63 protein-coding genes and 2 tRNA genes (1 of these 65 running past the window's edge) are annotated in these 56,075 nt (G+C 49.8%); 31 read left to right on the plus strand and 34 right to left on the minus strand.

Annotated elements, in window-relative coordinates; all coding sequences use genetic code 11:
• From C5S61_RS14870 to C5S61_RS14935, 14 genes are all read right to left on the minus strand, one after another.
• A partial coding sequence (locus tag C5S61_RS14870) for a WXG100 family type VII secretion target (protein ID WP_164689507.1) occupies positions 1-540 on the minus strand: 540 nt, incomplete at its 3' end.
• 295 nt (positions 541-835) lie between these two features.
• Positions 836-1,177, minus strand: coding sequence for a hypothetical protein (locus C5S61_RS14875; protein WP_124033435.1), 342 nt, complete (start codon positions 1,175-1,177; stop codon positions 836-838).
• 55 nt (positions 1,178-1,232) lie between these two features.
• Positions 1,233-2,042, minus strand: a complete 810-nt coding sequence (locus C5S61_RS14880; RefSeq protein WP_110515935.1) for a hypothetical protein — start codon at positions 2,040-2,042, stop codon at positions 1,233-1,235.
• Positions 2,043-2,122: 80 nt separating this feature from the next.
• Complete coding sequence (locus tag C5S61_RS14885; protein WP_110515937.1) at positions 2,123-3,388, minus strand: WXG100 family type VII secretion target; 1,266 nt, start codon at positions 3,386-3,388, stop codon at positions 2,123-2,125.
• 302 nt (positions 3,389-3,690) lie between these two features.
• A complete protein-coding gene (locus C5S61_RS14890; protein ID WP_110515939.1) occupies positions 3,691-4,032 on the minus strand; it encodes a hypothetical protein in 342 nt (113 codons plus the stop codon).
• Positions 4,033-4,087: 55 nt separating this feature from the next.
• Positions 4,088-4,897, minus strand: a complete 810-nt coding sequence (locus tag C5S61_RS14895) for a hypothetical protein (RefSeq protein ID WP_110515941.1) — start codon at positions 4,895-4,897, stop codon at positions 4,088-4,090.
• A gap of 83 nt (positions 4,898-4,980) precedes the next feature.
• Complete coding sequence (locus C5S61_RS14900; RefSeq protein ID WP_110515943.1) at positions 4,981-6,363, minus strand: WXG100 family type VII secretion target; 1,383 nt, start codon at positions 6,361-6,363, stop codon at positions 4,981-4,983.
• Between the two features lie 329 nt (positions 6,364-6,692).
• Positions 6,693-6,911, minus strand: coding sequence for a hypothetical protein (locus C5S61_RS14905; protein ID WP_110515945.1), 219 nt, complete (start codon positions 6,909-6,911; stop codon positions 6,693-6,695).
• 70 nt (positions 6,912-6,981) lie between these two features.
• The gene (locus C5S61_RS14910) at positions 6,982-7,461 is read right to left on the minus strand and encodes a hypothetical protein (RefSeq protein ID WP_110515947.1); all 480 of its coding nucleotides are present in this window, start codon (positions 7,459-7,461) and stop codon (positions 6,982-6,984) included.
• On the minus strand, positions 7,461-8,726 hold the full coding sequence (locus tag C5S61_RS14915; RefSeq protein ID WP_110515949.1) for a WXG100 family type VII secretion target: 1,266 nt from the start codon (positions 8,724-8,726) through the stop codon (positions 7,461-7,463). Before C5S61_RS14915 ends, C5S61_RS14910 begins: the two co-directional genes overlap by 1 nt.
• 317 nt (positions 8,727-9,043) lie before the next feature.
• Complete coding sequence (locus tag C5S61_RS14920) at positions 9,044-10,141, minus strand: WD40 repeat domain-containing protein (RefSeq protein WP_110515951.1); 1,098 nt, start codon at positions 10,139-10,141, stop codon at positions 9,044-9,046.
• Between the two features lie 4 nt (positions 10,142-10,145).
• Positions 10,146-10,658: a DUF4919 domain-containing protein gene (locus tag C5S61_RS14925; protein WP_110515953.1), complete on the minus strand. Its 513-nt coding sequence runs from the start codon at positions 10,656-10,658 to the stop codon at positions 10,146-10,148.
• Positions 10,659-10,681: 23 nt separating this feature from the next.
• A complete protein-coding gene (locus C5S61_RS14930; protein ID WP_164689509.1) occupies positions 10,682-11,716 on the minus strand; it encodes a WXG100 family type VII secretion target in 1,035 nt (344 codons plus the stop codon).
• Positions 11,717-12,072: 356 nt separating this feature from the next.
• Positions 12,073-12,558: a hypothetical protein gene (locus C5S61_RS14935; RefSeq protein ID WP_110515957.1), complete on the minus strand. Its 486-nt coding sequence runs from the start codon at positions 12,556-12,558 to the stop codon at positions 12,073-12,075.
• A 143-nt stretch (positions 12,559-12,701) separates the two neighbouring features.
• Between C5S61_RS14935 and C5S61_RS14940 the strand changes: the two genes are divergently transcribed.
• Positions 12,702-12,914, plus strand: a complete 213-nt coding sequence (locus tag C5S61_RS14940; RefSeq protein ID WP_110515959.1) for a hypothetical protein — start codon at positions 12,702-12,704, stop codon at positions 12,912-12,914.
• A gap of 53 nt (positions 12,915-12,967) precedes the next feature.
• Here C5S61_RS14940 and C5S61_RS14945 read toward each other — a convergent pair whose 3' ends face one another.
• From C5S61_RS14945 to C5S61_RS14955, 3 genes are all read right to left on the minus strand, one after another.
• On the minus strand, positions 12,968-14,155 hold the full coding sequence (locus tag C5S61_RS14945) for a hypothetical protein (protein ID WP_124033436.1): 1,188 nt from the start codon (positions 14,153-14,155) through the stop codon (positions 12,968-12,970).
• 45 nt (positions 14,156-14,200) lie between these two features.
• Entirely contained in the window at positions 14,201-14,986 is a 786-nt protein-coding gene (locus C5S61_RS14950) for an enoyl-ACP reductase FabI (RefSeq protein WP_110515963.1), read from the minus strand.
• A gap of 102 nt (positions 14,987-15,088) precedes the next feature.
• A complete protein-coding gene (locus tag C5S61_RS14955) occupies positions 15,089-15,847 on the minus strand; it encodes an alpha/beta hydrolase (protein ID WP_164689510.1) in 759 nt (252 codons plus the stop codon).
• A 117-nt stretch (positions 15,848-15,964) separates the two neighbouring features.
• On the opposite strand from C5S61_RS14955, the gene C5S61_RS14960 reads away from it, so the two are divergent.
• Both C5S61_RS14960 and cobT read left to right on the plus strand, forming a co-directional pair.
• Entirely contained in the window at positions 15,965-16,657 is a 693-nt protein-coding gene (locus C5S61_RS14960; protein ID WP_110515967.1) for a PRC-barrel domain-containing protein, read from the plus strand.
• Positions 16,647-17,699 (plus strand): nicotinate-nucleotide--dimethylbenzimidazole phosphoribosyltransferase, encoded by a 1,053-nt coding sequence (cobT, locus tag C5S61_RS14965; RefSeq protein ID WP_110515969.1) that lies wholly within the window; start codon positions 16,647-16,649, stop codon positions 17,697-17,699. Before C5S61_RS14960 ends, cobT begins: the two co-directional genes overlap by 11 nt.
• 54 nt (positions 17,700-17,753) lie before the next feature.
• Here cobT and C5S61_RS14970 read toward each other — a convergent pair whose 3' ends face one another.
• The 5 genes from C5S61_RS14970 to C5S61_RS14995 all read right to left on the minus strand — a co-directional run bounded on the left by C5S61_RS14970 (position 17,754) and on the right by C5S61_RS14995 (position 24,429).
• Positions 17,754-18,053 (minus strand): hypothetical protein, encoded by a 300-nt coding sequence (locus C5S61_RS14970; protein WP_110515971.1) that lies wholly within the window; start codon positions 18,051-18,053, stop codon positions 17,754-17,756.
• Positions 18,054-18,200: 147 nt separating this feature from the next.
• A complete protein-coding gene (locus C5S61_RS14975) occupies positions 18,201-19,937 on the minus strand; it encodes a S8 family peptidase (protein WP_110515973.1) in 1,737 nt (578 codons plus the stop codon).
• Between the two features lie 1,149 nt (positions 19,938-21,086).
• Positions 21,087-21,932: an ABC transporter permease gene (locus tag C5S61_RS14980; RefSeq protein WP_110515975.1), complete on the minus strand. Its 846-nt coding sequence runs from the start codon at positions 21,930-21,932 to the stop codon at positions 21,087-21,089.
• Between the two features lie 634 nt (positions 21,933-22,566).
• Positions 22,567-23,979, minus strand: a complete 1,413-nt coding sequence (locus C5S61_RS14990; RefSeq protein ID WP_110515979.1) for an FAD-dependent oxidoreductase — start codon at positions 23,977-23,979, stop codon at positions 22,567-22,569.
• Positions 23,980-24,000: 21 nt separating this feature from the next.
• On the minus strand, positions 24,001-24,429 hold the full coding sequence (locus C5S61_RS14995; RefSeq protein WP_110515981.1) for a CBS domain-containing protein: 429 nt from the start codon (positions 24,427-24,429) through the stop codon (positions 24,001-24,003).
• 167 nt (positions 24,430-24,596) lie between these two features.
• On the opposite strand from C5S61_RS14995, the gene C5S61_RS15000 reads away from it, so the two are divergent.
• Positions 24,597-25,112: a GNAT family N-acetyltransferase gene (locus C5S61_RS15000; protein ID WP_110515983.1), complete on the plus strand. Its 516-nt coding sequence runs from the start codon at positions 24,597-24,599 to the stop codon at positions 25,110-25,112.
• Between the two features lie 146 nt (positions 25,113-25,258).
• Here C5S61_RS15000 and C5S61_RS15005 read toward each other — a convergent pair whose 3' ends face one another.
• Both C5S61_RS15005 and deoC read right to left on the minus strand, forming a co-directional pair.
• On the minus strand, positions 25,259-25,624 hold the full coding sequence (locus tag C5S61_RS15005; protein ID WP_110515985.1) for a DoxX family protein: 366 nt from the start codon (positions 25,622-25,624) through the stop codon (positions 25,259-25,261).
• Between the two features lie 4 nt (positions 25,625-25,628).
• Positions 25,629-26,615 carry a deoxyribose-phosphate aldolase gene (gene deoC / locus C5S61_RS15010; RefSeq protein WP_110515987.1) on the minus strand — a complete coding sequence of 329 codons (987 nt, stop codon included), beginning with the start codon at positions 26,613-26,615 and terminating at the stop codon, positions 25,629-25,631.
• A gap of 133 nt (positions 26,616-26,748) precedes the next feature.
• On the opposite strand from deoC, the gene C5S61_RS15015 reads away from it, so the two are divergent.
• Positions 26,749-27,465 carry a hypothetical protein gene (locus tag C5S61_RS15015; protein ID WP_110515989.1) on the plus strand — a complete coding sequence of 239 codons (717 nt, stop codon included), beginning with the start codon at positions 26,749-26,751 and terminating at the stop codon, positions 27,463-27,465.
• A 28-nt stretch (positions 27,466-27,493) separates the two neighbouring features.
• On the opposite strand, the gene C5S61_RS15020 is transcribed toward C5S61_RS15015, so the two are convergent.
• Entirely contained in the window at positions 27,494-29,275 is a 1,782-nt protein-coding gene (locus C5S61_RS15020; protein ID WP_110515991.1) for an ELWxxDGT repeat protein, read from the minus strand.
• 364 nt (positions 29,276-29,639) lie between these two features.
• Between C5S61_RS15020 and rpsL the strand changes: the two genes are divergently transcribed.
• From rpsL to C5S61_RS15065, 9 genes are all read left to right on the plus strand, one after another.
• Entirely contained in the window at positions 29,640-30,080 is a 441-nt protein-coding gene (rpsL, locus tag C5S61_RS15025; protein WP_054535174.1) for a 30S ribosomal protein S12, read from the plus strand.
• 16 nt (positions 30,081-30,096) lie between these two features.
• Positions 30,097-30,570 (plus strand): 30S ribosomal protein S7, encoded by a 474-nt coding sequence (rpsG, locus tag C5S61_RS15030; RefSeq protein WP_110515993.1) that lies wholly within the window; start codon positions 30,097-30,099, stop codon positions 30,568-30,570.
• Between the two features lie 167 nt (positions 30,571-30,737).
• The gene (gene fusA / locus C5S61_RS15035; protein WP_110515995.1) at positions 30,738-32,843 is read left to right on the plus strand and encodes an elongation factor G; all 2,106 of its coding nucleotides are present in this window, start codon (positions 30,738-30,740) and stop codon (positions 32,841-32,843) included.
• A 128-nt stretch (positions 32,844-32,971) separates the two neighbouring features.
• Positions 32,972-33,928 carry an STAS domain-containing protein gene (locus C5S61_RS15040; RefSeq protein WP_110515997.1) on the plus strand — a complete coding sequence of 319 codons (957 nt, stop codon included), beginning with the start codon at positions 32,972-32,974 and terminating at the stop codon, positions 33,926-33,928.
• A 41-nt stretch (positions 33,929-33,969) separates the two neighbouring features.
• A tRNA-Met gene (locus C5S61_RS15045) sits at positions 33,970-34,044 on the plus strand.
• Positions 34,045-34,091: 47 nt separating this feature from the next.
• A tRNA-Met gene (locus C5S61_RS15050) sits at positions 34,092-34,167 on the plus strand.
• A 156-nt stretch (positions 34,168-34,323) separates the two neighbouring features.
• Entirely contained in the window at positions 34,324-35,994 is a 1,671-nt protein-coding gene (locus C5S61_RS15055; protein WP_110515999.1) for a hypothetical protein, read from the plus strand.
• A gap of 144 nt (positions 35,995-36,138) precedes the next feature.
• On the plus strand, positions 36,139-37,041 hold the full coding sequence (locus C5S61_RS15060) for a DsbA family protein (protein ID WP_110516001.1): 903 nt from the start codon (positions 36,139-36,141) through the stop codon (positions 37,039-37,041).
• 59 nt (positions 37,042-37,100) lie between these two features.
• The gene (locus C5S61_RS15065) at positions 37,101-37,658 is read left to right on the plus strand and encodes a sigma-70 family RNA polymerase sigma factor (RefSeq protein WP_110516003.1); all 558 of its coding nucleotides are present in this window, start codon (positions 37,101-37,103) and stop codon (positions 37,656-37,658) included.
• A 49-nt stretch (positions 37,659-37,707) separates the two neighbouring features.
• On the opposite strand, the gene C5S61_RS15070 is transcribed toward C5S61_RS15065, so the two are convergent.
• Positions 37,708-37,962: a hypothetical protein gene (locus tag C5S61_RS15070; protein WP_110516005.1), complete on the minus strand. Its 255-nt coding sequence runs from the start codon at positions 37,960-37,962 to the stop codon at positions 37,708-37,710.
• 76 nt (positions 37,963-38,038) lie between these two features.
• On the opposite strand from C5S61_RS15070, the gene C5S61_RS15075 reads away from it, so the two are divergent.
• On the plus strand, positions 38,039-38,458 hold the full coding sequence (locus tag C5S61_RS15075; protein ID WP_110516007.1) for a helix-turn-helix domain-containing protein: 420 nt from the start codon (positions 38,039-38,041) through the stop codon (positions 38,456-38,458).
• A gap of 26 nt (positions 38,459-38,484) precedes the next feature.
• Positions 38,485-38,865: a hypothetical protein gene (locus C5S61_RS15080; RefSeq protein ID WP_110516009.1), complete on the plus strand. Its 381-nt coding sequence runs from the start codon at positions 38,485-38,487 to the stop codon at positions 38,863-38,865.
• Positions 38,866-39,113: 248 nt separating this feature from the next.
• Here C5S61_RS15080 and C5S61_RS15085 read toward each other — a convergent pair whose 3' ends face one another.
• From C5S61_RS15085 to C5S61_RS15105, 5 genes are all read right to left on the minus strand, one after another.
• The gene (locus C5S61_RS15085) at positions 39,114-39,869 is read right to left on the minus strand and encodes a CbtA family protein (RefSeq protein WP_110516011.1); all 756 of its coding nucleotides are present in this window, start codon (positions 39,867-39,869) and stop codon (positions 39,114-39,116) included.
• Between the two features lie 11 nt (positions 39,870-39,880).
• The gene (locus tag C5S61_RS15090; protein ID WP_164689512.1) at positions 39,881-40,087 is read right to left on the minus strand and encodes a CbtB domain-containing protein; all 207 of its coding nucleotides are present in this window, start codon (positions 40,085-40,087) and stop codon (positions 39,881-39,883) included.
• 212 nt (positions 40,088-40,299) lie between these two features.
• Positions 40,300-40,989: a DsbA family protein gene (locus C5S61_RS15095; protein ID WP_110516014.1), complete on the minus strand. Its 690-nt coding sequence runs from the start codon at positions 40,987-40,989 to the stop codon at positions 40,300-40,302.
• A complete protein-coding gene (locus C5S61_RS15100) occupies positions 40,982-41,476 on the minus strand; it encodes a disulfide oxidoreductase (protein ID WP_110516016.1) in 495 nt (164 codons plus the stop codon). The genes C5S61_RS15095 and C5S61_RS15100 overlap by 8 nt, the downstream gene beginning before the upstream one ends.
• Positions 41,477-41,574: 98 nt before the next feature.
• Positions 41,575-41,928 carry a hypothetical protein gene (locus C5S61_RS15105; protein WP_110516018.1) on the minus strand — a complete coding sequence of 118 codons (354 nt, stop codon included), beginning with the start codon at positions 41,926-41,928 and terminating at the stop codon, positions 41,575-41,577.
• Positions 41,929-42,050: 122 nt separating this feature from the next.
• Here C5S61_RS15105 and C5S61_RS15110 point away from each other — a divergent pair, with 122 nt between their 5' ends.
• The 14 genes from C5S61_RS15110 to C5S61_RS15175 all read left to right on the plus strand — a co-directional run bounded on the left by C5S61_RS15110 (position 42,051) and on the right by C5S61_RS15175 (position 52,709).
• Positions 42,051-42,398 carry a hypothetical protein gene (locus C5S61_RS15110; RefSeq protein ID WP_110516020.1) on the plus strand — a complete coding sequence of 116 codons (348 nt, stop codon included), beginning with the start codon at positions 42,051-42,053 and terminating at the stop codon, positions 42,396-42,398.
• 71 nt (positions 42,399-42,469) lie between these two features.
• On the plus strand, positions 42,470-42,847 hold the full coding sequence (locus C5S61_RS15115; protein WP_110516023.1) for a FixH family protein: 378 nt from the start codon (positions 42,470-42,472) through the stop codon (positions 42,845-42,847).
• Positions 42,848-42,864: 17 nt separating this feature from the next.
• Entirely contained in the window at positions 42,865-44,277 is a 1,413-nt protein-coding gene (locus C5S61_RS15120) for a 4Fe-4S binding protein (protein ID WP_110516025.1), read from the plus strand.
• Positions 44,278-44,281: 4 nt separating this feature from the next.
• Positions 44,282-44,866 carry a hypothetical protein gene (locus tag C5S61_RS15125; RefSeq protein WP_110516027.1) on the plus strand — a complete coding sequence of 195 codons (585 nt, stop codon included), beginning with the start codon at positions 44,282-44,284 and terminating at the stop codon, positions 44,864-44,866.
• A gap of 544 nt (positions 44,867-45,410) precedes the next feature.
• On the plus strand, positions 45,411-46,418 hold the full coding sequence (locus C5S61_RS15130) for a hypothetical protein (protein WP_124033437.1): 1,008 nt from the start codon (positions 45,411-45,413) through the stop codon (positions 46,416-46,418).
• A 39-nt stretch (positions 46,419-46,457) separates the two neighbouring features.
• Positions 46,458-48,158 carry a R3H domain-containing nucleic acid-binding protein gene (locus C5S61_RS15135; RefSeq protein WP_110516031.1) on the plus strand — a complete coding sequence of 567 codons (1,701 nt, stop codon included), beginning with the start codon at positions 46,458-46,460 and terminating at the stop codon, positions 48,156-48,158.
• A gap of 42 nt (positions 48,159-48,200) precedes the next feature.
• Positions 48,201-48,911, plus strand: coding sequence for a dTMP kinase (gene tmk / locus C5S61_RS15140; protein WP_110516033.1), 711 nt, complete (start codon positions 48,201-48,203; stop codon positions 48,909-48,911).
• A gap of 160 nt (positions 48,912-49,071) precedes the next feature.
• Positions 49,072-49,566, plus strand: a complete 495-nt coding sequence (locus tag C5S61_RS15145; RefSeq protein ID WP_110516035.1) for a zinc ribbon domain-containing protein — start codon at positions 49,072-49,074, stop codon at positions 49,564-49,566.
• A 40-nt stretch (positions 49,567-49,606) separates the two neighbouring features.
• Positions 49,607-49,840 (plus strand): hypothetical protein, encoded by a 234-nt coding sequence (locus C5S61_RS15150; RefSeq protein WP_240614526.1) that lies wholly within the window; start codon positions 49,607-49,609, stop codon positions 49,838-49,840.
• Positions 49,833-50,186, plus strand: coding sequence for a DUF309 domain-containing protein (locus C5S61_RS15155; RefSeq protein WP_110516038.1), 354 nt, complete (start codon positions 49,833-49,835; stop codon positions 50,184-50,186). Before C5S61_RS15150 ends, C5S61_RS15155 begins: the two co-directional genes overlap by 8 nt.
• Positions 50,187-50,324: 138 nt before the next feature.
• The gene (locus C5S61_RS15160; RefSeq protein ID WP_110516040.1) at positions 50,325-50,726 is read left to right on the plus strand and encodes an NUDIX hydrolase; all 402 of its coding nucleotides are present in this window, start codon (positions 50,325-50,327) and stop codon (positions 50,724-50,726) included.
• A 261-nt stretch (positions 50,727-50,987) separates the two neighbouring features.
• The gene (locus C5S61_RS15165) at positions 50,988-51,215 is read left to right on the plus strand and encodes a DUF6504 family protein (protein WP_054535155.1); all 228 of its coding nucleotides are present in this window, start codon (positions 50,988-50,990) and stop codon (positions 51,213-51,215) included.
• A 12-nt stretch (positions 51,216-51,227) separates the two neighbouring features.
• Positions 51,228-51,455 carry a hypothetical protein gene (locus tag C5S61_RS15170; RefSeq protein ID WP_110516042.1) on the plus strand — a complete coding sequence of 76 codons (228 nt, stop codon included), beginning with the start codon at positions 51,228-51,230 and terminating at the stop codon, positions 51,453-51,455.
• A 147-nt stretch (positions 51,456-51,602) separates the two neighbouring features.
• Entirely contained in the window at positions 51,603-52,709 is a 1,107-nt protein-coding gene (locus C5S61_RS15175; protein ID WP_110516044.1) for an NADH-dependent flavin oxidoreductase, read from the plus strand.
• 510 nt (positions 52,710-53,219) lie between these two features.
• Here the strand turns inward: C5S61_RS15175 and C5S61_RS15180 are convergent.
• The 3 genes from C5S61_RS15180 to C5S61_RS15185 form a co-directional block, all read right to left on the minus strand.
• The gene (locus C5S61_RS15180) at positions 53,220-54,647 is read right to left on the minus strand and encodes a protein kinase domain-containing protein (RefSeq protein WP_110516046.1); all 1,428 of its coding nucleotides are present in this window, start codon (positions 54,645-54,647) and stop codon (positions 53,220-53,222) included.
• A gap of 104 nt (positions 54,648-54,751) precedes the next feature.
• Positions 54,752-54,874, minus strand: a complete 123-nt coding sequence (locus tag C5S61_RS27440; RefSeq protein ID WP_269083554.1) for a hypothetical protein — start codon at positions 54,872-54,874, stop codon at positions 54,752-54,754.
• A 51-nt stretch (positions 54,875-54,925) separates the two neighbouring features.
• Entirely contained in the window at positions 54,926-55,633 is a 708-nt protein-coding gene (locus C5S61_RS15185; protein WP_110516048.1) for a zinc metallopeptidase, read from the minus strand.
• A 140-nt stretch (positions 55,634-55,773) separates the two neighbouring features.
• Between C5S61_RS15185 and C5S61_RS15190 the strand changes: the two genes are divergently transcribed.
• A protein-coding gene (locus C5S61_RS15190; protein ID WP_110516050.1) for an ABC transporter ATP-binding protein crosses the window boundary here: on the plus strand, positions 55,774-56,075 show its start. The gene runs 1,585 nt beyond the window's last position; the window shows 302 of its 1,887 coding nt (coding positions 1-302); it begins with the start codon at positions 55,774-55,776; its stop codon lies off the right edge, out of view.

Raw genomic sequence — 56,075 nt, forward strand, 5'->3', positions numbered from 1 at the left:
ACCTGACGATGAGCCACCACCACCGCCACCCGATGATGAACCGCCACCACCGCCACCACCTGACGATGAACCGCCGCCACCGCCGCCACCTGACGATGAACCGCCGCCACCAGCAGCAACCCCAGCACCAGCGCCAGCACCACTGCCACCGCCACTGCTGCTGCCGCCATCGGCGCTACCACCGCCGCCACCAGCGCTCGCAGTGCCATTACCGCCGCCACCTGAGGCTGAACCGTTACCTTCAAAGGTGACAATCTTCGAGGCTTCTTCTTCATGTTGGCGGAAGATTTGGTTGATTTGTTTGGAAACTTGGCTCCCAACACTCAAGACATTTTGCAAGCGCTTGAGGGTTGGAAACACATCATCTGCCATTTCAGCAAAAAATGCTTCAGCAGCAGCACCTTCCCAAGAATTTACAAGCTGGTCGTGCATGCGGCGAATCATCGATTCCATTTGCACTTGTTGATCGTGCAATTTTTGGAACCGAGTAGACACTTGCTCCACATCTTCAAACTTATTCTGTACAATATCTGCGGCCATGCAGCCTCCTAGCGAGCGCCGTCACAACTGCGACGGCAACAAAAAATACCACAAAACCTCCACAATTCTTGTTCTCTCACAAGACGGGCCATACCAAATGGGATTTCCAAGACTTTGGACAAGAAAAAGACGATGGGTACTAATCCCTCAACGGGATTAATACCTCATTAGGATACTAAATCAGGTCATTATTTGTCAACACGTTTTTCTGAAGCTTTCGAGGCAATTTTAAGCCTTGCATACGAATTTAACGCAAGGCTGCGAGGAAATGGGCAGTGGAGCGTTGGATAATCAGCTATTGCTGAATAATCGTCACAACTGGTTCATCGTTGACGAGGCTAATCTCAAATTGATAGTTGCCCGGCGGCAAATCATCTTGCCCAAAAATGGGATTTGGATCAGCAATGCCAAGATAGCGCTCGCCATCTTCCATCACAATATTGAGCTGATAATAATTTGGCAAGGCTACCTCAAAACCGATGTACGCGCTGGTTGCGCCAGCAGCCAGATTGCGGGCTGGCTCGGAATCGGTATAGCCACTTGACCCAAGCCACACTTCGCGGATGCCGCGATCGGTCGCGTTATGCACCCGAATTTGCACCGGTTTTGTGCTGCTGCTCCCTGAACCACATGCCATAAGCAACATTACTCCTAGTAGTACCATCATATTCAGCGAACAGATTCGTACCCATTTATTCAGCATAGACAACCTTGATCTCGGCTAAGGTTGTCATGGCGTGATCAAGCAGATTGATCACTTCAGCCTCACCAACACAGGAATAATCAATTATTCCATCGGCGTTGACAAAGCCAAGCCATGCTGTATGGGCTGCAATCACAATTCCAACAACCCGACTACCGATAATTTCCGTACCAGTAGAGCGTAAAAGCTCGATTGTGCCATACAGCTGAGCAGTTTGAAGTGCTTCAGCAAAACGCAGCGCAGCCACAGCACTCAGCCCAAACGCTGTTAAAAGACGTTGATCTGGGTTTTGTTTGGTAGCCGCTGCTTGTTCTTGCGTTAATTGAAAATTGATCGGCTCATTGATTCGTTGAGGAAATGCTGGTTCAAACCGGCGAACGAAACGCTGAAGGGCTTGAACACGGCTGGGTAGGGCTGTAAATTCATGCAAGCCAGCAATAATACTCATTTCAACAACCGTGTCACCATGATCATAATAGGCCACGCCATATTGTTCAGCAGTGGATTGTTGCCATGTGCTTAGCAGAACTACTTCAGCATTGACTGCCGTAAGAATCAACAAAAGTAATTCTTGATTAATTGCACTGGTATTAGTAGATTGATCATCAACGAGCCATCCATGCTGACGGAGTTCGTTGGAACCCTTTTCCCATAATGCTGTCGCTTGAGCTTGGTCAAGCGCCCGTGGCGATTCGACTTCAGCACCCAATAAGTTTGGGGCGGAAATCAGTGACAGCACGGCAAAAAGCTCAGCTGATGATAACCGAACTGGATAGGTTAATTCACGAATCGCTTGCATGAAACGCTCCATAGTTTATAACATTTGAGCTATTGGCATTACCCAACAGCCCAAATGTTAGCATTATAGGGTTGATCTACTCAAAAAGAGAATAAATCTCTGACTTTGTTTTTCGCGCTATTATAGGTATCACCGGCAGCATTTTTAACTGTCTCATAGGTATCACCGGCAACATTTTTAACTGTCTCATAGGTGCTTTTCATATCGACAACTGCACCCATGCCATTTCCCAAAGATTCAATAACGCCGTTTTGAATAATTGTTTGAACTGGTTTATTCAGGTTTAATCCATTGCCATCAATAAGTCCATAGGCGAGTTTTTGGTTCCAATAGCGAATCCCCGATTCTTGACCAGTTAATGGATCACGGGGGTCACGGTTTTCGCGCTTAAGATAATCGTAGCCAGGGCCTTCATTATGGTAATTTTTCAAATATCCGGCAGCATCGTGCATAATGCCATGATAGCCAACGGGGCTTTCGCCAGCGTCAACTGCATAATTACCATTACCCACTAACCCACCAGTTGGGTTAAGCATCGAGGCAAAGACGGGATCAATCCCTAAAGCATCGCCAACAACTTTACCATAGCGCAAACTTGAAGTACTACCTAAGAATTTTGGATGCAGGAAGTTGACATTTTCAGGCAATGGTTTGCCATTTTTACGCGCAATTTCTGCTGCTTGTTGCTGCAATTGTTTAAATTTCTCGTAATTGGCGGTCACTTGTTCGACTGATAAGCCGCGCGATTTGGCAATCTGGGCCAAAGCAGCTTGAATTTCTGCTTCCGATGCTTTGCCACTAGTGATTGTTTCCATGGCGGTATTTAATGCAGGATCGTCTGCACCTTTCAGTTTCGAGCCAACCATCCGATTCATATAATCGTCACTGAAGATTTGTTTGGTCGAAACTTGCCCAGGCAGTTGATTCGCTGGATTAGCGCTTGCTGCACCACCTGATGCTGCGCCACCTGATGCTGCACCACCTGATGTTGCGCCACCTGATGCTGCACCACCTGATGCTGCACCGCCCGATGCTGCGCTACCATCAAATATGATTTGCTTTGCAGCTTCATCTTCTGCTTGGCGGAAGATTTGGTTGATTTGCTTGGCCGTTTCACTGCCAACAATCAGCGTGTTTTGCAAACGCTTCAAGGCAGGAAAAACATTATCGGTCATTTCAGCAAAGAATGCTGTCGCAGCCTCGCCCTGCCAAGCACCACCACGTAATTGCTCATACATCTGGCGTACCATTGATTCCATTTGCACTTGTTGATCGTGCAGTTTCTGAAATCGAGCACCAGCTTGTTCGACTGCCTCATACCGATTGGCAATAATGTCTGCGGCCATGCAGCCTCCCTAGTAAGCACTGTCACAAATGCAACAGTAACAAAAAATACCACAAACCTTCCCCAAACGTTGTTCTCATTCAATGGGCATGATTAATTTAGGATGGATAAAAATGCTGGATCGATAAAAAAGCGTGGCATTAATTTTTTATTAATGCCACGCCATAATAATGAACCTAACGCTAATTGTCAATATACTATAAGGAAAACCTAATCGTATATTTGGTATAGATATGGTTGCTAATTGAGCGCTTCGAGGAATAGTACTGAGTAACATCAAGCCTAGCAGCAACCAACAATCGGCTACTGCTGAATAATCGTCACAATCGGTTCATCGTTGACGAGGCTAATCTCAAATTGATAGTTGCCCGGCGGCAAATCATCTTGCCCAAAAATGGGGTTTGGATCAGCAATGCCAAGATAGCGCTCGCCATCTTCCATCACGATTTGAAGTTGGCGATAATTTGGCAAGGCTGTTTCAAAGCCGATGTACGCGCTGGTTGCACCAGCAGCCAGATTGCGCGCTGGCTCGGAATCGGTATAGCCACTTGACCCAAGCCACACTTCGCGGATGCCGCGATCGGTCGCGTTATGCACCCGAATTTGCACCGGTTTTGTGCTGCTACTCTCTGAACCACATGCCATAAGCAATAGTACTCCTAGTAGTACCATCACATTCAGCGAACAGATTCGTACCCATTTATTCAGCATAGACAACCTTGATCTCGGCTAAGGTTGTCATGGCGTGATCAAGCAGATTGATCACTTCAGCCTCACCAACATAGGAATAATCAATTATTCCATCGGCGTTGACAAAGCCAAGCCATGCCGTATGGGCTGCAATCACAATTCCAACAACCCGACTACCGATAATTTCCGTACCAGTAGAGCGTAAAAGCTCGATTGTGCCATACAGCTGAGCAGTTTGAAGTGCTTCAGCAAAACGCAGCGCAGCCACAGCACTCAGCCCAAACGCTGTTAAAAGACGTTGATCTGGGTTTTGTTTGGTAGCCGCTGCTTGTTCTTGCGTTAATTGAAAATTGATCGGCTCATTGATTCGTTGAGGAAATGCTGGTTCAAACCGGCGAACGAAACGTTGGAGTGCTTGAACACGGCTAGGTAGGGCTGTAAATTCATGCAAGCCAGCAATAATACTCATTTCAACAACCGTGTCACCATGATCATAATAGGCCACGCCATATTGTTCAGCAGTGGATTGTTGCCATGTGCTTAGCAGAACTACTTCAGCATTGACTGCCGTAAGAATCAACAAAAGTAATTCTTGATTAATTGCACTGGTATTAGTAGATTGATCATCAACGAGCCATCCATGCTGACGGAGTTCGTTGGAACCCTTTTCCCATAATACTGTTGCTTGAGCTTGGTCAAGCGAGCGTGGCGATTCGACTTCAGCACCCAATAAGCCTGGGGCTGAAACTAGCGATAGCAAGGCAAAAAGTTCAGTTGCTGATAACCGAACTGGATAGGTCAATTCACGAATCGTTTGCATCACAGCCTCCAAAGTCGATTAAGAAGCATAATCTGCTGGAAAGGACCAGCAGATTATTACAAGATCATTCGCCAGTTTATTAACTAAAAGCTGAACAAATTCTTAGCCTTCCTTGAAGCCACATTCCATTGTTCGCTCGCTGCATCTTTGACATTATTAAATCCATCTTTGGTTGCATTCCAACCATCGTTGGCTGCATCTTTGGCAGCATTCCAGCCATCATTTGCAGCGTCTTTGACATCGCTGGCTGCATCTTTGGCAGCATTCCAGCCATCATTTGCAGCGTCTTTGGCAGCATTCCAGCCATCGCTAGCTGCGTCTTTAACCGCATTAACCCCATCATTGACAGTTTTCTTGAGATCGACAAATTCACCCATTCCTTCGCCTGCCAATTCAGAAAGCCGATTTATACGATTCTGATGCTCCAAATCACGAGGACTCATTCCTTCATTCAGCTTAGCAAATTTCTCATTCCAATAGCGAATCCCTGATTCTTGACCAGTTAATGGATCGCCACGATTTCGCCCTTCTGAGTTGAGGTAATCATAGCCTGGACCCATATTCTGATAGTTAAAGAGATAGCCACCAGCATCATGCATAATGCCATGATAGCCAACAGGACGTTCGCCAGCATCAATTGCATAATTACCCCAGCCTACTAAGCCACCAGTTGGATTGAGTAATGAGCCAAAAACCGGATCAACACCTAAAGCATCACTAATAACCTTACCATAGCGTAAACTTGAGGTGCTACCTAAAAAATTAGGGTGGCGCTTTAGGTCAAGAGCATCAACGGCAGATTTGCCATTAGCTGCGCCATTTGCCTCAGCTTTCTTCCTTAGATCAACAAATTTATCATAATCGGCTTGAATTTTTTCGAGTGGAATGCCGCGTGATTTGGCAATTTGGGCCAAAGCTGCATCTTTTTCGGCTTGCGAAATATTATCATTAAGCAGCGTTTCCATGGCTTTATTCAGTGCTGGGTCATCCATCCCTTGCATTTTTGTACCAACCAAACGATCCATATAATCATCATTAAAGATCGTTTTGCGTAAATCTGGCTTTGAAGAATCATCTGATAGCGCAGCACCAATGCTGACACTTGCCAATCCATGCTTTGCAGCAAGTCCAGCATCAGCCAGCATAGCCCCAATCGATCCACCGTCAAAGGTCATATATTTTGCAGCAGCTTCTTCTGCTTGGCGAAAGATTTGATTGATTTGCGTAGCCATTTCGCTGCCAACAATTAGCGTTTGTTGCAGGCGCTTCAGGGCCGGAAAAACATTGTCGGTCATTTCAGCAAAAAATGCTGTAGCAGCGGCACCTTGCCAAGCACCGCTACGCAATTGTTCGTAGGTACGACGCACCATCGCTTCCATTTGCGCTTGTTGATCATGCAGTTTCTGAAATCGAGCGCCAGCTTGTTCAACGACCTCATACTTATTCGCGATGATGTCTGCGGCCATACAGCCTCCTTGGTAAGACTGCCACAAATGTGGCGGTGATCAAAGAAAATAGATCAAAAACTTATATTATTTGTCAGGCAAAATAAAAATCCCAAGCATTTGGGTAAGTAGAATTTGGTAGCTATAGATTAATTGCAATTTAGAATATATTGCCCATCATCATAATAAACCTAACACTAATTGTCAACATGTTGCTAGGTTTTCTTAGCACTTATTTTTGGTATAGATACCATTGCTAGTTGAGCGCTTCAGGGAATGGGTATTGATAGGCATTCAATACAAGCCAGCGCCAACTCAATAATATCAAACCAGCTAACAACACACTGCATTCAAGTAAGCCAAAACGTTGCTCGTTGCTGGCGCTGGCGAATTGCCCACACCAACAACCCAGCAACCAACCACTGCATCACCAGCACCGTATCGGAATCATAAACCGGAATACCTTGCGCCGAACGATAATCGCTGCTGGGCAAAAGATAACAAAAGCCGATCAGCAACCCCAGGAGGCTATAACCAATCAGTTTGAACCCTCGTTTGAGTTGCTTCATTTCGCCTCGCTACACACAAAAAGAAGCCCAGACCACGCTTAATGGTCTGAGCCTAGATAGAGAATAACGCTTATTCTTCGCCAGCAAACAGTGTAGCTAGCTTGGCAACTTGATGTTTGGCCCGAATCGGATCGCCGGTTGAGCCATCGTTTGGTGCATAGGCAACGAACAAGATTGACCCATTGCTACCAAAACTGCTATACACTCCTTGGCTTGGCAGTTGCTGCTTCAGGGTTTGCTGCGCGGCCTGATGCTGATTTTGGTTTTCAAAGGCATACAACGCCACATGTATTTGCCAAGCCTCGTTATAAAAACCAAGTGCCTCTTGTGCACCAAGCGTTTGCGCTGGCACAAAGGCTGGTTCTTGGGTTAAGCTGAGGTCGCTGGTCGCCAGTACCCGCGCCGATCGTTCCAAATGGGGATTGGTAATTTGGGTCATGAGCGTATCCTTATCATTAGTTGGGCTTTGGGTCATGCTGCGTAGATCTGGCTGAGCGCTGCTGCAACTTCCCAGTAGATACAAACAGCTAAGCCACAGAAGCCAACGCATTAGGGTGTTCCTGGAGCAGGAATCGGCGCGGTCAATAGCTCCGCATCGGCCCATTCATTATTTTTAGTATGCTCAATCAGCGTATCCCATTGAGCTTCAGTGTAGCCTGCATTCACATAGGCATCCTTCAAGCCATCCATATTGCCATTGAAATAGGCATCGGCAACCACATCTTCGCCAACCAAGCTCGATAAAGAACTGACAAATTCGTAATTACCTTGGTAGTTCCCACGGCTGGGTAAGCCAAGATTATCGGTTGTGCTGCGGGTAAAGTATTCAGTCACGCCTTCGTTTAATGGCTGGCTGACATGAATCATGGCTTCATCGGAATATTTATGCACCCCTTCGTGAATCATCGTGCCAGGGTTGCCTTTATCTTGATGAATCCAAACCCGACCCTCGCTATCGACAAAGCCATTGATCGCATCGCGTTTGCCCGATTCCCAAACATCTTTGCCATAATGATTAATCCCGGCAATATCCCAATTGGTATCATCGACTACGCCAACGCGGCCTGTAATTTGGCGATTATCGGCGACTGCATCGCTAACATACGAGCCAAGATGATCACGAATTGCCGTGTCTGCATCAGGAGCGCTAGTATGGGCAACAGTGCCGCTATGGTTCATGCCAAGGCTAACCACGAGATTGAGATAGTTATCGGTGCCCAATTCTTTGTGCAATTCAGCCATCAAAGCCGAATCCGACCAAATTTCTTTAAGCTGCTCAGGCGTGGCATTGGCAATAATATCCTTGATTGCATTCGCATCGTAGCCCATTCCGCCCATGGCATCACGCATTTGATCTTTAACATTGTCGCTGCCACTGTTATTGGTGCCAAACGCAGCATCGAAAACATTTTGGACTTGGCCAAAGACGGCTCCCATGCCACCGATTTCGGGGGTTGGATTCGCACCGCTGCCCCCACCAGCACCGCCAGCATTTTCCTCTTGCGTACCACCGCGATCAAAGCTAACGAGCTTTGAAGCCTCTTCTTCTGCTTGACGGAAGGTTTGCGAAATTTGGCTGGTGAGGGTACTGGCGCTGGTCAAGGCCGTTTGCAACCGCTTGAGGGTTGGGAAAATCGCATCGTCCATTTCCGCGAAAAAGGCAACTGCCGCATCGCCTTGCCATGTGTTGCGCAAGTGTTGGTAGGTTTGGCGCACCATCGCTTCCATTTGGGTTTGCTGATCGTGCAGTTTTTGAAACTGCGTCGCCACTTGGCCAAGTCGTTCGTACTCACATTGCACGACATCTGCTGCCATACTGGCTCCTTGTGCTGCTCACAGGAACACCATGAGCGTAAAATAGCGGGCTTACCAGCATAATCAAACGAGTAAGCCAACCTACTCCTATGAATACAGATTGGTCGTAGCAAGCATGAAGAGCGATGAAAGCAAAATGACAGGCAATGATTATACTTGAATAGCTAAGTACTAATCAGCAACTAGGAGTAATGTCGCATGCAGCATAGTCAATGATCTTATGTTTTGTCAAGAGCTAATTATTGGAGTTGCTAGGTTAAAAGAGCAAGGCAACCGCAAGGAAGGCCCTTGGGTTGCCTTGGAATTGATGCTTGAAATTATCGCAGCACGTTCAGTGGAAATAACAACCGCTGCTTTTCAGTCAGGCTTCTCGTATCCCAGATAATCACGAATTGCTCTTTACCACCAGAGGCCAATTGGCTGCCATCAGCGTTCCAAGCGAGCGTGGTTACGCGCTCGACGTGGCCGTTGAAGGTGTGTGTCACTTCGTCGCTGGCAGGATCATACAATTCGATTAAGCCGCTGCTCGTGCCAATCGCCAAAGTATTGGCACTTGGATGAAACGCCAAGCCGGCAAACTGGTGCTCGTCACTCGTATGGGTAGCAACAATTGCCCACGAATTGGTATCCCAAACCAGCACACTGCCGCCATTTTTATCGCCGCTACTGGCTGCTAACCATCGTCCATCGTGGCTCCACGCCAATTTGCCTGGCTGATATTTGAGGCTGGATTCTTTGAAGGCCTGCACTTGTTGGCCGCTGACAACCTCCCAAACCTGCACAACGCCGCTAAAATCGTTGCTCGCCAGCAATTGGCCATCGGGGCTGAGCGCAATTTCAACAATCGAGCCAGTTTTGGCGGGCGCACCAAAGGTCGTCGTAGCCTCGCCGGTTGCCAAATTCCAGGCTTGCAACATACTGCCTTTGTTGTAGGCAGCAATCAGGGTTTGCTGATCAGGCGTGATTGCAAGAGCGCTGACTTCAAAAACGTTGGTTTGGGCATCCAAGTGGCGCGGTTTAGCATTCCACGTAGCCACCTGTTTGCCTGTGCTCGCATCCCACGTCGTAATCGTTTTACGATCGGTTGAAGCGACGAGTGGAACACCAGGCGCGAAGCCAAGGTAGATTGATTGGTCAGCGAAGGTTTGTTCGTTGGAGTTCGTTGCCAGATTCCAACGATACACACCATCGTAGCCAACGCCAGCCAAAAGCTTAGCATTCGCCTGAAACTGAAGGGCGACAATATCGCCGCGAAAGTTAACCCCTGGCCCAACATTAATTCCGATTGTTGGCACTGGATTGCCTCCCGATGAGCTACAAGCAGTTAAGAGTGCGCCAACGATAGTTACCAGTAGCAAAGAAATTTGCTTGCACCCAACGCGCGAAATTGTCTGCAAGGGGTTAACGTAGCGCATGAACCTAGTTTCCTTCTAATACAATCAGCGAACTGACTTCAAACCAAACCCAGCTCTCATCATCGCAGATGTGCAGATCGAGGTTTTGGTCTTGATCGTGAACAAGGGTTTGGCGTTGGCTGTTTTTACCCAAATAGCCCAACACATCGTACTCATCTTGGACTGAGAGCACATAGTAGGGCTGTTCGCGGCTGCCATCGCCAGTCATTAAAATGCCATCCATCACGGTTTTAGCAAAATGGGCCTCGCGCAAGGTATTATCCTTATCGCCAAGCTCGTTGTAGGCAATTGCCAAGAGATTATGCAAGCCAGGGCTTAGCAACGCCCCGGGCAACAAACTCCGCAACTGCTTGATGACAGTTGGGTAATCGCCTTTGCTAAAAGCAGCATTCGCTACTTCGTTGGGCGAAATTTGCGGTGAATAATTACCGCTGGCCATCACCGCCTCGCGCAAAGCCATAAAATGCTCGCGATTGGGCTGAGACCAATATTGATAGGCTGCATCGTTCAATGTCATACAGTGTCCTTGTGATTAATCAGTTACTTCGTTTTACCAACCGGCGTTGGGGTCGGAGTTGCGGTTGGTGGCACTGGTGTTGGGCCAGGAGTTGGCACTGGCACAGGTTGCGGCGTTGGCTTAGGAATATGGCTCTCGAACTCGGATAAGGTCAAATTATCGCGGTAGCTTTCACCATACTGGCGTGCATCGCTCTCAACTGGCTGGCTTTCGTACTTGGCAAAATCGCTTTCTGGGCTAATGTAGTTGGCGAAGTTTTCGTGCCATTCGTTGGCCATAGCTTCAGTCACATCGTTAACTGGCCATTTGGGGCTATCTTGCACGCCAATCGAGCGCAAGAATTTATCAAAGGTGCTGGGGTTGGCCAAAATACCCATTTGGCGTTGCACTTCATGGCGCACTTCATGGGCCACAGTGTTCAACACGCGATCTGCATCGCCCATGTTGTCAAGGTCGATAAATACCCCTTGATCATTGCGATAGCCAAAGAGATCCAAGCCTGGTGGATCAGCCAAGTCGGAAACGGTGACTGGCACATGTTCGATGCCATATTCATCACAAATTTTGTTGGAGATGCTTTGCAGCACTGCTGCTTGTTGGTCGGGAGTAAGGGTTGCCCATTTGGCATTGACTGCGGGATCAAGCCCACCGCTTCCGCCAGCACCAGCATCGAAGCTTGGGCCACCAGCCGAGAAACTGGCCCCATTTTCACCACCAACGCCAGCCGCTGCGCCACCACCAGCAGCACCGCCATTGCCATCGAATTTCATCAATTTTGAGGCTTCTTCTTCTGCTTGGCGAAAGGTTTGTGAAATTTGGGTGGTGAGGGTGCTGGCACTGGTCAAGGCAGTTTGCAAACGTTTGAGGGTTGGAAAAATCGCATCGTCCATTTCAGCAAAGAAGGCAACTGCCGCATCGCCTTGCCAGGTGCTGCGCAATTGTTGGTAGGTTTGGCGCACCATGGCTTCCATTTGGGTTTGTTGATCGTGCAGTTTTTGAAACTGCGTTGCCACCTGTCCGAGCCGTTCGTAATCACTTTGCACGAGATCTGCTGCCATTTTGGCTCCTTGTGGTCGCCATACCATAGTGGATGGCGTTAAAATAGCGGGTTTGCACTGCAAACCAAAAAAGAGGATTGAACACTCCTCCTAAACCAATATTAGTCACCGGAATCAATAAAATAGGAATATGGCGGCATGAGGTTAGCTAGCCCGCCGCCCAACAACAGGGGTACTAATAGCTGTTTAGGAGCGATGTCGTATGCAGCATAGCCAACTAGGATAGGTTTTGTCAAGAGGATTGACGAGCTAATTGTGAGGGATTTTTAATTTATTGCCTACCCCAAACCCTTCAAACAATCAATTATGTCAAACAAAATAGGCTGAATTGGAGCCTCAGGCTGTTTGGGCAACCATTAATTGGTACTGATTGAGAGAAATATATCGCCAGCAGGTGTAATAAAAAAGCTCCCGGGGCGGGTTGAGCCAAAGACCGGAATTGCATCGTATATTGGGACGGTCAACTGGAACGCATCGCCATCGAACTCAAATGCATCGCGGACTGATTGGGGATACCATGGTTTAAATGTAGATTCTTTCCATTGAGGCTGCCAACTCAATGGCTGGGCTTGACTGCGCAATTGTTCGAGATCAGTCGCAGCAAAGCTCAAAACGGCTTCAACTTGTATATCGGTGGGGCCTGGCACTGAACGATCCGTCTGAGGGTTGAGGGTTGTCGTTGTCCACTGCACGCTGGTTGGTTGAACTGGCAAGCTAACAAACGCTGCCAAGCCTTCAATATCCGTCCGCACAGCAGCTGCTGCGATAGGCGTTGGCGTGGCGGTTTGGCTGGCACAGCCCCATACCATGCAGCCCAAGATCAAACTAGCAATCAAACGCACGCAGCGCATCCTTTCTATCAACTCTGCAATTAATCATCCGCTACGCTACAATAGCCACGCGGGCAAGCATTTGTCAAACAGTATCTCAATAAAGACAGATGTGCTAAAATGGCAGTGTATTTTGGTTATAAGGAGTTTTCACGATGAGCGATACCGATCAAGAATGGGTTGAACGTTTAGAAGCAATTCAAGCGCAACTTGGCGAGCTCTATAGCAATATCGAGGAATTACGCGGCATCGTGCGTGAGGCGGGCCGCAAAAACGATGCCCAAGCCTTCAACGAGCCGCTTGAGCGTTTAGCCCGTTATGGTCGTTTATTCAGCGATATTCATGTCAGCTGGACAGCCGCCGATTAAGCAGTAAAAACGCCCCACCGCTGTTGCAGAGTGCGGCGGGGCGTTGCTCTCGCTTAGGGGTGAATATCAATTCGATAATTAGCTGGAATGCTACCGTTGCTCACATGAATAAAGTAATCGCCGCTGCCTTCAGGAGCGTGCAATACGCCATGTGCGCCTGGGGCAATCGCATAGACTTGGCCGACAGGATTGCGATCCTGATCATACAATTTAACATCAATAAAGCTATCATTCAGCATCCCTACGCTGATCGTATGCCCAAGACTCGCTGGAACGCGCAGATAATCATTGCGATCATCGCCACTAAGCAGCCCAGTCATTGTTCTTTTATCAAGGCTGGTCGCCAGATCAAGCTCGTCGCCAGCATCACCAGCGCTCTCAGCATCATTTTGCGCTTCAAAATCAGCGAAAACGACATAGCCTTCAGTGCCATCGACCCGCAGAAACAAAGGCCCAGCTTGGGTCTCATGCAAAATCCAGCTATAGGTAAGGATGGGATTGGTTGCACTGGCATTCATAGCCAAGGGTTTTTGGGCTGCATCAAAAAGTTGAATCTGCAAATCGTGGCTGCTTTGGGCCTTGAGCGTTAGGATACCTGCTGTTGGCGGCATATCAAGCCTAAAATAATCGGTAGTATCAATATCGCCAAGCGTGCCAGCAATCGAAATAGCATAATTAGTAAGCTCATGCATCCCTATTTGGCGCACATTAGGCGCAAATGTCAGCGTGGTTGCTTCAGCAAGCTCGGCTCCTGCATCACCAGTTACTGTCCCATCATATTGATCGGCGGCACTGGCACTTAAGCTAAACAGCGCATTGCCCTGAAACTCCCAAACAACCTGCCCACCTTCGGGCATGCCAAATGTATAAACAAATATTTCGCTGCGGCCAGGATACACCTTGATTGCTTTTAAGTAGTTGTGATCATGATCATATAAGGTAACAGTCAGATGCTTGGGCGATTGAGGCTCAACGGTAATCGTACTGGTAACTACGCCACCAATTGGTACATCAAGCCAATAGTAGCGATTTGATTCACTGGCACTGGCATTGATTTGACCAACAAGCGGGGCCGCAGTGTCAAAACTACTGTTAGCAGCCAGCGAAGCATCAGCAGGATTGGCGGCGGCAGGAGCCGCCGCTATGGTTGGCGAGTTTGGCTGGCTCGGTGGCATACGTGCGCCATCAGCACAAGCAACAAACATACTTAGGCACAGCAGTATGATACTCAACCATCGCATTGTTGTACTCCTTTACAACAGCGATGATTGAGGACATCGCCGTTCCTAGGCTTGGGATTCTTCGCTCATCCCAAGCACATTAAAGCCACCATCAACATAGACCACTTCACCAGTCACGCCGCTGGCGAGATCTGAGCACAACCACAAGGCCGTATTACCCACATCTTCAATCGTAATTGCGCGGCGCATCGGGTTGGCATTGGTAAAAGCCTTGTGCAAACGGCGAAAATTGCCAATGCCCGAAGCAGAAAGCGTGCGAATTGGGCCAGCACTAATTGCATTCACTCGCAAGCCATCGGGGCCAAGGTCGGCGGCTAGATAGCGTACACTTGCTTCAAGCGCAGCCTTCGCAACGCCCATCACGTTGTAGTTGGCCACAACCTTTTCAGCTCCGTAATAGCTCAGGGTCAAAATATTGGCGTTGGGGTTCAGCAATGGCAAGGCAGCTTTGGTGAGCGCAACCAACGAAAAAGCGCTAATATCCATCGCCAAGCGCCAGCCATCGCGGCTACTATCGATAAAGCGCCCAGAAAGATCTTCGCGCTTGGCATAGGCTACGCTATGCACCAAAATATCAAACGAGCCAAACTCAGCCCCAAGCTTCTCAAACAGGGTAGCAATTTGGGCATCGTCGCTCACATCGCATTGCTGCACAAAACTCACGCCAAGTTGCTCGGCCAATGGGCGCACGCGGCGCTCCAAACTTTCGCCAGCATACGAAAAAGCCAATTCAGCCCCAGCTTGTTTGAGGGCTTGAGCAATGCCCCAGGCAATTGAATGATCATTGGCAATACCAACAATTAAGGCTTTTTTCCCTTTGAGCAAATCCATTGTGTCTCCTGAACTAGCACATTGTTCAGCGGCACACCACCACTGTAACAAATCTCAACGGCAACAATATGACAAAACTTGTCAATCACCCAGCAGGGCTTCTTATGGTTCGGAGCGAGTTGGCTGATTGAGTTGTTGGCAAACCCAATTAAGACTCGCGGCTAAATTTTCATCGCAATAGCGCCATGTATGGCCGCCAGGCCGTTCGCGATAAATATGCGGAATATGCTGTTGGCGGAGCGCATGATGAAATGAGCGATTCTCCTCGACTAAAAAATCGTCAAGCCCACAATCAAAATGCATTGCAGGAATGGGCGCAACCAATTGGTTAAGCATCCGAAAAAGGCTATATTGCTGGCGAATTGGGCTATCGACCGGCCCGAAAATCACCATATTCGAGGGATCATCGATCCAGCGCGGCGCATCAACCGCGCCACTATGGCTAAACACGGTGCTCCAATGCTGCGAATAGCCCAAGCCTAAGCGCAACGCACCATAGCCACCCATCGAAACGCCACCGATTGCCCGCCCCTCACGTTGCTTGATTGTCGTATACTGAGCATCAATAAATTGAGGCAACTCGACAGCGAGGAACTCCTCAATCTGCTGGCCACCAAGGCCATTGGCATAAAACGAGCGTCCACAATGCGGCATTACCACAATTAAGCGCGTCGCAGCAATATATTGCCGGATATCCGTATAATCCAACCAGCACATATAACTATCTGACAACCCGTGGAGCAAGGTAACAACCGGACACGCTGGCCCGTTTGGCGAATGGTCGGGCGGCACAAGCACTGCGATCGGCACAACCAGATCGAGCATCGTACTGGTGCAAGCAATGACCTCTAATTGATGCATGGTGGTTGCTCGTCTCCATCCGAGATGCTGGAACTGAGCCAAGCATACCGCAGGCTTTAGCGGCTCGTCAACTGCGCAGCGCGTCATTAGCCGCGATTTAGTTATGGAGTTAAGTCAATGTATAAGGCAGGAGAATTGGTCAAAAAGTCGATTGTTCGGGTGGATACTGGTAATATTATTGGTTCGGTCGCTGATCTGTTGGTCGATCACGCTGCCGGGCGGATTGTTGGCTTGCTCACCAACACAGGCGGTTTGTTTCGCGAGGCCACGGTAGTTGAATGGGCGCAAGTGCTGGTTTGGGCTGGCGATGTGATTTTGGTCAAAGCTGGCTGCGAAGTACTCCGCGCCAACGCCATTCCCCATTTTCATAGCATTTTGGAGAAAAAAATTCACCTGACTGGCACGGCGGCAATTGGTCGCTCCGGCAACAAATTGGGTACAATTGGCGAATTGTTGCTCGATGAAACTGGCTTAATCGTCGGCTATGTGATTACGCGTGGAGTTTTGAAGGGCGAGCGCCAATATGTGCTCAGCGCTGGAGTGGCGGGCATTGGCAGCGATGCAGTGGTGATTTACGATGAAGCCTTGCGCGATACGCTCGAAGGGCTTGAGCCAAACATCCCCGACCCCAAATTAACCATGGTTATGCCGTTGACTGGCACGCGAGTGAGCGTTGAAGTTCCTGCCAGCACCCCAACGCCAAGCGAACCCAAACCAAGCCCAGCTGATGTGCAACGGTTGTCGTCGGATGAGATTGATGCTATTCTGCGCGGCGATCAACCTATTCCTGGAGCAAGTAGTGAACATTAAAGATTCGTGGGCTACGATCGAGCCGCTTGATCAGGCTGCAATCGAGCAAGCGCAACAACGCCAAAACCAATTAACCAAGCCCCAAGGAGCGCTTGGTCAGCTTGAAGCATTGTCCATTCAATTGGCCGGAATCCGCCAGCAATGCCCGCCAACGATTCAAAAACCAATCATTATTGTGGCAGCAGCGGATCATGGGGTGGCGGAATATGGCGTGAGTGCGTATCCCTCAAGCGTTACCGCCCAAATGGTGGGCAATTTTTTGGCTGGTGGTGCAGCAGTCAGCGTGTTGGCCCGCCATGTTGGGGCCGAATTATTGATTGTTGATGCTGGAGTGCAAACCGCCATCAGCAGCAGCGCGCCGAATTTCCGCAGCGAATGGCTGGGGCCTGGCACCAAGAACTTGGCAATTGAACCAGCAATGAGCCACGAACAAGCTCAATCTGCCCTTGCACGGGGCATTGCGCTGGCCCATGAGCTTGCCGATGCAGGCCACGATTTAATTGCGCTTGGTGAGATGGGCATTGGCAATACGACCGCCGCCGCATGTTTAACCGCAATCTATTGCCAGCAAGCAGCAGCAGTGGTGACCGGCCATGGCACTGGAGTGCAAGCGGCGCAATATCAACGCAAAATCGAGGTTGTGAGCCAAGCGGTGGCGCGGGTTGGCGAAAATCGTGGCAAGCTCGAACCATTGGCCGAGGTTGGCGGCTTTGAAATTGGCATCTTAGCTGGAATTATCGTGGGTGCTGCTCAACGCCGTGTGCCAATTTTGCTTGATGGTTTTATTACGACAGCTGCCGCTTTGGTAGCCCAAGTGATTGTTCCCCAAACAATTGACTATTGTATTGCCGCCCATTGCGGCGCAGAGCCAGGCCATCGCATTGCCCTGCAACAACTTGGCTTACGACCCTTACTGCAACTCGATTTACGGCTTGGCGAAGGCAGCGGCGCTGCTTTGGCGATTCCATTGGTGCAAGCAGCCTGCAATATTCTTGGCGAGATGGCAACCTTTGCCAGCGCCCAAGTTGATACTGCCAGCTAAAAAAACAACGGCCAGCAGGCAAATCCTACTGGCCGTGCTTCAACCCAAAAGGTTCTACCACGAAACCCCATCTTTTTTGGCATCGAAAGTATCCAAATCAAGCTCCATTGGTGGGCGCACCGCAAAATCGGTATATTCTTGTTGCTTGAGTGGAGCCAAAATCGAGGCAATAACCGTGACCACTAAGCCCAGCATAATTGCCAAGAATGCCAAAGCCCCTGCTGGCGAATCATCAGCAAACAACATCATTGGCACAACAATAAACGAGAGCACTGCTAAAACAAGCACAAACAGCGTGCCAATAACTGAATAGGTACGCTTGTTGGTCAAATGATTGTTTGACTCACTGGCCATTGATCGATCACTCCTTAACTGGTTGGTGGTTGCTACGCTCTATTTTAGCGTAACGACGGGCGCTTGTAAAACGCTACACCCGCCAACATTGCTGTTGACGGGTGCGACTGACGTTGTTCGATTGCAGACTAGGGAAGCACGATAAGCTTATTGCAGGCTAACATCATCAACAAAGAACGATGTCGTCAATGAGCTATCTGTTGTGGTTTCAAAGCGGATGCGCACCGTTTGACCTGCGTAGGCTGCTAAACTCAAGTTTTCAGCAACCCAAGCGTTTTCGGTATTAACATTTGAGCGGGTTGCCAAGGTTCCCAACAGGGTTCCGCTGGTGTTGTAGACCCGCACGCGCAGGTAGTCGTAGGCAGTTGTTGTGCCTTCGTTGCTGGTTTGATACCAGTAGAAGTTCAACGACGAACCTGCTGGGACAGTTACCGTTTGATACAGCCCTTCGTTGGCATTGTTGTAGCCACCCATATACACGCTGTAGCTACCAGTGCGTGGGCGCGTGGTATCGATCAAGCCATAGCCACCGCTTGATGCTTGGGTCCAGCCAGTCGTGCCACTTTCGAAGCCACCATTGACGATGCTACCACCGCCTGGAGGTGGGGTTGCGGTTGGTGGAACGACGGTTGGCGTGGTTGGTGGTGGCGTTGGGGTTGGCGTGGTTCCGCCGTTGTTGACTGCACGGTACACATTGATCCGACCACACGTCCAGTTGCTGCCCGTGCCAGAAATGGTATCTGAGGTCGAGCAGATACGATCGCGAATTTGGCTATTGCTCAAGCCTTGTGAGGCCAACAAGCCAGCCAAACCAGCAACGTGTGGGGTTGCCATTGAGGTACCGTTGATCGTGTTGTAGCCACTGTTGATCCAGGTTGAGTAGATGCTCGAACCTGGGGCAGCAACTTCAACCCACGAACCGTAGTTCGAGAACGATGAGCGCGCATCGCTTGAGGTGGTTGAGGCAACGGCGAAACAGTTGGTGTAGGCTGCTGGGTACGAGTTGGTGACGCTTGAGGTGTTGCTGTTACCAGCAGCACATGCCAAGAACACACCACGGCCCCAAGCGTAATCAACAGCATTTTGCAATGCGGTCGAACCGCCGCCACCAAGGCTCAAGTTGATAACTTTGGCACCATTGTCAGCAGCGTAGGTGATGCCATTGGCCACACCGGCCAAGGTTCCACTACCGCTGTTGTTCAACACGCGCACCGGCATCAACTTACAATTTGGACACGTACCAGCGCCACCAGTGCTGTTATTGGTTTCAGCAGCGCTTGTGCCTGCAACGTGCGTGCCGTGGCCATTGCCGTCGGCTGGGGTTGCGTCGTTGTCGATGTAGTCATAGCCAGCCACCATCTTGGCATCAAGATCAGGGTGGTTGCTTTGAATCCCAGTATCAACAACTGCAATTACGACGCTGCTGCTACCTTGCGTAATATCCCAGCCGGTATATGCTTGAATGACACCCCATGCCCATTGTGAGCTTAGGCTTGGGTCATTGGGCGTAAAATTCATGGAATAAATAAAGTTTGGTTCGGCATATTCGACATTAGGATTTTGCTTCAAGCTGGCTAAGACAGCTTCGCGACCAGCGAGGGTATCGTTGCTTTTGAGGCTCGCAACTTCAATAACTTCTGCATCAAGTGCTGCAATCCGATCAATTTGTACAGCACCAATCGCTTTGAGGGCTGATGATCGGTTGGCTTTTTCGGTCGTGGCTTTGAATTTGACCACAAACTGGCCTGCTACTGCTGGAGCAGCAACATCGACCCGATCAACAGGTTTGCCAGGGTTGCGAGTTTGACCAAATGAAGGGTTGGGAGCACTGAAGATAATAACCAGGCTGCAGATCAACACGAATGAAACAAACAGACGCTTCAAGGGTGCCTCCTCAATATGTGGGTTGCAAATTTACCATGGGCAATCCCAATACCAAACACTGGCTGGATTACCACACATACACATCATTGTTGCGAAGGAATCGGTGAGGTCGTTGGAAGCTTCCGAAGTCGCATGCCCCTTTCTGTGGATGAAAGATAAGTGGCCAGTCGAACAACGTCGGGTACTCATCTAGATGAGTATGCAGGATATATTAAATCATTTTAACGAAATTGTCAAAATTATTAATATTTATTTGGCATAAGTCCCAAATGTGCATAAAAAAACCGCCCATGATCTGAAGATCATAGGCGGTTTGGTAGTTGCTACGTACTGATTATTTTAGAAAATGATGATCATGGAAATCCTCCCCAGCTAGTGCATATGGCCTCAACACAACCAATATAGCTGTGAATTCACAATGTCTCGTCACTCCAGCGATGAATCGCAATCATCGGTAGTGTTCTACCCTATATTTGGGCAGAGCAACAGTTGGACTCCGAGACCTGCACACCCTCAATCTTAGAAGATTATCACACCCATAAACAAACCCTTCAAACATGTCCAGCTGCAAAAGCTCAATTAATCTAGAAGATAATGATCATGGTAGCCTCCCTCGCAATCTACAGGAAGATGATCCCGTACATTGGTCAGATTCTATGGAGTGTCATGGTGTTAGGCAATACGCTAGCTGTAGAGTGTCTGGATGGCTTGTAAACTTTCGCGCTTGATGCTGAGAACGCTCACAAGCAAACCATTAATACATGAACCAAACTGATTCCTAGGCCGAATAGCGATGATTCATCATACAAATGGCTTCTACAGGCTATCGTAGGTGGGTTGTTAGGTTTATTGTACGTCGAGATCGGTTTCTTGTCAAAAATTTTAATGGTTCTTTGGTACTAAAGGGGGATAGCTATCCCCCCTCAAAGCACCAAAAAGGTTTAACCACGGCCTGTAAAGCATGACCTTGGTCCTACACCATGGGCTAGCATAGTGGTTATTATAGTACTACACTAGCATCCATACGGTCAGCAAATACGCATTTCATCTATACCATTAATTTTTAGCGTCATTGCGAAATTGCTGACACACTATAGTCAAACATTGCTTATTTCAAGCAGGCTGCTGCAAAAATCTGTCAACGCTATCCTAGCCGTTGCGTTTTAAGCGCCCAGTCCGTTTGGCATACTCCTCGCCGCGCAAGAAGATCCACAAGCCCAAGGGTACAAGCAGTATGCCGCTGCCAAGCAATGGCAACAAATAGCTCCCCCACAGCGCAATTGGCCCTGCATTATGTTGCAACGCGCGACGCATGCCTTCCAACACATAGGTCGCTGGCGAAATCGATGCTAGCGGTTGCATCCAGGTTGGCAAAACGCTAATTGGATAATAAACGCCTGAAACCAACAAAATCGTGGCTTTGACAATGTTGGTCATCTGCGCCCCACGTTCGGGAAAGAGCAACGGCAATACCGCAGCCACAATCCCTAAACCAATAAAACTAATGCTGCCCGTCAGCAGAATCACCGTCGCCCCAAGAAAATTGGCATTATCAAGGCTAATTTGAAAGAATACTGCCACAAAGGCCAAGATAATTCCGGTGTGAAACAAGCCCCAAAAGACTGCAAAAATCGTCGTCCCCAGCATATGCGTCAGCCGTGAGATCGGTGCCATAAAGGTATATTCAATTGTGCCTTCCCAGCGCTCCCATTGCACCGATTCAGCAATACAATCGAACACCACCGCCAAATAGTGCCAAACCAATGTGCCAACAATCAAATAGAGAATCGTGGCATCAATCGTTGCTTGGTCGAATTCTTGGCCAGTAATTGCACCAACCGCCTTGCCAATGAAGGTAATCGATAAGGCATTGACAATTGAATAGATCAACCAAACAACTTCCCAGCCCCAATAGCGTTTAATCAAATTAATGTTGCGCTCAACGAATGCATACGACGCACGAGTTTCACGCCAGAATGAACGCCCAAATGCCATAACCAGCTCCTTTGTTGTGCGATAGTGGGTAGTTGCAGCATGCATTGTAGCGCGTTCTGGCCCAAGCCAAATCCGCCAAAAGGCAGAAGTATAAAATATGAAGGATGAAGGATGAGGGATGAAAAAGTCAAAAATCAAAATAAGAACAAAGAGCATAGAGCATAGAACATAAAAGTCAGAAGGATGAGAGATGAGGGATGAGGGATGAAAAGGTCAAAAGGAAGAAGGCAAAAAAGATCATACTTTTAGGTTTTAACGCAGAGGAGTATGGCTTTGGGCTATTGGCTATGGGCAATCGGAAGCATAATCAGAGAAATCTGTGCCAATCTGTGGCGAACAAACTTAACCTTCGTGTCCTTCGTGCTCTTCGCGGTTTCGTGCTGTTCGTCGATTGGGATTTTAACGCAGAGGCGCAGAGAAAAGGATGAAGGATGAGGGATGAAGGATACTATTGGCTATGGGCCTTGGGCTAGTGCAACAATAATCACAACAATCTGTGGAATCTGTGGCCAAAACAACCTTCGCGCTCTTCGCGTTCTTCGCGGTTGCTGGCTTTTGTGTCGCTTCGTGGAACTCAAAAAAGCCCACACCTGAAATGAATCAGCTGTGGGCTGCCAAGGCACAAATTCAAGGGCTAGGCGGTTACATTTTTGCCAATTGCTGCCAACATATCTTCGATGCTAGTAAATTTGACCCGTGGCCGACCAGTGGCAGCGCCGTTGGCAACCTCAATCTCATCGAGCCGTTGCCAATCGGCAAAGGTCACATAGTTGGGCTGGCGTACTTGCACCAATTTTTCAATGCTTTCGCGATCGGCGTGGCTTGGGCTGAGCAATTGACCAGCTGCCACATCTTCGAGCATACATTGCACGGTTTCCACCGCATCTGGTTTATTGGTGCCAATCACGCCGCTTGGCCCACGCTTGATCCAGCCAGCGGTATATTCGCCAGCTTTTGGCTGTTGGCTGGTTGGATCGATAAGCCGGCCTTTTTCATTGAGGAAGGTTCCCCAGCGTTCGTTGAATGGCACATCGACCAAGGGCGCACCCCGATAGCCGACCGACCGAAACACCAAGCCGACTGGCAAATCTTCGGTTTCGCCAGTTGGGCGCGAGGCAATGCTGCCAGCATCGCTGGCATAGAGTTCGTTTTTGGCCAAGCGCAAACCAGCCACCCGACCGTCACTATCGCCAAGCACTTCGGTTGGGCTAACCAAGAAGCGGAAGATCAAGCGGCGTTTTTTGCCTTCTGGCTGGCGTTGAGCATAGCCTTGCAGCAATTCGACTTTTTTCTGAGCAGCTTTATCGCCGCCAGCTTCCAAAGCGGCGCGGCTCACGTCGTCGAGCGCAACTTCACTGGGAATCGCCACCACATCAGCTTCTTCCAGCTCGCCCAATTCTTTAACTTCTGGGGTGGTAAACGCTGCCTGGGCGGGGCCACGCCGGCCTAATAAGTAGACTTCTTTGATACTGCTTTTGCTCAACGCTTCGAGCGCATGATCGGCAATATCGGTGCGGGCCAGTTCTTCGTGTGAAAGACACAAAATCCGCGCCACATCAATTGCCACGTTGCCAACCCCAACCACTGCTACCCGCTCTTGCGAAAGATCGAATTGCAAATGGCGATAATCGGGATGGCCGTTATACCAAGCAACAAAGGCGGTGGCCGGAAAACTGTTGGTCAGATCCTCGCCAGGAATGCCCATATGGCGATCGCTTTGAGCGCCAGTAGCATATAAAATTTGATGATAATGCTCGACCAAATCGGCGTGGCTCAGATCTTTGCCATATTCAACATAGCCAAAAAAGCGGAAGCGCGGGTTTTTGGCCACGAGGTTAAAGGCCTTGGTAACGGTTTTGATCTTTTGGTGATCGGGGGCAACGCCGCCGCGCACCAAACCAAACGGCGTTGGCAACCGATCAAACATATCCACTTCAATTACCAAGTCGCTTTGTTTGAGCAAATGATCGGCTGCATAAAACGCCGATGGTCCAGAACCAATGATCGCAACCCGTAATGGCTGCGCTTCAGTTCCCACAGTTGTCATGATCACAATCCTTTTGAGCGTCTAGCCCTCTTCGATAATTTGAGTTTCGAGGGTATCGAGCTTGCCTTCATATTCCCCAAGTTGCGCCTTGACGACATCACCAATTGAGACAATGCCAAGCAAAATGTCGCCATCGAGAATTGGCAAATGGCGAAAGCGGCGACTGGTCATGGTTTGGAGCACCGCTTTAAGATCATCACTGGGGCGACCGGTTATTACATTGGCCGTCATCACATGCTGCACTTGACGCTCAAAAATTGCTGGGTCTTGGGCGGCTGCCCGAATAATATCCCGCTCGGAGATAATTCCCGCAATCCGATCAGCTTCAATCACCACCAACGCGCCAATGTTGTGTTCGGATAAAATCGCAACGGCTTGGCTGAGTAGTGTTTGTGGATTGATCGTATGAATGATTGGACTTTTGGTTGCAAGCACATGCTTGATCTTCATAGCGTACCTCCAATTCTATCAGCGAATGGGGACGATGTAGGGCAACGATGCCATGCTGATAGTATCATACTTATGTCGCTTGCGATAGGCAAGATCAGTGCCTACCATGCTTAATTGATAATTAATTTTGGTCACAATCGCTGATTTGAAATTGCATATGAGGTTTTATGCTCGATCCTGAGGTTTTCTCGACGCAACGCTTGGTTGCCAGTGCTATCAGCCTTGAACACATCGATTTAATCGCCGCCATGCACCAGAATCCAACCATGATGGCAACCCTTGGCGGCCTGCAAGATCGCCAACGCACGCAGCAAGGTCTTGAAATGCAGACCAACGATTGGCAGCAAGCAGGCTATGGCTTATGTGTGTTTCACGATCGGGCTAGCGGGGCGTTTGTTGGGCGCGGCGGTTTGCGCTTGGTTCAGCTTGATCATCAGCCAGAGACCGAAATTGCCTATGCCTTGCTGCCCGAATGGTGGGGCCAAGGCCTCGCAACCGAGATTGCTCGTCAAGCACGGGTAGTGGCTTTTGAGCAGTTGCAACTCGATTCGCTAGTCTTGTTCACGATGACGACCAATTTTGCCTCGCAACGAGTAGCCGAAAAATTAGGCATGGTCTATGAACGTAATTTTGAGCGCGCCAACCTGCCGCATGTGCTGTTTCGCCAAACCAGGCAGGCTTAAATTCCCCTCACCCCCCAACCCCCTCTCCCACTAGACGCGGGCGAGGGGGAGCCGAACATTATTCACCAAACATTGTGCAAGAACTATGGAGTTAAAGCCCCTCGCCCGCGCCACGGGAGAGGGGTTGGGGTGAGGGAATCCAAAAACTAGTCCTCGTCGCGGGAAACCCACCATGCCAACCAAATTAGCAATGGTTGAAACGGCAAGCGCAGCCACAACAAGAATGGGCGTTGTTTGCCAAACAGCGGTGCGTTTTGCCTGAGCATCTGAATGTTGGCAGGAAAAACCGCCAGATACAAAGCCATCAAACCCAAGCCAGCTTTGCGGCGCACGCCGGGCAGCAATAAGCCGAGGCCACCTAAAATCTCAAACACGCCGCTCAGGTAAACCAAGCTCCGTGGACGTGGCAACGAAGGTGGTACAATTTCGACGAATGGCTTGGGATTGGTAAAGTGTAATACTCCAACACCCAGCATAAAACTTGCAAGCAACCCACGAACGAGACGTTTCATTGCACTACCCCATTGGATGGCGAATTGCTGACGAATATTGGCCAGTTACATAATGCTCTAACTGGCGTTCAATATCGCCCAGCAACGCGCTTGCACCATAGCGAAACAAATGTGGATGCAGCCAATGATCGCCGAGTTCTTCCTTGATCAAGGCCAGCCAATCCAGTGATTGCTTAGCAGTTCGGATGCCACCAGCGGGCTTGAAGCCAACTTTATAGCCAGTTTGCTCATAGTAATCGCGGATCGCGCGCACCATCACCAATGAAACTGGCAGGGTTGCATTAACAGGCTCTTTGCCAGTCGAGGTTTTGATAAAATCAGCACCAGCTAACATACAAACGAGGCTGGCTTGGGCAATATTGCGCAAGGTGCCTAGCTCGCCAGTTGCCAAAATCGTTTTCATATGGGCTTCGCCACAGGCTTCGCGAAAGCGGCGCACTTCGTCGTATAAGGCTTCCCAATCGCCGTTGAGCACCAGATGGCGCGAAATCACAATATCGATTTCACGTGCTCCAGCAGCTACTGAAGCTTCAATCTCGCGCAAGCGTAGCTCCATTGGGGCCAAGCCAGCGGGGAAGGCGGTTGAAACCGCGGCAACCGGAATAGCCGTACCTCTAAGTGCTTGCACCGCAGTTTCAACAAAAGTATGGTAGACACAAACCGCGCCTACCGTCAGGTTGAGGCTGCGAATCCCAAGCGCATCGACCAAATCGCCACGAATTGGTTGGCGGGCTTTTAAACATAAACGCTGGACAGTGCCAACGGTATCATCACCAGAGAGGGTGGTTAAATCCATGCAGCTAATGGCTTTCAAAAGCCAGGCTGCCTGCCAATCCTTTTTAACCGTGCGCCGATTTGGCAAGCTGCTCACGCGGCGCTCGACTGCAGAGCGATTGACGCGCAGGCTATTGACCCAGCCAAGGTCGAGCGGGCTGATGGGGTTACGTTGTTCGTGCGTCATTGCCGTGACACGCTCCACTTCGGTTTGCATAGTTCATCCTTGGGGTCGAGCCACAACCGCCCAACCCATATTGGTAGTATCAGAATTTCGGTATCCACAATGCGGATTGTTGCGCTGATAATACCACAAGCGCTTGTGCTTAGTGCAAGCAAGGAGTATCGAGATGACTACAATTCGCCATTCAGTCGAAGCCACAGTGAGCCGCATGGTGCTGCGAACGCTGCGTGAACGCGCCCAAGTTGCTGGCTTGCCACACGCCCGCAGCGATGCACCCCGCGCCTTAGCTGCGTTGCTTGATCAATTGATCAGCGATGTGCTGCCAACAGCTGAAATCCAACGCCAAGCGCAACAGGCCATTGCTGCCGGAATTGGCTGCTTGGTCGTGCCACTTGAGCAAGCGGAAGCTTGGGTTGATGCGACTGCTGGCAGTGGGCTGCGCATCGGCATTGCAAGCGTTAGCCGCGAACAAACCGAACATGCTCTGCGGCTCGGCGTAACCGAAATCGAATTGCCTGTGCCGCAGGCGATTATGAGCGAGGCTGAAGAATTTGAGGCTTGGCTCAGGGCCAATGTGCCATGTTCCTATGATCCGAAGCCGTTGATCAAACTCAATTTAACTGCCTGCCCACAGGCCCAAATTGTGTTACGAGCCTGTGCCCAAGCAGCGACCCACGATCTTGATGTGGTGACGGTAGCGGCTGAGCTGGTAGCTGATGTGCGACGCACAATCAATGCGGCGATAGGAATTAAGGTTAATGCTGTTACTGAGCTGGCCCAAGCCCGCGAACTCTTGAGCGCTGGCTGCACCCGCTTGGAGACAGCTGTGGGCTGGGATTTGTTGGCACAGAGCCAAATAAACCAAAAAGAGCCGTCGTTATGACAGCTCTTTTGCCCAAAAAGGCACTAACTTACTGAATTGCTGGTAAAAAGATTGTACGCCGAACAAAAATGTGGCCATCTGCTTGATTATCGCCCGCTGTATCAGTCGAGTCCATGCCGTTTATGGCAAGCGTAAATGCCTTTTGATCACCAATTGGAGAATTTGGTAAGCCCACATAAACCATAAAGGTCTGCTCACTACAATTCGTTGGAATCTCGTTAAATTGCCAAGTCACGGTATTAGCTTCGATTGTTGGGGTAATGCCACTGGTATCGCTGAGATACTCAATACCATTGGTCAAAGTGAGTGTCACATCAATGTTTTGATGCATAATTGTGCCATCATTGCCAAGGGTCACGGGAATTGCTGCAACTTGATCGTTGGTCGTAGCAACAACCGGATTACTATGAAGCCATGTATTGCCACTTTCACGATATAATCTAGGTTCCAGGCCTACATCAGGGGTATAGGCAGCAAAGATTACACCGCGAGGATTTGCCAGATAGATATAAGGATTCACTAAAGTATTCCACTCAGGGGGTCCAATCAGACTAGCCTGAGTCCCTGTGCAATCAAGTTTCCATGGATGCAATTGAGGATTGCTATTTGTAGGAACAGGCGTATAAGCGGAAAAATAGAGACGCTCACCCACTTTGGTTAGTTCTTGGGGGAAACTACCTTGTCCACCAGGATTAATATCTTGGACTAAGGTTGTTCCGGCACTTGTGCCATCACTCCGCCAAAGCTCACGCCCATAACTACTATGATCAGCTATAAAATAAATATAATCATCAAGCGTATTCAAGATAACAGCTGCATCAGGGCCACTGGGATTAACATCAAGTGGATAGGTTCCTTCAAGTGTGCCATCAGTTCGCCATATACGATCACTGAATGATATAAATCCTTGACCGTTAAGGCTCACAATCTGTGGTTTTACTCCACCACCCTCATTAGGGTCTATTAAAGGTTGTAAACCATTTGGAGTACCATCGCTAACCAAAAGGCCATCAGGTGATGAAATTAACAGCAGTTTTCCATTAACTACAATTGGGCCTTTAATCTCGGAAAATCGACGGTTATCCATCACATGAACGAGGGAGGTTCCCGTAGCAGTGCCATCAGTTTTCCATAAATCAATTTGATAGGTTATATTCGAATCATCAATTGAAGTTGCGACAAAATAGAGGCTCCCTTGAAAATCGATGAGTGGTTGAACTTGCACTTTAACTAGTGTTGATGGATAAATTTCCAAAGATGTGATCAGAATTGGCTGCAATGCTTGATCAAGTTTCCAAAGTTCTAATTTACCTTCGTTAGAAAAAAAGAAATAAAGAGTGTTGTTAATAACTGGAAGCAAACTTATGTGTGAGGCTTTTTCAAGAATGCCTTGATTAAAGCTCACTACTTTTACCAGCGTATTAGCAGAACCATCGCTGCGCCAAATCGAAAACCCATCTTGAGGTGTTGAAGTGGCGAAATAAACATTATCTCCAAAAGCAATCATGCGAGTTGGTAAAAATGATTCTTGTCCATCAGTAGTTAATTTAAAAGTTCCTGCTTCAGTTCCATCACTGCGCCATAAACTGTCTTTAAGTCCTCCATCATTTGCAATAAAATAACTTATCCCATTGAGCATAGTATGTCGATTAGAACCTATTGTACTGATTATACCGACCGAACTATTACTACCTGGGGCAATATCTTTGAGGAGTTCAATCGAGCTTTCCGCCGAAACGCTTACGAGCCAATTGCTACCAACAAAGACGATAGCGCAAAGGGCCACAAATCTCATCCAACTACGACGCATAGCATTTCCCTCATACTAAAACCGTATACCACCAAATCTTTCATAGCCTCAGTATATAAGCATAGGAGTTTAATCGAATAGCCGTACTTTGGTTGGATATTTGGCTACAGGTCAACAGCAGTTTGACATAGACGTAGGCAAGTGCTATACTGGGCGGTCGATGCCCCGTGGTGGGCATGCTTTTTTTGCTGCAATTTTTCGCTGGTAGCAATCACCCAACTGGCTGATTGCAAACCAATTGATTATGACTGTTCGCGGCATTGGGGCGGCAATGCCATAGCTCGTTAGGCTAGAACACGCTCACGGTATAGTAGACGTGAGAACCGTCCGAACTGGGTATTTCCAAGATTTTTGGAGGAATTGAATGCCAACGATCAACCAGTTGATCCGCAAGCCCCGTAAACCTGTGGTCAAAAAGACCAAGGCACCTGCGCTGCGTTTCATCTACAACTCGCTGAAGGGCAAGCTTACCCGCGGCAGCGGCGCACCCCAAAAGCGTGGTGTTTGTACGCAAGTTAAGACCATGACCCCTAAGAAGCCAAACTCGGCGTTGCGCAAAGTGGCACGGGTTCGCTTGTCGAATCAAATGGAAGTGACCGCCTACATCCCAGGCGAAGGTCACAACTTGCAAGAACACTCAGTGGTCTTGATTCGCGGTGGTCGGGTAAAAGACTTGCCAGGCGTACGCTACCACATTGTGCGCGGTACCTTGGACTCACAAGGTGTTAACAACCGCAAGCAAGGTCGCTCGAAGTACGGCACCAAGAAGAACGCCCAAGTTGCAACGGGCAAGAAGAAAAAATAAGGTAGGGTAAAATACAATGCCACGACGACGAAAAATTGCCAAGCGTATTGTGCCTGGTGATCCAATTCACAACAGCGTCCACGTGCAAATGTTGATCAACAAGGTCATGATGCACGGTAAAAAAAGTGTCGCTGAAAACATCGTTTATCGCGCTTTAGAGGTTGCTTCACAACGCTTGACCCGCGAAGCGGTTGATGTGTTCGAACAAGTGTTGCGCAACTCAAGCCCTACCATCGAAGTTCGCCCAAAGCGCGTCGGTGGTTCAACCTATCAAGTGCCAGTCGAAGTTAAAAGCGACCGCCGGATTGCCTTGGCAATTCGTTGGTTGTTGACTGCCGCCCGTGCTCGCAGCGGCAAACCAATGCACGAACGCTTGGCGCTCGAATTGGTCGATGCCTTCAACAACACTGGTGCAACCGTCAAGCGTCGTGAAGAAGTTCACCGTATGGCTGAAGCCAACCGCGCCTTCTCACACTACGCTCGCTTCTAAAGTTTATGGCCACCCCTCACGACCAGCGTCGTGAACAATTGGGTCGGTGACCAGAGCGGCTAGACGCGATGTTTAGCCGCTTTTTGCCTGCATACTTATGGTACAATACAACGTCACCGCCGTGCAGGCTGTCACCAACTAATACTAACCATGTAACGGAGTAAGGAATGCCTCGCTCGACACCACTCGACAGAGTACGCAATATTGGGATTATTGCCCACATTGACGCAGGGAAAACTACTACCACCGAACGGATTTTGTTCTATACCGGTCGTAACTATAAGATCGGTGAAGTCCATGAAGGCGCTGCCACCATGGACTGGATGGAACAAGAACGCGAACGTGGTATCACCATTACCGCTGCGGCTACCACCGCTCACTGGGAATATGCTGAGCAACGCTATCAAATCAATATTATTGATACCCCTGGCCACGTGGACTTTACCGCTGAAGTAGAGCGCTCATTGCGCGTGCTCGACGGTGGCGTAGTGGTGTTCGACGCAGTGGCCGGTGTGGAGCCACAATCAGAAACGGTGTGGCGACAAGCTGATAAATATAATGTGCCTCGGATTTGTTTTGTCAACAAAATGGACCGCATGGGCGCGAACTTCGACCGTACCGTCAGCATGATTGTCGATCGCCTTGGCGCTAAGCCTGTGCCGATCCAATTGCCAATCGGGGCCGAAGATCGCTTCCAAGGCATCATCGACTTGATGGAAAACAAGGCTATCTTCTACATGGACGATGTTGGTAAAGTCCAAGAAGAACGCGAAATTCCTGCTGAATTGGCTGAAAAAGCCAAAGAAGCCCGCGACTATATGCTCGAAGCAATCGCCGAAACCGATGATGAGTTGATGATGCTCTACCTCGAAGGCGAAGAATTGCAAGTGCCAGAATTGCGCCGCGCCCTGCGCGCTGCCACCATCGGCAACAAATTGGTGCCGGTCTTGTGTGGTTCAGCCTTGAAGAACAAAGGCGTACAACGCATGCTCGACGCTGTTGTGTTGCTCTTGCCTTCACCATTGGAAATTCCAGTGACCAAGGCTGTGCGCCCAGGCGTTGATTCAGAAGCTGAAGACGCAGAGTTCATCGAGCGCCCAGCCGACGAAAATGCCCCATTCACTGGCTTGGTCTTCAAAATTATGGCTGACCCATTCGTGGGTAAGTTGGCCTACTTCCGCGTTTACTCAGGTAAGCTCGAAACTGGCTCATACGTTTTGAACACCACCAAGAACAAGCGCGAACGCGTTGGCCGCTTGCTGCAAATGCACGCTAACCACCGCGAAGAAATCAAGGAAGTGTACGCAGGCGATATTGCTGCTGTGGTGGGTCCAAAAGATACCTTCACCGGCGATACCATCTGTTCACCAGATGATCCAGTGGTTTTGGAAAGCATCAAGTTCCCAGAACCAGTTATCTCGGTGGCGATTGAGCCAAAAACCAAGGCCGACCAAGACAAGATGTCGATTGCACTCTCACGCTTGGCCGAAGAAGATCCAACCTTCCGCTTGAACACCGATGTCGAAACTGGCCAAACGATCATCCGCGGGATGGGCGAATTGCACTTGGAAGTTATCGTCGACCGCATGATGCGCGAATTCAAGGTTGAAGCCAACGTTGGTAAGCCTCAAGTGGCCTACCGCGAAAGCATCACCAAGAGCGTCGATATCGATAGCAAGTTCGTGCGCCAATCGGGCGGTAAAGGTCAATACGGCCACGTCAAAGTCAAGTTCGAGCCATCAGGCGAAGGCGAAGGCTATATCTTCGTCAATGGTATCGTTGGTGGGGTTGTACCTCGCGAATACGTACCAGCAGTCGAAGCCGGTATCCGCGAAGCCATGGAAACTGGCGTTATCGCTGGCTACCCAGTGGTCGACGTGAAAGCAACCTTGTTCGACGGCTCATACCACGACGTTGACTCGTCGGAAATGGCCTTCAAGATTGCCGCTTCAATGGCCTTGAAGGACGGCGTTCGCCGCGGTGGACCTCAAATCTTGGAACCAATCATGAAGATCGAAGTGATTGTGCCCGAAGATTACATGGGTAGTGTCATCGGTGACGTAAACAGCCGCCGTGGTCGCATCGAAGGGATGGAAGCTCGCGGTAACGCTCAAGTCGTGCGTGGCTTCGTGCCATTGGCCAACATGTTTGGTTATGTCAACGATTTGCGCTCACAAACCCAAGGCCGCGCTACCTACTCGATGGAGTTCCATCACTACGAGCCAATTCCACGCAACTTGCAAGAAGAATTGGTCGAAAAATCACGCGGCTAAAGCTGCTACATTGCGCAACAGATGGGTCGATTGGGTATACCAATCGGCCCATTTTCTTTTAACTTTTTTGTGCGTATAATAAAGCACACAGATGCAATCCTGCTTCCAGCAATCCGGAGCCAATACCCATGATCCGAATTACCCAACGCCAAGCAACTCTTGCCCTCTTAGTGCTGTTAAATATCACCACTGCCGCAATCGATGTTGTGATCGGTCTGCGCAATGGCTGGCAAGAACCTCTCTTGATGGGTGGTATTTTGCTGGTACTAATTGGAATAAGTTTTGCCTATTGGCGAGGTATTGCATGGAGTCGCTGGTTAATGGTAGGCTTTGTGACCATTATCTGCGCAGGCTTTGTCGATAAAACGCAGCCAGTCAGCCTAATGACCCTGATCCCGCCTCTGATGGCATTGATTATGGGTTCTTCAACAGCGGTGATTATAAGTGCAGTCGTTGGGTATGGTGGCATTTTAGTCCGATCAAATTTCGATGGGGTTTATGCTGCGGTCGATAATCTGGTTGCCTATGGCCTAATCGTTGCCGCAATGGTGCTGATTCGCACCATCAATGAAACTAATCTGGTGGCCTTGCGCGAAACCATCAGTAAATCCGATGGCGAGCAGCGTCGGATTAAAGCCCAATCAACATTAATGCGCAACCAAGCAGATGCCTTGCTCAAGCAAAATCAGGAGCAACAACGCCTATTTACCTTGGTCGAAACCCTCGAAACTCCAGCAGTCACGATTGCTGCCAACGTGTTGCTGGCTCCCTTGGTCGGCGCACTCGATACCAAACGGATCGAGCAAATTCAAAAACGCTTGCTGGCAACCATCCATCGCCAACGCACCCGCCTGTTGATTCTGGATATGGCTGGTGTGCGTGAGCTGGCCAACGACGCTGCCGAAAAAGTTTTAGTGATGGTTCAGGCGATTCGCTTGCTTGGCTGCGATGTAACAATTACCAGCGCTTCAGCAGAAATTGCCATGCAATTCGGCGATCTTGGGGTCGATCGCGAGCTGTTCAAAACTGCCCAAACGCCCCAAATTGCCCTTGAACAGAGCGTTTATAGCTTGAGCAAGCACTAATTTGACAAGCAATCAAGGTTGTGCTATTATACATAGGTCAACGCGGGGTGGAGCAGTGGTAGCTCGTCGGGCTCATAACCCGAAGGTCAGAGGTTCGAATCCTCTCCCCGCAACCACAACTAAAGATTTGAGCGGCTTGCTTATACCAAGCCGCTCATTCTGTGCCGATGTAGCTCAGGGGTTAGAGCGAACGACTCATAATCGTTAGGTCACTGGTTCAATTCCAGTCATCGGCACCATTTTTTATTTTAGCCACAATTTTTCCTCAACTCACTCCTAATTATCTCAGCTAGTTCTCAGCTTCTCACAAGTTTGCTCTCACATCGCTTGCAGCCAAAATCAGCTTGCTTTTGCGTAGAATCATCGTGTTAGTCTTGATGTAGAAAGGACCAGCGATGAAGTGGTTATGGCGCATCGGTTTTTTAATGTTGAGCCTCAGCTTGGTGCTCAAGCCAGCATCCGCCCAGCAAAACCAACCAATTAGCCGCGATATTGTGAGCGAGCATACGATTACGCAGCTTAAACTTGATGGCAATTGGCTAGCATGGCGTACCTGGCGTACCGATTTCGTGAATTATACGAGCGAATTACTGGTAACCAATCTTGCGACTGGCACGAGTGTTAGCGTTGGCAGTATTCAAGGTCAAACCTACGATTTCTTTATTGCCAATGGGCGGGTAATCTGGCGCGACAATCAATCAATATATCGGTATGATCTGGCGACGCAAACCAGTACAACGTTGCAAACCCCACGCCATCCTGATCAGATGCGTTGGACTGTTGCTGGCGATTGGTTAGTTTGGCTAGAAGTTACTGGAACTATCCCAGAAATTACGAATAGTATCTGGAAATTGCACCTGAGTGGCAATCAGGCTCCAATCTTGGTTGGCAGCGAGCAAGCCACGATCTACGGCACAGATTCGCTGCAATCTGATGGAGAAATTATTAGTTGGTCGTATGGAACCCAAAATGCCGGCAAATACGGTTACTGCTCGGAAATTCATTACCTGGCGTTTGATGGCTCGCAAGCACCAAAAAAACTAGCTGAAGCCGAGTGTAATGCGACGATTAAACAAAATATTTTGCTGAATAAGCGCTTTTACTATTGCAAAAACAAAAATTTATACGCCAAAACTCTGGAAAATACCGAAAACTTAATCAATGAAAACAATTGTCATTTTGATATTGTTTCTGGTTTCGCTGCAAGCCAAAATTTCTTGGTAGCGGTCAATTACACCACTGAGAACAGACCTAATTTCGATTTGGTAGGCTTTGATGTTCGCCAAAAAAGCATGTTTCGGATTGATCATTTTGCTTATAGCGATAACAATCGGCCATCGATTTCTATTCATAATTCGGTGGTGGCATGGAGCGACCATCGTGGAGCAAAGCCAGTCATTCATGTGCGGCCAATTGCCGAGGTTGTGCCAACTGCCCCGCGCCAAGCCAACGATCCATTAGTCGCGAATCGTAGCTACTACCCTGAAAGCATGCACTCGCTTGGCGGTTTGTTTGAGCAATATTGGCAAAAAAATGGGGGCTTAGCGGTGTTTGGCTATCCGCTTAGCGAAGAATTTAGCCAAGTTAATGCAGATACTGGCAAAACCTACACGGTGCAGTTTCTCGAACGCCAGCGCTACGAGCACCACCCTGAGTTGGCAGGCACGCCCTACGAGGTTTCGCTTGGCCGCTTAGGAGCAGAACGTTTGGCAACACTCAATCGCAATTGGCAAAATGAGGGCGATAGCTCAGCAGGCTCAGAACAATTGCCCGGTCAATGCCAGCATTTTGCCACCACCGATCGCAAGGTTTGCGGTGCATTCCTGAGCTATTGGCAAAGCCATGGGTTGGATTTAGGCGAGCCTGGGGTTAGTTACGCTGAATCATTAGCCTTATTTGGTTTGCCGCTCACCGCCCCGCACATGGAAATTAATCCTGATGGCGATCGGGTGCTGACCCAATGGTTTGAGCGCGCTCGTTTTGAATGGCATCCCGATAATCCAGCACAGTTTCAAGTGCAGCTTGGCCGTTTGGCTGCCGAACAAATTCCCAGCTTAGGTTGGTAATCACGTTGATCAAACATCGCCCTTAATTCAAGGGCGATGTTTGCATTTTAGCTAAATTACTGCTGTTGAACGCTAACCAATTGGTGACTTTGGTGTCTTAATGGATAGAGGCGTAACTAACACGCTGATTGAAAGGATGACACCATGAGCTTTTGCGATATAAAAACCGGAACCTGTGCGCCCGAAGCGCCAGCCAATGAACCAAGCATTGACCATGATGTGACCCAGACTGAATCAGTAAACCACATATTTGCTGAAATTCTGTATGCCACCGACCCCATTTGCTCGCATTGTTGGGCGCTGGAGCCAGCGTGGCGCAAGTTGCTCTATCATTATGGCGCAAATGTGAAGTTTCGTCATGTGTATGGTGGCTTATTGCCAGGCTGGCAAGGCTTTCAGGATACAGGGGCGGGCATTCGCAAGCCTGCTGATGTTGCGCCCCACTGGGCCGAAGTTGCCCAACACTATGGCCAGCCGATTGATCCCAGCGTTTGGCTGACCGATCCGCTCGATTCTTCGTATCCACCATCGATTGCGGTGCATGCAGTGCGCATGCTGGCTCCCGAACACGAAGAAATCTTTTTGCGCCGAATTCGCGAAGCCCTGTTTCTAGAAGCGAAAAATATTGCTTGCTTTGAATTGCTGGCCGAATATGCCCAAGCATTAGGGATTGATGGGCAGCAATTTACAACCCTCTATCAAAGTGGCGTTGCCGAAGCCAGCTTTCGCCGCGATTTAGCCGAAATTCGCCAACTGGGCGTGCGTGGTTTTCCAACCCTGATTATTCAAGCCAATGCAGGCAAACGCGCAGTATTGCATGGCTCGCAGCCGTATGCCCGTTTGGAGCAAGCCTTGCTACAGGCAACTGGTTTGGAGCCAGCCACGCAAACGCCAACGCCTGAGCAAGCGCTCAAAGCCTATCAAAGCGGCACAACCAAGGAATTTGCCGAGTTGCTGAACCGTAGCCACGCAGCAACGGCTGAAGCGCTAACCGCAATTGGAGCCAAACGGACAGCAATTGCCGGCGATGCGTTTTGGAGTATTTAGGCGCTTGCTACGCTAGTTGAGGTACAATTGCAATGTGCCAATAATGGAGCAATTGAGCGATGGAAGCAAGCGAACTTAATGCCCACGATCGGCTGATTGCCATGATAACCCGCGAGCCACAGCGGCTGATGCGCCGAATTGGCCGCTTGATCAGTGACGATTTTGTGGCTGAAGATCTGGCGCAAGAATCACTGGTGCGGGCTTTGCGCAATATTACCAGCGTGCGCCAATCCGATGAGGGCGTGGTTTGCAAATGGCTTGATCGGATTGCCCACAATGTTGCGATTAATTATGCCCGCGATCAAGGTCGCCAACCGCTTGGCGTATCGCTTGATGCCCCAAATGCTGTTTATAGCGAAACGATTAGTACCAACGAGCCAGAACCAGCTGCAATGCTTGTGCAAGCTGAAGTGCAGCACGAATTGCTTGATCTGATTCGGGCCTTGCCAGCTGAATTTCGCGCAGTATTTCTCTTACGCGATGTCGAAGGCTTATCAACTGCCGCAACCGCCCAAGCTTTGGCGATTGATGAAGGTTTGGTCAAATGGCGCTTGCATAAAGCCCGCAAACGCTTACGAGCACAATTGCAGCTTGATCTTGCTGCGCGTTCTGACTAAACTCAAATGCCGCAACTAATCGCGTTTGATCAGTTGCGGCAGAATTAAATTATTCGGTTGCCACCCCGCCACAATTTGGATCGCTGCAACTGCATTGCGTAGCTGGTTGCTTGCGCCGCAGCAATAATAACGGAATCGCACAAGGAATCAGACAGGCGATCATCATGACGATTGGCGTTGCGCCTGCCAATAATCCGCCCAACGCGCTACGTTCAAAAAAGAATACCCCAAGCATACTGGCTGCAATGATCAATAACCCAACTTTGCTGCGTAGCAAGCCAAAACACTCTTGCAAAAGTTTCATCGAATCCTCCTTTATAACCTGATAGTTGTACGCTATCATGTGAAGTGCACTTTAAGTCAAGCAGGAGTTTTGGCCGATGCAAGGATTATCAATTGGCGAGGTCGCAGCCCAAACCGGCCTTCAGCCATCAGCAATTCGCTATTATGAGCAGATGGGGTTAATTCCCAAGCCGCAGCGCCATAATACCCGCCGCCGCTATGATCCAAGCGTGTTGCAATGGATTAGCTTGATCAATTTGGCCCGCAAAGCTGGTTTTTCGATTGCTGAAGTTCAAACATTAATCCATGGATTTGAAGCTGATACACCGCCCTCTGCCCGTTGGCAAACGATGGCGAGTAGCAAACTCGTTCAAGTTGCCCAGCAAATGCAGGTATTACAAAACATGCAGGCCTTGCTAACCCATGGCTTGGAATGCCAATGTTTGCGGCTCGAAGATTGTCGGATTAGCAACGAGCAGGGGTGTAATGAGGGTTGTTCTGGCGCAGATCAGACTTGATCGGCTTTTTTACTAAGGAGTGCTTGATGACTGATAGCGTTATCAACAACATGGATATCGATGATGATGCCATTCGTGAACGGCTCAAGGATCCATCAACCAATCTCACCTCTATGTTTCTGCGCTGCCCTGCCTGCGATACAATTATGCTGGTCGATTGGGAAGAACATCGGATGTATGTCGATCCGAACAATATCTTTGATCGCTTTACCATGGAACCGATGCTGAACGATATTGTATGCCCTGGATGTGGTGGCCCGATTGAACCCAACGAATTGCTCTTGGCGGATAAACCGGAAATCAGTCCATGGCATGTTCCTCGTAGCTTAATCCTTGCAAGCGACTGGGCATGGGCGATCTATCCCATTCGGAGTAATTCGGGAACTAGCCTTGCTGCGCCGCTATAACCAGGAACAATTGGTTTCGCCAAGCCGATACAGCAATGGTAACTTCATAGATAAAGCGATCATTAGGAATAAACTCAACGTTGATCCAGTCAACGGCAACGTTAATTTTTTTGTGCATTCTGATGAACTATTTTTGCCATCTACTCATAAATATCAGCCATGATAAGCACTTAATAGAGATCAATACTGGCTGATAAATCGAGTCATCAGCCAGAAAATCGCTTCGTTATGTTTATGTCACTTAGCCTTTATTGGGCCAAGGGTTTGAGCTTGGTTGCAGGTTTGGAGGGGCGGCTGAAGAAGCCCAAGCAGCCACCAAACGCCAAGCCAACCAGCAGCCAATAGAGGCTTAGCCCAGCCAACGACCAAGCCCGAAACTCGTTGACCAACTCCATGGGCAAGCGAATTGGGTCGGTAGCCGCAGGAAACGCCAGTTGGATGATTGCGCCGCTGAGCGCCAGTAACGCGCCGCTAACAACCCACTGTGGCAAACGCCAACGGGCCGCAACCCAACGCCCAAGCGCCAACGCGCCAACCACGCCGATAGCAGAGGCAAACTGAATGCCGATGTAGAGTTGCTGGCGCACATTGACCGTATCTGGCTCGCCAACGCCTGGTGGATTGGCGGGATACTTCAAGAATGGCATGAGCGCGCAGGCCCAGAATACCAAAAAGCCAAATAACAAGGCAGTGCGCCGCACACCAAGCTGGCAAAAAAAGCCTTGGCCAAGATGAAATACCACCGACAACAACAAGGCCCAGCTTAGTCCATACAAACCATAGCCCACAAATAAGCCAATTTTTTGGCCGTTGCGGCTGACGATTGGCTCATCACCGCCAGCATGTGGCGCTTCGTTGAGCGTATGATTCACATCTTCAAGGCCAATTGCTTGGTCAATCAACGGCTCGGTGAACACTAAATGGAAGGCTGCAACAACCGTGCCTGCCAGCAATACCGCCAACAGCAGCGCCTTGAGCACAACTCCAAAAGAAAATCGTTGCATCAGAATCTCGCTTAATGGCAGGGCATGCCGTTAACATGGCGGCTATCGTGAACCGATTCGTGAATCAGATTTTGGGTATAGGCAACTTGGCCTTGAATTAAGCTCAGCAGTTGGCCTTGATCCAACGCCATCAAGAAAAACAGCAATAATCCCAACCCCAGCGAAACCACATAGGCGCGCCATTGCGGTTTTGCTCCCGTCGAAACGTCTGCTAGCATGAAATTCCTCCTACACAACGCCAAACAGCACGCGGCCACCGCCGGTGCATCAGAAGCATTCATCAACTACGAATTGTGCTGAATGGCGTAAGTATAGAAGTCCAGATCATGTCAAACTTTTGTCCATTATTAGCAAGGTATATAGATGCCATCACACGGTTTGGGCTATAAAAAAGCGCTGCTCGATTAGCATCAAGCAGCGCTGCCAAACATTATTTTGCGTCGTCGATGGCGCTTTGCAAGGCGCTTTGGCTGAGGGTCGAAACTGCTTTGCCATTGACAAAGAAGCTGGGGGTGCCACGCACATTGAGTGCTTGAGCATCAGCATTATCACGTTCGATCTTTTGCATAATCGCTGGGTCGCTCAAATCTTTGGCAAATTTATCGCCATCAAGACCCAATTCTTGGGCATATTGCAACATCAACGCAGTTTGGGGCGCTTGCTTATTGCCCCATTCGCTTTGCTTGGCAAACAACAGCTCTTGCATTTCCCAATATTTGCCTTGGTTGCCAGCAGCTTCAGTTGCAGCCATCGCCAAAACTGAGTTGTTATGCAATGGGAGGTAGCGCACCACTAAGCGCACGTTATCGCCATTTTGGGCCAGCACATCCTTGATAATTGGATAGAACGCCTTACACGACGAGCATTCTGGGTCGAGAAACTCAACCACGGTTACTGGCGCATCAGTCTTGCCCAAAACGGGGCTATCAGTATGCACCAAGCGCGAAATATCGACCGTCTGGGTCGAACTGGCTTGGCTTTGGGTCAGCAGCACCACGGCCACAATTAGTAACACCGGAATACTCAACCAGAGCAACATTTTAACTTCGCTGGGCAAACCACCTTGGGGCTTGCGGGTGCGGCTTTGGCGTTTTTTATTGCTAGCAATCGATTTACTCATAATCAAGCTCCTTCGCTGGTTTAACAAATAACAAAGCAACGATGATGACACTGAAGGCGACCCAGGCTAAAAGGGGAATCGTAATAAAGCCATACCAGTTGATCCAACGGGCAAGGCACGAAACCCCAGCGCTACACGGCGCAAGTTCAGCTGAAATTACGCCATAGGTCAGCAAACAGTGATAGCTGGCGATTAACCAACCGCCAACGCTCAACGGCAAGGCATACCAACGCATTGCCGCATCGCGGCGAATGATCCCAACGGTGAGAATTGCCACCAAGGGATACATGAAAATCCGTTGATACCAGCACAAATTACACGGCGGAAAGCCCTTGACTTCGCTAAAGTAGAGGCTGCCAAGCGTGGCAACTACGGCCTGAAGCCACGCTAAATAGCCAAGATTTTGGCGGACACGTTGTCCAAATGAAATACTCGTTCGATCATCAGCATCGTTAAGATCCGATGATTCAATCGCTGAGGGTTGCATAACATCCTTCTTTGGTTATTTTTTCGAGCGCACAGATCGATCAGATCAGCCGATCAGCGATGCTGAGGCAGATTGATCATTAACCTTGGTATGAAGGATTAAATGGCTTTTGGAGGGGGGACGACGAGGGCCAAACTTGGCGAACGATAGTGCAACGCATCGGGCATCCAATGCAGTTGATCGGCCACGAGGATTAACTCAAATTGGTCGGAAGCCAGTAAAAATGGGGCGGCATGGCTGACGCAGGCATCACTTGGCGATTTTGCCGGCGTAGAAATCGGCTGTTCGGCATGATGCTCATCAGCAAAGCCTTGGCTGGCTTGGGTTGCACACGGATATTGATAACTCATCAACATCCGTGGTTGGCATGGCGCAAGCACCAACGGAATCAGCAGCAACACAATTGTGCTGAGCCACGTCATCGTGCGTAAAATGTGCAATTCATGAGCCATACAAACAACCTACAATCCTTTTCGTTAACTATACTATACCAAAATCAGCTTAAAAGACCAAATTTGGCGTTTGCCAATGAGTTTGCTATAGTACAGATTGTGGTTAAATGGACGGAATGAACATGGCATACGAACAATCATTTTTGGGCTATTGGTGGTTAAGCAGCGTGATCATGCTGCTGCTGCTGCCAATTGGCCAAGCCAATCAACCCCAGCCAACGATGCGCTGGTGGTTCTACCCATGTATGCCACAGCTGAACGATGCGCCGCAATCAAGCCCCGAAGCGCCGCTGTCGCTGCCACTCAACCCAAGCGCCGACCACATGTATAACCCATTGAGTTGGCATCTCCCAAGCGAGCTACCCAATTTAAGCCCACTCAAACAACGGTGGCGCTATTGGGAAACCCCACTTTTGCGCTACGCGATGTGGTTTCACCCGCAATACGTGCCACCCCCAAAAACTCTTTAATCATTTCAAGCGTCGAATTATTGGCCCGATGCCCACTGCTGTGGGGTATTTAGTATTTTTGAGGTTTTGCAATGTTTTTACGCTATGGGCAGTTAATCCTGCTGAGTTTGCTATTCGTGAGTTTAATCGGTTGTAGCCGCACCCCAAGCGACGACCCACGCTTGACGATGAGCCTTGAACAAACGCCAAGCACAATCGGCGTACAAACAATCGTCTTGGTGATCAACGATGGCACAACGCCGCTCGACAACGCCAAAGTTCAAATCGAAGCAACCATGACTCACGCCGGCATGCCATCGCAAATTGTGCAAATGCAGGCACTCGGCGCTGGCAACTATCAGGCGAGCATTGATTTTTCGATGCTTGGCGAATGGGTCTTGATTGTGAATGTGACTGAAGCCAATGGCGCAGTGATGCAACGAACCTTGCCTTCTTTCAACATTCAATAAACCAAGGGAGTTGAATCATGCAACAGATTCCGGCAATCGATTTGCTGAAACTACCGGGCTTGCGCTGGCTTGGCCGCTGGCGCTACGCTCGTTTTGCGCTGCAACTGCCGCTGTTTTGCTTGGCGCTGCTGATGGTGTGGGATGGCTTGACTGGCGCGCAGCTGGCTCCCAAAAATAGCGCCACGGTGATTGTGTGGGTGCATTATCGTGGCTTTTTGATGCTGGCCTTGTTGGTGGTGGGCAATCTGTTTTGCATGGCCTGCCCGTTTATGTTGCCGCGCAATCTAGCCCGCCGTATCATCAAGCCACGTTTCAAATGGCCAACCTGGCTGCGCAATAAATGGCTAGCGGTAGGCTTGTTGGTGCTGTTCTTCTTTGCCTACGAGCGCTTTGATTTGTGGGCCTCGCCGTGGTGGACAGCGATGCTGATTGTGAGCTATTTTGCTGCTGCCCTGCTGATCGATAGCAGTTTTCAGGGTGCGCCATTTTGTAAATATGTCTGTCCGCTGGGTCAATTCAATATGTTGAGTTCCACCCTCTCGCCAATTGAGGTTGCAGTGCGCCAGCCGCAACGCTGCCAAACCTGTGAAACCAAAGATTGCATTGTGGGGCGTGATGATCAACCTGGCTGTGAATTATGGTTGTTTCAGCCCAAAAAAGTTGGCAACCTCGATTGTACGATGTGTTTGGATTGTATTCATGCTTGCCCACACGATAATATTGGCTTGTTGGCGCGTGTGCCAGGCCAAGAATTGATTAGCCTGCAACCACGCTCAGGGATTGGCAAAATCGAAGAGCGCAGCGATTTTAGCGTGCTGATGTTGGTGTTTACTTGGGGCGCGTTGCTCAACGCCTTTGGTATGATCAGCCCAGTTTATACGTTTTACAACTGGTTGACCACCCAATTTGCGATCACCAGCGAAACCTTTTTGCTGAGTGTGGTCTTTATCTTGGCCTTGGTGATTGAGCCAGTGGTTTTGCTGGGCGGCGCGGCATGGCTCTTTCGCCGCATCAGCGGCCATAACGAACGCTTGATCGCGATCATCAATCGCTTTATGAAGGGCTTTTTGCCAATTGGCATTGCCATGTGGACAGCGCATTATGCCTTTCACTTTATCATTGGCTTTTGGACGATTTTGCCAGTGCTACGCTCGCTATTGGCCGAAGCAGGCATCAATTTTAGCTGGATGCCAGTCACCGGATTAAGCCCGCTCGTGCCGCAAGCGATGATTTACCCCTTTCAAATGGGCATGATTCTGCTGGGCAGCGTGCTTTCAGCAGTGATCACGTGGCAAACGACAACGACAATGAGCAAACAACGCCAACACTGGGCTTGGCTGCCATGGGCGCTGGTCATCGTGGCGATGGCTGGCAGTGCGATGTGGCTTTTGAGCCAACCCATGGATATGCGTGGCATTCTAGAAGGATAATTACATGCAAACCATCCAACGCTGGCTGATTCTCGTGCGGGGAATGTTTGTGGCCAGCCTGATTCTGGTGAGCCTTGTGCCAATACAACCAGCAGCGGCCCACTTTGGCGAGCCATACACCGTGCTCTACGACCAAAAACTAGGCGATTTTACGCTTTCGATGAAGGCCGACCCTGATGTTGGCACTGGCACATTTTTCAGCGATGTTGAACTGCCGAGCAGTATGGCAGATGGCGAAGTGACGATCGCAATTCAAGCAGTTGCTGATGTGAATAGCACGGGGCCAAGCACCTCAAGCGCCAGCGGCCAAAGCACCAGCCACAAAGCCAGCATCGAACAAAAAATCGAATTCGACCAAGAAGGCTATTGGACGCTCGATGTAACGGTGAGTGCGGGCAATCAGACGGGCCAGCATCAATTTAAAGTGCTGGTTACACCACCATTTCCGCCGTGGATCACGACGGTGATCTGTTTAGCGCCATTTTTGATGGTTGGCGCAATTTGGACGCTGACCATGCGCCGCAATGCAATGCTCAAGCAACAGCAAGCAGAAAACAACGAGCATGAGGGGTCAGGGGTCAGGAGCTAGGGTTCAGATAGTGTATTTAACCACGAAGGACACGAAGAGCACGAAGAGGCAATTTAACTCTTTTACTTCGTGTCCTTTGTAGATCATCATTTTGATTTTTGCCTTCATCCCTCATCCTTCTCTTTTGATTTCTGCCTTCAATTCTGATCTCTATGCTCTATGTTCTATGTGTACTGGTTCATTGGATTGACAATGATGAGCATGCCCTCACCCCCCAACCCCCTCGCCCACTGGACGCGGGCGAGGGGGAGCCGACCGTTTCTCACCAAGGAATTGGGGGAGAGCTACGGTGTTAAAGCCCCTCGCCCGCGCACGGGAGAGGGGTTGGGGTGAGGGGATCATGCGGTGGTTAACCTGATGAACCAGTACATCTATGCTCTATGTTCTTCATCATTTTGATTTTTGACTTCTGCCTTCATCCCTCATCCTTCATACTTATTAATACTCTGCTAGTTTTTTTCTGGCCCAATTTGTGCGATGATAGATACGTGCAATGGAGCACAAGCGGAATCGGGCAAGCAGCTTATGCGATGGAGAATCTGGCTTGATTCGACCTGTTCGATTAGTCGATAGTCTTGAGTTACGGCGAGCGCCGTACACCTATATGTTATTGGGCAGTGAGCAAGTATTGGCGGGCAGTCATCGCCCGATGAGCTTTGCGCTGCGCTGTTTGCTGCCGTTCGCCCAAGATCGCCATACCTTGGTGTATCACGAGCGTGGGCTACGCGGCTATGTGCAAGGTTGGTATCGATTAAATAGTGCTGATGCAGATTTGGTGTATCTGGCATCGCAACCATTTCGGCGTGGCATGCGCCAGCCAACCGACCCCGATGTTTGGTACCGTTTGCTCGAAGCGTTTGTGGTGCGCATGGGTTCGCGCAATATTGAGCGCGTTTTTGCGCCCTTGGCTTCGAATTCACCCTATTTGGAAGTTTTTCGCCAACTTGGCTTTCAAAGTTATGCTACACGGCAGGTTTGGCGCACGTTAACGCCCGAAGTTGCCGAAGGTAGCTCAATCATTGTTTTACGCCCACAACAGCGCCGCGACCCGCTTGCAATCCAACGATTGTATGAGGCAATAACCCCTGCAACTGTTGTACGATATGAAGGACGAACGTCGCGATCATGGCAACTGCCGGTCGTTGCACGTCACGGAGTTCGTCAGCGCTCTTGGGTGCTTGGGCGCGATGGCCGAGATGATATTTTACGAGCGGCGTTGCATGTGTGGCTTGGCCCACACGCCGCAGTCATGAGCCTTCTAATCGATCCTGCTGAGCAACGCTTAGCCTCGTCGGTTATTCGATTTGGAATGAGCCAATTGGCCAATGCTCATCAAGGTGTCGTCTATCTCCTGCTGCCAGAATATCATGGCGAGTTGCATCACAACTTAGAGGAGATCGGCTTTGAACATATTGGAGATCAACGCCTTACGGTCAAGGAACTGACAGTGCCATTGCGCAACCCGTTGTTGCGGCCTGTGCTGGAAGGAACGAGAGAAAGCGTCGTTAAGCCGTCGCTGTCATCTTCGGTTCGCTCCGAACCGTCTATCTAAACACACTCCGGCGTGTGTTTGAGAAGGATGCAACTAAACATGTTAGATCGTCGCGAAATTACCCATAATATCGATCTGTTGCTGTCAACCTTGCCGCCACGTTTGGCTGAGCCGTTGGCAACTCACGAACAGAAAGATCAAGTTATAGAAATTGTCATGGATTTGGGGCGCTTGCCAGAAGCGCGTTTTCGCCACGACCAATCAAGTTTCCTCAGCGAAACTGAGGTCGGACGCGAAGATCTCGATTATGTGACTGAGCGCATTGGCCAATTTGGCGAAGATAATCGCGCTGGGATTCAGCGCACGCTGCACCGTATTTCAGCGATTCGCAATCGCTCGGGAGTGGTGATTGGCCTGACCTGTCGGGTTGGCCGTGCTGTCTATGGCACGATCGAAATCGTGCGCGATTTGGTCGAGGCTGGCAAATCGATTCTGATTCTTGGCAAGCCTGGCACTGGTAAAACCACCATGCTGCGTGAAGTCGCCCGCGTTTTGGCCGACGACTTCCTCAAACGGGTGGTGATCGTCGATACATCGAATGAAATTGCTGGCGATGGCGATATTCCACACCCTGGAATTGGCCGCGCCCGCCGCATGCAAGTAGCTCGGCCAGCAGAACAACACAATGTGATGATCGAAGCGGTCGAAAATCACATGCCCCAAGTGATTGTGATCGATGAAATCGGGACAGAATTGGAAGCTCAAGCTGCGCGCACGATCGCCGAGCGCGGGGTGCAATTGGTTGGCACAGCCCACGGGAACACCTTGGAAAACCTGATGCTCAACCCAACGCTCTCCGATTTGATCGGTGGGATTCAAGCAGTAACCTTGGGCGATGAAGAAGCACGGCGACGTGGCACGCAAAAAACCGTGCTCGAACGCAAAGCTCCGCCAACCTTCGATGTGTTGGTCGAAATTCAAAGCTGGGACGATGTAACGGTCTATCAAGAAGTTGCCTCAGCTGTCGATTCGATTTTGCAAGGCAACGAGCCAAGCGCTGAGCAACGTACTAAAGACGAGCAAGGCCATGTCGAGGTGCACGAAGGTCGGCCAGAACGTGCTGATAGCGAAGCCAGCACAATGCTCACGCGGCGTGGCGGCTATCGCAACCGCGAGCGTGAGCGCGACCGTGACCATGGCGAGCGCGATTGGCGGCGCAAAAGCGATCGTCGCGAAGCCCAACGCGAAGAACGCGAACGCTATGCGATGACCATGGCTAGCCCGAGCGCAAGCCTAAACACCGAAGAACCAAGCGTCGTGGTCAAAAAACCAGGCAAAAACGCCCCAGCGCGAATCTTTGCCTTTGGGGTAAGCCGCAATCGCCTGGAAAAAGCCCTCGATCGTTTGGGCATTACCGCCAGTTTGGTGCGCGAAATGGATCAAGCAACGATGGTGATCACCTTGAAAAATTACTATCGCCAACATCCAACGCGCCTCCGCGATGCAGAGGAACGGGGTATTCCGGTGTATGTCTTGCGCTCGAACACCCAAACCCAAATGGAAGAATGCCTTGGCTCGGCCTTCGAAATTAGCGTCACGCCCAGCGACCCGTTGAGCGAGGCCATGGAAGAGGTCGAAGAGGCAATTAGCCAAGTTATGGATGGCTCAACCGAAAGTATCGAACTGAGCCCACAAAGCTCGTATGTACGCAGGTTGCAACATCAGATTGTTGAGCGGTACAATCTACAATCAGAAAGTACTGGCAAAGAACCACGTCGCCGGATTCGCATCTTTCGCTAAATCGGCATCGTGGGCTCAACGCTGTTGGACTGTAGGGGAACCATGAGCTTGTTCATTACCTTTGAAGGCCCGGAAGGTAGCGGGAAAAGCACCCAAGCCCGCTACCTCAAGGATTATCTGCAACAGGCTGGCTATCCAGTCATCTTAACTCGTGAGCCAGGCGGAACGCCGATTAGCGATGCTGTGCGTCGGCTTGTGCTCGATGGTCAATGGACGGCGATGGAGCCGACAACCGAAACCCTTTTGTTTGCTGCCGCTCGTGCTCAGTTAGTTGGCGAGGTTATCTTGCCCTACCTGAAGCTGGGCGGTATCGTTTTGTGCGATCGCTATGCAGACTCGACCTTTGCCCACCAAGGCTATGGCCTAGGCCGCAATCTCACCGAGTTACGCGAAATCACCCGTTTTGCGACTGGCGGCTTACAGCCCGATGTGACCTTCTTCCTCGATTTGCCAGTTGAGCAAGGCTTACAGCGCAAACGCAAGCAGCGCGATGATTTTCGCGAATCGAGCCAATTGGCCTTGCCATTGCCGCATTTGCCGCAACCAACCCCCAGCCAAAGCGAGCATTGGAATCGGCTCGATGCGCGTGAAATCGCCTACCACGAACGCGTGCGCAACGGCTACCTTGAAATGATCGCCGCCGATCAACAACGCTGGCAAGTGTTTGATGCAGACATTGAACGTGAAACCCTCACCGCCCAATTGCTAGCGGCGGTTCAGCCCTATCTCAGCACGATTAAAACGCTGAGCTAAGCCCCAGATATAAGCTGCATCTCAGTCGGGTATCAGGCTGAGATGCGCTTGGGCTGTGGTTTGATATGGTACAATAGCCCAATCGTGGCAACGTGCCAGTATTCTAAACCCATGCAGTCGCCCCGCAATGCTGGGGCATTCTTCAGGAAAGCATAGGAACATGACAGAAATTATTGCAGAACTTAAAAGCATCTTGCCGATTGTTGGCATGATTGTTGGGGGCTATTTGGTGCTCCTCTGGGTTGCTTCGCTGGTATGGACATACCGCGATATTAGTAGCCGCTCCAACGATATTTTGGTGCAAGTGCTTTCAACCTCAATGGCCTTCTTTTTGCCATTCGCAGGGTTGCTGTTATATATGTTGGTGCGTCCGCGCGAAACCCTCACTCAAAAATACGAGCGCGAATTGGAAGAAACCTTTATGCGCCGCGATATTGAGGATGAGCATGTCTGCCCGAATTGCCAACGTAGCATTCAGGCCGATTTTGTGCTGTGCCCCCACTGCCAAACCCATTTGCGCCGCAATTGTGGCAACTGCGAACGGGTCATCGATTTGACCTGGCAGGTTTGCCCATACTGTGCCGCTCCCGCCAATACCCGCATCAACAGCCAACCATTGCGCCAACCAGAATATGAACAACAGTACGCCCGCTAATCAGCAGATTTGCCCTATTTGCCGCAATGCTGTCCAGCCAATGCCACGTTATCCGCGCTATGTTTGCGCCGATTGCGTGGCATTGGCGACTGATCAGCATGGCTGTGGAGTGCAATTTTTCAATACTGGCGTGCTTGGCACTGGCTGCGCTGGCAGTTATCGCGCTGATCAATCGCGCTATGCATCCAACCTGTGTTGGATCAACGGCCAGCGTTGCGCCGCCAGAGAAGCACGCTTCGGCGGAATTGTGATTGAGGTTGTTGACGATGAATGAGCAGGAACATTGGCAAGGGTTTATTACGGCATTTAACGAGGAACGCTTTGTTGATGGCGTGCTACAATTGGAAGAATTGTGGTTTCCCAGCCGCAACGACCTCTATCGTGGCCTAATTCGCTTGTCGGTAGCGCTCAATCAACTGCGCTTGGGCATTGTCGATAGCCCACGGCTCCTGCTTGCCAGCGCCCACGAAATGCTGGCTCCCTTTGAAACCAATCAACACAAGCTTGATATTGCGCGGATTCGCGCGTACATTCAGGCCTGCGCCAGCCTCATTCCTGCCGATTTACACACCGGTCAAGGTCGCATCGATTGGGATCTGGTTCCACGAATTCAGCTCTAAATAGTTTCAGGCTTGAACACACCGATCAAACCATAGCACTGTAGCAGCCAATTAATCATTCATTGGGCTGGTGAATTGGCATTACTTCGGCATGTATCCTGATGTAGCACAGGATTATATGTGTGTGAAGGAGTTGCCATGACCCAGATCATCGATAAACTGGCGTGGATTCAGATTGTTGATAAACGCATTCTTAGTACCCGTTCCAAAGGTAAAACGATCTATTATCTTCCTGGTGGCAAGCGCGAACAGGGCGAAACCGATTACGAATGCTTAGTGCGCGAGATCAAAGAGGAACTTGATGTCGATCTCATCCCTGAAACCCTCAACTTTGTGGGTACATTTGAAGCCCAAGCCCATGGTCATAGCGAAGGGATCATTGTCAAAATGACCTGCTACAGTGGTAATTATCAGGGAACCCTACACGCTTCAGCTGAAATTGAGGAACTCTTGTGGTTAGTGTATGCCGATAAAGCCAAAAGTTCTCAAGTAGACCAAATTATTTTTGATTGGCTCAAAGAACGTGATCTGATTCATTAATCGTATGGATTCAGGATAGGCTCAAGCTGCTGAGGGCCTAGGTTTAACAAACACGGGTATCTACTAGCAGATTGGCTCATATTAATTGACATAGCACATGTGTTCGTGTATACTCAAAAACACAAATTCTCCAAGCTGCTGCTTGTAATCCACGGTGCGCACCCTCGTTTGCGGGCTTGCAAAGCCCCATGCAAGGCTTTTTACGAGCCACGATGCTTGGAGCATTGTCACGAATTGAGTACAACACGAAGGGTAACCGAGATGCAGATTGAGCCAATTCAATTAACCCACAAACGCCATAATTATTTGCCGATGGCCTTTTTATGGCGTGGAATCAGCCATCAGGTCGCGAGAATTGAACGCGTGTGGAGCAGAGAGGCCCGTTGGGCACGCCCGCCGCGCCACTATTTTCGGGTGCGTTGCACCAACAATCAGGTTTACAACATTTTTCAAGATGTGCGCTTAAATGCGTGGTGCGTTGAACGCTAGAGGAGGCCGACCGTGTATTTAGCTTGGTTTGATGATCATCCGCGGAAAGAACTGCGGTTCAAAATTGCCGAAGCCATCTTTGCCTATGAAGATCGCTTTGGCGAACGTCCAAATGTCGTGCTGGTTAACGCTACTCAGATTTTTAACGAAGATGTTGAGGGCGTGCGCATCGTTTCACGATCGTATGTGCGCAAAGATAACTTTTGGGTTGGCATCGAAGGGATCGTTGCTAGCTCGTAAGTCGCCGGAAGCACATTGCCCAATTCCCCGTCTGTAAGATTTGTGTTAATTCTCCTCTAGCTTGCCCGTTTTAAAAATCGACTTGTGGCACAATATATTGGGATACGCACATATGCGTAATTCGATATATTGTGTCACGAGGATTTTATGTCATTGTTCGAGCCATACACCCTGCCTGTTAGTGGCGTTACCCTGCCCAATCGCCTCGTTCTTGCCCCAATGACCACCTATTCTGGCACGCCAGAAGGCCAGATTAGCCCCGGCGAAGTCGCCTTATTGCAACGCCGCGCTGCTGGTGGCTTTGGCACGGTTATTACCGCCGCTTGTTATGTTGATCGCGATGGCCAAGCATTTATCAACCAATGGGGCTGTGATAATGACGATAAAATCGAATCATTACGTAAAGCAGCCAGCGTAATCAAAGCCGAAGGCTCAATTGCGATTTTGCAAATTCATGATGGTGGGCGTATGGCCGACCCCAAGGTACTACGCGAACCAGCTCCACGTTCAGCCTCAGCCGTTGCCGCCGAACGCCAAGGCTACCTTGAGCCACGGGCCATGACTGCCGCCGAAGTCGAAAAGAGCATCGCTGATTTTGTTGCAGCAGCCAAACGAGCTGCCGTTGCAGGCTTTGATGGCGTGGAAATCCACGGCGCAAACACCTATCTGATTCAACAATTCTTCTCACCACATTCAAACCGCCGCGACGACGAATGGGGTGGCGATTTGGAACGCCGCTTGCGCTACCCAATCACCTTGGCCAAAGCTGTACGTGCAGCAGTCGGCGATACGTTTATTGTGGGCTATCGCTTCTCGCCTGAAGAAATTGAAAATCCAGGCATTACTTTTGACGATACCTTGGTGTTGGTTGATCGTTTGGCCGATTGCCGCTTGGATTATTTGCACATTTCGTTGGGCAATTATGCTGCTGGCTCAATGCGCGATCCGCAATCAACCCAACGCCTTAGCCCCTTGGTCATTGAAAAATTGGCTGGCCGCGTGCCCTTGATGGCAGTTGGTGGCATTGAAACCGTTGAGCAAGCAGAATTGCCATTGCAAGATGGTGCTGAATTGGTCGCGCTTGGTCGGGTAGCACTGTGGGAGCCAGATTGGCCAAATAAGGTCAAAGCAGGCCGCACCGATTTGCGCCAAGCCTTGCCCGCCAAAGATGGCGATATTATTTGTACCTTGCCACGCCAATTGTATGAAAGCATCGTCCAACGCGCTGGTTGGGTGAAAATCGCCGCCGAGTAGCTAGTTGCGAGGGCTATAGGCTATGGGCTTTTGGCTATCGGGAAGCTTTTGAAACAATTTGAGTAATTCAGATTTAGAAGCAGATCTCCCAATAGCCTAGAGCCTCTAGCCAAATTTTTCTATGTTCTCTGTCCACTGCTCTGATTCCTAATCATCGTCTTTGCCCTTGCCATTGATATAGATTTTAACGCAGAGGCGCAGAGTAGCCAAGTACTCCTTTGATCTGACTCATATATTTAATCAAAACAAACTAGGGCGAACCAACGAAGTTTTATACTAGCTTTCTCTGCGCCTCTGCGTTAAATAGCCTAATCTCCAAAACCCGCCCCCCATTTCTATGTTCTATGTTCTATGTTCTATGTTCTATGTTCTATGTTCTATGTTCTATGTTCTATGTTCTATGTTCTATGTTCTATGTTCTTTGTTCTTTGTTCTATGTTCTTTGTTCTTTGTTCTTTGTTCTATGTTCTATGTTCTATGTTCTATGTTCTATGTTCTTTGTTCTGATTCTTAATCATCGTCTTTGCCCTTGCCATTGCCTGGGCCTTTGGGCTTTTTGGCCTCTTTGACCCCAATCACCAAGTTGATTTGGCTGTTGGCAGCAATTGGGCTGCCGACTGCTGGCTCTTGGCTCAGAATACGATCTTTGGCTTGATCGTTTGGTTGCTCAATAAAATTAATGCTCAGCCCTAAGTTGCGGGCTTGTTGCTCGGCCTCGCCACGTTTGAGGCCCACAAAATTGGGCATGCTTGGGGCTTGCTCGCTGGCAGCGGTTGGCTCCGGCGCTTGGGTAGCTTCAATCTCAATCACAATGGTTGCGGTTGCTTCGGCCACTGGTTCAAGCGTCGCAGTTGCCTCGACCACAGGATTGCCAGTCGTGCTCGGTTGTTCGGCATTGCCGCTTAGTTTGGCAAAGCCAACTGCAACCACAACCACAAAGGCTAGTGCTGCAAGGGTCAGGCCAATTTGCTTTTTGGCTGCTGGTTTGGGCGGGGCAATCAAGGCTTTGGTTGGGGTTGGCTGGGCTTGAGCCTGCACCAAAGCAGCGGTTTTGGGTGGCACGCGCACAGCAGTCGTTTCCATATTATGAATCGACACGGTGGAGCGTTGGCGCACGGGCATGGCAATCGTGGCCGAATTTGCGCCCTGTTGGATGCTCTCAATCTCGCCTGCTAAGGCTTGGGCAGAGCCAAAACGCTTGCTTGGCTCGCGCTCAGTCGCCCGCTTGATCAGCTGTTCGATGGCGCTGGCGGTGCCAGGCAAGGCTTGGCGCAGTGCAGGCACACCTTCGTTCAGATGGCGCTGGACAATCGCCCATGCCGAATCGCCATCAAGCGGCACGCGGCCAGTTAACAGCTCATACAACATAATTCCCAAAGCATAAATATCGCTGGCGGCGGTCGTTGCGCCACCTTCTGCCCGTTCTGGCGCGATATATTGGGGCGTGCCATACACTTGATCGTGGTTGGTCGTGCCAATTGGCTGCACAATGCCAAAATCAAGCAAAATCGCATGGCCATCAGCATTAATTTTAATATTTTGCGGCTTGACATCGCAATGCACATAGCCCTGTTGATGAATTGCTGCCAAGGCTAAGGCAATTTCGCGTGTCCAAACCAAGGCTTGGGGCGCGGCCACGGGCAATACTTGATCAAGGCTCTGGCCATCGATCAGCTCTTGAACAAAAAACGGCCCAACACTTGGATCGTGGCCAACATCAAAAATACGCGCAATATGGGCGTGGCTCAATTGGGCCGCAGTTTGGGCTTCGGCGCTAAATTGCTGGCTCAAAGTTGGATTATTGGCGTACTCAGGCCGCAAAACCTTCAAGGCCACATCGCGCTTGAGCAGCAAATCATGGGCACGGTAGACCGTCGCCATGCCACCTTGCCCAAGCGTTGCCAACAATTGGTAGCGATTTGCCAAGGTTTGATTCATTGCAGCATCCTTCGTATATCAGCCAATCGTGCAGCGATTATAGCAGGCTTAAACAACAAAGAGGCGTAGGGTTACGCCTCTCATTGCCATGTATTTGGAGCAACTTAGATTGTTTCTGGCTCGCCCAAGATTTTATTGGTGATGTACAAGGCCAAACGAGTGGCCAACGTCCCCAATGCCAAACTCAGCAAACCATAGACAACCCGACGCTTCAAATCATCATCCATTGAATCATTCCTCCTAAATCAAAAGCGATACTAGGCGTTAGTATAGCAGTTTTAGTCGCGGCGACCGCCAAAAACGCGAAATGCGAAGTAGGCAAAGGTCAAAATTGAGCTTGCCGCAGCAGCGACATACGTCCACGCAGCAGCATTCAAAACCTTAGAAACCGCAGCTTGGTCTTGCGGGCTAACCAAGCCATTGGCGATCAACATTTTTTTGGCGCGGCTTGAGGCATTGAATTCGACCGGCAAGGTTACCAAGGTAAACAGCACCGCGCCAGCAAACAGCACCAAACCAATCAAGGCCATGGTGAAGCCAAAGCCGCCACTGCGTGATGCAGCGCCAAACATCAAGCCACCCATCACCAACCATGTGCCAATGCTACTGCCAATGTTGGCGATGCCCACAATTGAGCTGCGCAAACGCAACATCGTGTAGCCTTCGCGATCTTGCAAGGCGTGACCCAACTCGTGAGCCACAACCGCCATTGCAGCAACCGACGGCGTAACCGACGATTGCGAAAGATTAATCGATTTATCGGCGGGATTATAGAAATCGGTTAATTGTCCAGCAACTTGATTGACTCGCACATAGTTGAGACCTTCGGCGCTCATCAAACGTTGGGCCACATCAAAGCCATTCATGCGGTGCATATTACCAACATTTGCATATTTGCTAAATGTTGATTTTACATACCACTGCGCCCAGAAAGCAAACAGCATGCCAGGAATGGCGAAAATGAAATACATCGGGTCGAAGATCATCGGTATCCTCCAGAGGATGCTTGTCAATGTTCCTGTCCGCATGGACAGAAAATTCTAACCTTAAGTATAGCAAGCTCTGGGCCTAGGCGTGTTAGCATGACATTAATAATGCACACTCAAACACTATCGAAGGAGTTTCCATGAATGGTGGAGGCTGGCGAGGGTTTGTTCGCGCTAACGAAGACGAACAACCCACTATCAGCCGCATGTTGTTGCAGCGTGTATGGGGTTATGCCAAACCCTATCGCCGCGGCATCATTGTGGTCTTGTTTACAATTTTCATCGGCACGTTGTTGGATCGGATTACGCCGTTGTTGGTGCGCCATTTAATTGACGTGGCGATTCCGCAGCGCAATCTTGGGCGGCTCAATTTCGTTGCCGTCGGCTTGGTGGCAATTCCCTTAATCGGCGGTTTGCTGGATATTTGGCAACGCCGCAATTC

The organism is Herpetosiphon llansteffanensis (genome assembly GCF_003205875.1).
GTDB lineage: Bacteria > Chloroflexota > Chloroflexia > Chloroflexales > Herpetosiphonaceae > Herpetosiphon > Herpetosiphon llansteffanensis.

Coding starts and splice junctions, on each gene's coding strand:
- deoC (WP_110515987.1), bottom strand. CDS start 26,615: ATGCAAACCGAAGTGGAGCGTGTCACGGCAATGACGCACGAACAACGT.
- C5S61_RS14940 (WP_110515959.1), top strand. CDS start 12,702: ATGAGCGATACCGATCAAGAATGGGTTGAACGTTTAGAAGCAATTCAA.
- C5S61_RS15135 (WP_110516031.1), top strand. CDS start 46,458: ATGTTAGATCGTCGCGAAATTACCCATAATATCGATCTGTTGCTGTCA.
- C5S61_RS15095 (WP_110516014.1), bottom strand. CDS start 40,989: ATGAGTAAATCGATTGCTAGCAATAAAAAACGCCAAAGCCGCACCCGC.
- C5S61_RS14915 (WP_110515949.1), bottom strand. CDS start 8,726: ATGGCAGCAGATGTCGTGCAATGTGAGTACGAACGACTTGGCCAAGTG.
- C5S61_RS15145 (WP_110516035.1), top strand. CDS start 49,072: ATGACAGAAATTATTGCAGAACTTAAAAGCATCTTGCCGATTGTTGGC.
- C5S61_RS14980 (WP_110515975.1), bottom strand. CDS start 21,932: ATGGCATTTGGGCGTTCATTCTGGCGTGAAACTCGTGCGTCGTATGCA.
- C5S61_RS14990 (WP_110515979.1), bottom strand. CDS start 23,979: ATGACAACTGTGGGAACTGAAGCGCAGCCATTACGGGTTGCGATCATT.
- C5S61_RS27440 (WP_269083554.1), bottom strand. CDS start 54,874: ATGGATGATGATTTGAAGCGTCGGGTTGTCTATGGTTTGCTGAGTTTG.
- C5S61_RS14995 (WP_110515981.1), bottom strand. CDS start 24,429: ATGAAGATCAAGCATGTGCTTGCAACCAAAAGTCCAATCATTCATACG.
- C5S61_RS15040 (WP_110515997.1), top strand. CDS start 32,972: ATGATCCGAATTACCCAACGCCAAGCAACTCTTGCCCTCTTAGTGCTG.
- C5S61_RS14950 (WP_110515963.1), bottom strand. CDS start 14,986: ATGGATTTGCTCAAAGGGAAAAAAGCCTTAATTGTTGGTATTGCCAAT.
- C5S61_RS14920 (WP_110515951.1), bottom strand. CDS start 10,141: ATGCGCTACGTTAACCCCTTGCAGACAATTTCGCGCGTTGGGTGCAAG.
- C5S61_RS14955 (WP_164689510.1), bottom strand. CDS start 15,847: ATGCATCAATTAGAGGTCATTGCTTGCACCAGTACGATGCTCGATCTG.
- fusA (WP_110515995.1), top strand. CDS start 30,738: ATGCCTCGCTCGACACCACTCGACAGAGTACGCAATATTGGGATTATT.
- C5S61_RS15160 (WP_110516040.1), top strand. CDS start 50,325: ATGACCCAGATCATCGATAAACTGGCGTGGATTCAGATTGTTGATAAA.
- C5S61_RS14895 (WP_110515941.1), bottom strand. CDS start 4,897: ATGCAAACGATTCGTGAATTGACCTATCCAGTTCGGTTATCAGCAACT.
- C5S61_RS14875 (WP_124033435.1), bottom strand. CDS start 1,177: ATGGCATGTGGTTCAGGGAGCAGCAGCACAAAACCGGTGCAAATTCGG.
- C5S61_RS15175 (WP_110516044.1), top strand. CDS start 51,603: ATGTCATTGTTCGAGCCATACACCCTGCCTGTTAGTGGCGTTACCCTG.
- rpsG (WP_110515993.1), top strand. CDS start 30,097: ATGCCACGACGACGAAAAATTGCCAAGCGTATTGTGCCTGGTGATCCA.
- C5S61_RS15020 (WP_110515991.1), bottom strand. CDS start 29,275: ATGCGTCGTAGTTGGATGAGATTTGTGGCCCTTTGCGCTATCGTCTTT.
- C5S61_RS14880 (WP_110515935.1), bottom strand. CDS start 2,042: ATGCAAGCGATTCGTGAATTAACCTATCCAGTTCGGTTATCATCAGCT.
- C5S61_RS15105 (WP_110516018.1), bottom strand. CDS start 41,928: ATGGCTCATGAATTGCACATTTTACGCACGATGACGTGGCTCAGCACA.
- C5S61_RS15110 (WP_110516020.1), top strand. CDS start 42,051: ATGGCATACGAACAATCATTTTTGGGCTATTGGTGGTTAAGCAGCGTG.
- C5S61_RS15090 (WP_164689512.1), bottom strand. CDS start 40,087: ATGCTAGCAGACGTTTCGACGGGAGCAAAACCGCAATGGCGCGCCTAT.
- C5S61_RS14905 (WP_110515945.1), bottom strand. CDS start 6,911: ATGAAGCAACTCAAACGAGGGTTCAAACTGATTGGTTATAGCCTCCTG.
- C5S61_RS14945 (WP_124033436.1), bottom strand. CDS start 14,155: ATGCGATGGTTGAGTATCATACTGCTGTGCCTAAGTATGTTTGTTGCT.
- C5S61_RS15005 (WP_110515985.1), bottom strand. CDS start 25,624: ATGAAACGTCTCGTTCGTGGGTTGCTTGCAAGTTTTATGCTGGGTGTT.
- C5S61_RS15180 (WP_110516046.1), bottom strand. CDS start 54,647: ATGAATCAAACCTTGGCAAATCGCTACCAATTGTTGGCAACGCTTGGG.
- C5S61_RS15080 (WP_110516009.1), top strand. CDS start 38,485: ATGACTGATAGCGTTATCAACAACATGGATATCGATGATGATGCCATT.
- C5S61_RS14970 (WP_110515971.1), bottom strand. CDS start 18,053: ATGGCCAGTGAGTCAAACAATCATTTGACCAACAAGCGTACCTATTCA.
- C5S61_RS15185 (WP_110516048.1), bottom strand. CDS start 55,633: ATGATCTTCGACCCGATGTATTTCATTTTCGCCATTCCTGGCATGCTG.
- C5S61_RS14960 (WP_110515967.1), top strand. CDS start 15,965: ATGTATAAGGCAGGAGAATTGGTCAAAAAGTCGATTGTTCGGGTGGAT.
- C5S61_RS15120 (WP_110516025.1), top strand. CDS start 42,865: ATGCAACAGATTCCGGCAATCGATTTGCTGAAACTACCGGGCTTGCGC.
- C5S61_RS15115 (WP_110516023.1), top strand. CDS start 42,470: ATGTTTTTACGCTATGGGCAGTTAATCCTGCTGAGTTTGCTATTCGTG.
- C5S61_RS15060 (WP_110516001.1), top strand. CDS start 36,139: ATGAGCTTTTGCGATATAAAAACCGGAACCTGTGCGCCCGAAGCGCCA.
- tmk (WP_110516033.1), top strand. CDS start 48,201: ATGAGCTTGTTCATTACCTTTGAAGGCCCGGAAGGTAGCGGGAAAAGC.
- C5S61_RS15015 (WP_110515989.1), top strand. CDS start 26,749: ATGACTACAATTCGCCATTCAGTCGAAGCCACAGTGAGCCGCATGGTG.
- C5S61_RS14890 (WP_110515939.1), bottom strand. CDS start 4,032: ATGGCATGTGGTTCAGAGAGTAGCAGCACAAAACCGGTGCAAATTCGG.
- C5S61_RS14930 (WP_164689509.1), bottom strand. CDS start 11,716: ATGGCAGCAGATCTCGTGCAAAGTGATTACGAACGGCTCGGACAGGTG.
- C5S61_RS14885 (WP_110515937.1), bottom strand. CDS start 3,388: ATGGCCGCAGACATTATTGCCAATCGGTATGAGGCAGTCGAACAAGCT.
- rpsL (WP_054535174.1), top strand. CDS start 29,640: ATGCCAACGATCAACCAGTTGATCCGCAAGCCCCGTAAACCTGTGGTC.
- C5S61_RS15155 (WP_110516038.1), top strand. CDS start 49,833: ATGAATGAGCAGGAACATTGGCAAGGGTTTATTACGGCATTTAACGAG.
- C5S61_RS14900 (WP_110515943.1), bottom strand. CDS start 6,363: ATGGCCGCAGACATCATCGCGAATAAGTATGAGGTCGTTGAACAAGCT.
- C5S61_RS15085 (WP_110516011.1), bottom strand. CDS start 39,869: ATGCAACGATTTTCTTTTGGAGTTGTGCTCAAGGCGCTGCTGTTGGCG.
- C5S61_RS15055 (WP_110515999.1), top strand. CDS start 34,324: ATGAAGTGGTTATGGCGCATCGGTTTTTTAATGTTGAGCCTCAGCTTG.
- C5S61_RS15000 (WP_110515983.1), top strand. CDS start 24,597: ATGCTCGATCCTGAGGTTTTCTCGACGCAACGCTTGGTTGCCAGTGCT.
- C5S61_RS15165 (WP_054535155.1), top strand. CDS start 50,988: ATGCAGATTGAGCCAATTCAATTAACCCACAAACGCCATAATTATTTG.
- C5S61_RS15100 (WP_110516016.1), bottom strand. CDS start 41,476: ATGCAACCCTCAGCGATTGAATCATCGGATCTTAACGATGCTGATGAT.
- C5S61_RS15125 (WP_110516027.1), top strand. CDS start 44,282: ATGCAAACCATCCAACGCTGGCTGATTCTCGTGCGGGGAATGTTTGTG.
- C5S61_RS14910 (WP_110515947.1), bottom strand. CDS start 7,461: ATGCGTTGGCTTCTGTGGCTTAGCTGTTTGTATCTACTGGGAAGTTGC.
- C5S61_RS14925 (WP_110515953.1), bottom strand. CDS start 10,658: ATGACATTGAACGATGCAGCCTATCAATATTGGTCTCAGCCCAATCGC.
- C5S61_RS15075 (WP_110516007.1), top strand. CDS start 38,039: ATGCAAGGATTATCAATTGGCGAGGTCGCAGCCCAAACCGGCCTTCAG.
- C5S61_RS15070 (WP_110516005.1), bottom strand. CDS start 37,962: ATGAAACTTTTGCAAGAGTGTTTTGGCTTGCTACGCAGCAAAGTTGGG.
- C5S61_RS15150 (WP_240614526.1), top strand. CDS start 49,607: ATGCCACGTTATCCGCGCTATGTTTGCGCCGATTGCGTGGCATTGGCG.
- C5S61_RS15065 (WP_110516003.1), top strand. CDS start 37,101: ATGGAAGCAAGCGAACTTAATGCCCACGATCGGCTGATTGCCATGATA.